This window comes from Campylobacter concisus, assembly GCF_015229955.1.
GTDB classification, from domain to species: Bacteria; Campylobacterota; Campylobacteria; order Campylobacterales; family Campylobacteraceae; genus Campylobacter_A; species Campylobacter_A concisus_AT.
Genome location: NZ_JAAKYZ010000001.1, coordinates 230,685 through 288,355 on the forward strand (window position 1 = coordinate 230,685; position 57,671 = coordinate 288,355).

The following is a 57,671-nucleotide window of genomic DNA, read 5'->3' on the forward strand; positions in this document are numbered from 1 at the left end:
TTTATAAAAGCGTATAACGATAAATTTAGCTCTAATATAAAAGAGGGCGAATTTGGCCTTTTGGAGCCAAAATTTACCTATGAACTTATACTAAAAAATCACTCAAATTTACTAAAAAATGCAAAAGCTTACGTCACTCTTGAGCCTTGCTTACATCATGGTAAAACGCCACCTTGTGCAATTTTGCTAAAAGAGCTTGGTTTTAGAGAGGTGATAATAGGCAGTCACGATGAAAATAAAATAGCAAGTGGTGGTGGAAATTTACTTCAAAGTACTGGGCTGAAAGTTAAATTTGGTGTTTTAAAAGAGCGTTGCGATAAGCTACTTGAGCCATTTTTGGCCTATCAAAATGGTGGATTTAGCTTTTTAAAAATCGCTCTTAGTAAAAACGGCGTGGCAAGTGGCGGCATCATCACAAATGAGCTTAGCCGCACGCACGTCCATAAACTAAGAAGCGTCATAGATACGCTAATAATTGGCGGCAACACAGTGCGAATAGACCGACCAAAGCTTGATAGTAGGCTAGTAAGTGGCGGCAAAAATCCAGATGTCATAATCTACTCAAGAAGTGATGAATTTGATAAGACAATACCACTTTTTAATGTGCCAGGGCGCAAAGTTAGTATTCAAAAAGAGCTTAGTTTAAAAGGACTTAGTATGTTTGAAGGTGCTGGTGAGTTTTTAAAACTTGCAAAAGATGGCAAGCTAGCAAACGTAAAATGGCTACTTATCTATCAAAGCTCAAATTTTAAGGATGGTAAAAGCTTGAGCCTTGATCTAAATTTAAAACCACTATTTAGTGGGAATTTTGGAAACGATAGCTACACTTGGTATGAAATTTTGGATTAAATATCTAGGCCAAAATAGTGCTTAACTAAAAAGCCAATGCCAAATGAAATGATCGCAACACCAAAAGTTATTACACACATTTCAATTACTCTTGGTAAAAATTTAAGCTCTTTTGCCACGCTTATGTAAAAGTTGTAAGTGATAATGGCAACAAAGGCAAAGAAAAACATCGACAAGACAGCGTAAAGACTGCTTGAAAAAATAAAAAATGGAAGTATCAAAAACGTCGTTGTTATGATGTACGAACCACCTGTGTAGAGCGAATAGGTAAGCGGTTTGATCTCGTCGCTTGGATTTTCTTTTGACTCAAGATAGGCCGACCCTGCCATAGAAAGAGCAGCTGCAATGCCCATGATAAGGCCTGTCGCACCAACTGATTTTGTATTTGAAAAAGCAAGTGCGATACCACTTAGTGTGCCAGTTAGCTCAACTAATGCGTCATTCATACCAAGAACAATGCCACCAGCATTGACTAGTTTCGTATCTTTTAACATAGAGATTAAATTGTTTTCATGATTTACTTCTTCTTCATAAATATCTCTAGCTTCAGGATACTCATCAACAATACCAAGATAAAATTGCTCTGCGTCTTCTTCGCGTGACTCCATAAATTTTAAAGTAAAAGATGTACCAAAAATTTTAACGAGTATCGTATAGAAGATAACTTTGAATAAATTTGCAGTTCTACTCTCACCTGTTATCTTTTGGCAAAAAGCATAGTGTCGTTTTTCTTCAGTGATTAATTTACGAAGTATTTTTTTATTTTCTTCATTTTTTTCACTAACTTCGAGTAACGTATAGATGGCGGTATCATCTGCTTCATTTTGTAGCTGTTTTAAAGCACGCTTTTTATCTAGCATAAATTCCCCTTTTTAAATTTTGTAAGATTTTGGATTTTGAAGTGTAAGATTAGATGGTGCGATCAGCGAGATTCGAACTCGCACACCTAGCGGCACTACCCCCTCAAGATAGCGTGTCTACCAATTCCACCATGATCGCAAAAAGAGTAAAAGCCCCAAAAAGGGGCTAAATTTAAGCTTTACGCTTAGCCAAGCATTGGGTTTGCGTAAAGAACGATAAGCGTAATAACAAGTGCGTAGATAACTTGTGCTTCGATCATTGCAAGAGCGATAAACATTGTAGTCATAAGTTTGCTACCAACACCTGGGTTTCTAGCTGTTCCGCTAATTGTTGCAGCAGCTGTATTGCCCATACCAATAGCGCCACCAAGAGCTGCAAGACCAAGGCCAATACCACCAGCGATAACTGAATATGATCTAATCATCTCGCCGTCAGCGCCAAATGCGAATGCAGCAAGACCAAGAATTAAAAACACGATCTTTTTCATCGTTGCTCCTTTAAAATTTTAAAGCTCTTTCGGATCTGTCCCCTACTTAAACTTTATGAGCCGTAATATTACAAAAACAAAACTTTGTTTCAAATAAAAACACTAAAAATTTAAATTGCCCATAAAAAATTCTTGGCTTAGAAAAATAAAAGTTTTTTTATGTTATCTTTAAAAAAATTAATTTATTCTTAATCTCAGGTAATCAATGATAAATGAAAAATTTTCAAAAATAGGCTTTGTTCTTGCTATGGCGGGATCGGCTGTTGGACTTGGTAATGCATGGAAATTTCCAACAATGGTAGGAAACAACGGCGGTTCAGCATTTATAATTTTATATTTACTCCTTACATTTGCTATCGCATTTGTGGCGTTTTTAGCAGAGCTTAGTATCGGCAAGCTTGGCGAAAGCGACGTAGTAAGCTCCATTTATAAACTTGCTCCAAAACATAAAACAATATGGTCCCTTTCAGGCTTTTTTATGATAGGAGCGATACTTATTGCTTCATTTTATATGGTAGTTATTGGCTGGATTTTAAAGTATATCTATCTTAGTTTTTCGCCGCTTTTATCTGACACAAAAGAGGCTGCAACGCAGTTTAATACACTTTTGGCAAATGATCTAACCAGTGCTGTGCTTTGCTTTAGTCTAGTCTTTTTAATGGTATTTTTTGCTGTTTCAAAAGGTGTGAAAAGTGGCATTGAAAAGCTAAATATCTGGATGATGCCGAGTCTTTTTATACTGCTTGTTTGTATACTTTTTTATGCAATTAGTATGGGTGATGGCTTTGTTAAGGCGGCTAAATTTTTATTTGTACCAAATTTTAGCGCGATCACGCCAGATGTTATTTTACAAGCTCTTGGACTCGCGTTCTTCTCGCTATCTATGGGCGTTGGTGTAATACCGACATACGCTGCAAATTTACCAGAGCAGACAAATCTTATAAAATCAACGCTTTCTATCATCTTTATAAACATATTAATAGGCATTATGATGGGACTTGTGGTCTTTACGTTTATATTTGCTTATGGAGCTGATAGCACGGCAAGTGGCCCGGGGCTTATTTTTATCTCACTTGTTACACTTTTTGCAAAGCTTGGGATAGTTGGCAATGTCATGGCCATCGCATTTTTTGTTTCACTTTTATTTGCTGGTGTTACAAGTGCTGTTTCGATGATTGAACCATTTGCTTATTATTTGGTTAGAAAATTTGAAATTTCACGCAAAATGGCTCTTGTTTATATTGGAATTTTTGTCTATATTTTAGGCCTTTTTTGTATTTTTTCATATTATGCGCAGACGGCTAATATCTTTAGTATTTTTGGTAAGCCAGTCTTTGATGCACTTGATTTTCTTACTTCAAATATAATGATGCCAATAGGTGCCATAATTTTTAGTTTTTTTGTTGGCTATAAACTTAAAAAAGAGAGCCTATATCTACTCTTTGGTGAATTTATGGGAAAAGTATTTTTTGAAATTTGGTACTTCACTCTAAGATACATCGTTCCAGTTGCAATTTGTGCCATCATGATCTATCAAATAGCAGGTAAATGATGGATAGATTTAGTAAAGTTGGTTTTGTTCTATCTATCATTGGAGCAGCTATTGGCCTTGGTAATGCGTGGAAATTTCCATATATGGTCGGTAGTAATGGTGGTTCAGCGTTTATACTTATATATCTATTTTTTGCTTTTGTCGTTGGGCTTAGCATATTTTTTGCCGAGATGGCGATGGGTAAAATTTCTCGTCTTGATACGGTTGGAGCGTTTAAAAGTCTAGCTACAAAGGGAGCAAATTCTTGGAAATTTGCCGGTATTGTGATGGTGACAGGGATATTCATTGCATCTTTTTACACGCTTATTATCGGTTGGGTTTTAAAATACGCTATCTTAAGTCTTGGTGAGCTTCCAAAAAATATGGCAAGCTCAGAAGCGCTTTTTGTAAATTTTACTTCAAAGGGCATAGAGGAGCAAATTTTGTATTTTAGTATCGCCTTTTTTGCCTACTTTTTTATACTTACAAAAGGTATAAAAAGCGGAATAGAGCGTATAAATGTATATCTTATTCCGGCACTTTTTATTTTGCTTTTGCTTATGCTTGGCTACTCTTTTGGCATGAATGGATTTGATGAGGCGGCTAAATTTTTACTTGTGCCAGACTTTTCAAAGATAGATCAAGGCGCTATCTTAAATGCTCTTGGATTAGCTTTTTTTACGATGTGTATTGGCATTGGCTGCATTTTAACCTACTCATCAAGCCTAGGCAATGATACAAATTTATTTACTTCATCACTTTATGTAGTCTTTGCAAATATAATTATTAGCGTAATTATAGGACTTATAGTTTTTACATTCACCTATGAATTTGGCTCAGAGCCATCAAAGGGTGCAGGGTTAGCATTTATCTCGCTTCCAACGCTTTTTGCAAAGCTTGGTTTGCTTGGAAATTTCTTGGCTTTTGCATTTTTTACATCTTTATTTTTTGCTGGTATAACATCGGTTATTTCGCTAGTCGAGCCATTTATATTTTTTTTAAATAAAAGCTTGGGACTTAGTAGAAATAGATCAATTATCATTGTCGGTGCCGTAGTTTATGTTTTAGGGATTTTATGTGCGTTAAGCGGCATTGGCGATTTTAAGGAGTCACTTACATTTTTTGGTAAGAGCTTTTTTGATCTGCTTGATTATCTTAGCTCAAACATTATGCTACCACTTGGTGGCATTATATTTGCCATTTTTGTTGGGTACTTTATGAAATTTGAGCTTTTAAAAGAGCTATTCTTGCCTTATATGGGTGAGATTGTTTTTAAAATTTGGTATTTTTTAATAAGGTTTGTAGCACCAGTTCTAGTTTTTGTGGTGCTAGTAAGGGAGATTGCATAATGGCAAAAGAACAGTTTTCTAAAATAGGTTATGTTTTAGCAGTTGCAGGGTCAGCTGTTGGACTTGGCAATGCGTGGAAATTTCCATATATGGTCGGTGAAAATGGTGGATCAGCATTTGTTATTTTATATCTTTTGATAACGTTTTTAGTTGGCATACCTATCTTTATGGCAGAGCTAAGTATTGGCAAACTTAGTGAGAGCGATAGTGTAAATGCCTTTAGAAAGTTAGCGAATAAAAATAAAAATTTATGGCAGCTGGTTGGAATTTTAGCTATGGTAACCGCAGCTATAATCTCATCTTATTATATTGTAATCATCGGCTGGGTCTTTAAGTATTTCACGCTATCTTTTACCGGTCTTCCAAACGATATAGAAAGCTCAAAAGTAATATTTAATGAGCTTCTTATGCATGGTCTTGGTGAGCAGACGCTTTATTTTGTCATAGCATTTGTAGCTTGCTTTTTTATCCTTTCAAAAGGAGTGAAAAGTGGCATTGAAAAGCTAAATGTTTGGATGATGCCAAGCCTATTTATCATGGTTTTAATCATGCTTATCTTTTCTATGACGATGAATGGCTTTACAAAATCTGCAGAGTTTTTACTTGTTCCTGACTTTAGTAAAATTTCATTTAACTCGCTCTTGCTTGCTCTTGGGCTTGCTTTTTGGACACTATCTCTTGGTATGGCAGCGATCATTACATATTCAGCTAGCCTAAGCGACGATACAAATTTAGCCACTTCTACGCTAAGTATCGTCTTTATAAATATCGTCTTAGCCATTATGATGGGTCTTGTTATCTTTACATTTATATTTGAATTTGGCGCAGAGCCGTCTCAAGGACCAGGACTTGTCTTTATCTCGCTTCCAACGCTCTTTGCTAAGCTTGGTGTGATAGGTCAAATTTTAGCTGTGGCATTTTTTGCTGCACTTATCTTTGCTGGTATTACTTCAGCTATCTCTATCGTAGAGCCGTTTGTATTTTTCTTGATCAGAGAGTATGGCATTAGCAGGATAAAAGCTCTTAGCATAGTTGGAGCTGGTGTTTTTGTATTGGGATTTTTATGTCTTTTATCAAATATAGAAAATGTTGGCGACAAATTTATGCTCTTTGGTAAAAATTTCTTTGATTTTCTTGATTTTACCGCTTCAAATGTTCTGCTTCCAATTAGTGGTATTGGTGGAGCGATATTTGTTGGATATTTTATGAAAAGAGAAGCACTTTATGTGTTATTTAGCCCATATATGAGCGACTTTGTATTTAGTGCATGGTATTTTTTATTAAGATATGTGGCGCCAGTTTGCGTATTTATCATCATGATAAATAAATTGTTTTTTTAAGGGTTGGTTATGCAAAAAGTTGAGAAATTTTTTGATAAGGTTGGCGATATAGTCGGCTATATTTGCATGTTTATTATGGCTTTGATGATAATGGACGTCTTTTTTAACGTTGTGGCAAGATATTTTTTCTCTTATGGAAACGTTGCATTTCAGGAGCTTGAGTGGCATTTTTTTGCTGTAATATTTTTGCTTGGCATGAGCTATGCATTAAAAGAAGATGCACATGTTAGAGTTGATATCTTTTATGCTAAATTTTCACCAAAAAATAAAGCTCTTGTAAATATGATAGGAACTGTTATTTTTGTAATTCCATTTGCACTTTTAGTTTCAAATTTATCGTTTGAATTTGTGAGTGATGCTTATACTTCAGCTGAAGCTAGTGCGGATCCAGGCGGTCTTACTCACAGATGGATCATAAAAGCACTTATTCCTTTTTCTTTTTATCTACTTGTATTTTTTGCGATCGGCTTTTTTATAAGAAATTTTAATCTTTACAAAAAAGCTAAAAAGGGGGAATAATGGCTGGTTTGATAATGTTTATAGCTGCGCTTTTGATGCTAGGCATTGGCTTTCCGGTAGCCTTTACCTTTGGTGCGGTTTCGATGATATTTGGCATGATTGGTAGTATTGTTGAGAGCATTGGAGACGGAGATGGGCTACTTGGAAGTATCGAAGTTTTCAAAGATATGTTTAACTTCATGCCTTATAGAATTTTCTCTATCATGGAGAGTAGAATTTTTATAGCAGTTCCACTCTTTGTCTTTATGGGTGTCGTACTTCAAAAGTCAAAGCTAGCTGAGAGACTGCTTGAGAGTATGGGTATGCTTTTTGGAGAAATTCGCGGAGGTATTGCTATTAGCACTATCTTGGTTGGAGCACTTCTTGCAGCTTCAACTGGTGTTGTTGGTGCAAGTGTCGTTGCAATGGGTGTTATAAGCTTGCCTGTTATGTTAAAGTATAAATACGACCAAGCGCTAGGTTGTGGCACTATATGTGCCGCTGGTACGCTTGGACAGATCATTCCACCTTCTATCGTGCTGATTATCTTGGGTGATATATTTTCAGTGCCAGTTGGTGAGCTTTTTCATCAAGCCATCATCCCAGGACTCACACTAGTTGCCGTTTATATTATTTATATTTTGATTGTTGCTTATTTGAAACCAGATACCGCACCGGTAGTAAAAGATGAGAGCGGTGTTAGTAAATTTAAGCAGATTATGAGAGCACTAATCGCTATCTTTCCACCGCTTTTACTTGTTATTTGTGTATTGGGCTCTATATTTGCAGGTATCGCTACACCAACTGAAAGTTCAGCTTTTGGCTGCGTTGGAGCCATTATTTTAGCTATTTTTTATAGGACATTTTCATTTTCTATGATAAAAGAGGCATTGGCAGAAAGCGTAAAAACTACAGCACTTGTCTTTGCCATACTTGTTGGTGCGACAGCCTTTTCTATGGTATTTAGTTATACTGGTGGAGATGAGATTGTTGAAAAATTTATGACAAATTTACCAGGCGAGAAGTGGGGCTTTATTATTTTTAGTATGGTTGTCATCTTTGTGCTTGGCTTTTTTATCGACTTTGTTGAAATTTCATACATTGTGCTTCCTATCTTGGTGCCAATAGCTGCAAAGCTTGGTATAAATCCAATTTATCTAGCAATCTTAGTTGCGATGAATTTGCAAACTTCATTCCTAACGCCGCCATTTGGTTTTAGCTTATTTTTCCTAAGATCAGTCGCACCATCTGAGATAAAAACGACTGCTATTTATAAAGGTGTTGTGCCTTATATTTTTATTCAGCTTGCTGTACTTGTATTTTTCTGCGTCTTTCTAATGGAATTAAAGCCAATGCTTGATGCGAGCCACGGCGGATTATTAAACTTCTTGCTCTCACTCTTTAAATGATATAAAAGTTTTTGGTTGTAAAATACCAAAAAACAAGCAAAATGGCTAATTTGAGTTTCTAACCAATTTAGCCATTTTCTATGAACTCTTTAAATAAATTTATAAAATTAATGAGGTGGGTGATGGCGAAGAAATTTATCGATGTTATGGATACGACCTTTAGAGATGGCTTTCAGTCAGTTTATGGCGCTAGAGTGCTTATGAATGATTTTTTGCCTGCGCTTGAAGCGGCTAAAGAGGCTGGCATAGAGCATTTTGAATTTGGTGGCGGAGCGAGATTTCAAAGCCTTTATTTTTACCTAAATGAAGATGCTTTTGCGATGATGGATAAATTTAGAAGCATCGTAGGACCAAAAGCAAATCTTCAAACCCTAAGCAGGGGCGTAAATACCGTAACACTTGATACTGGTAGTCGTGAGCTAATCGACCTTCACGCAAAGCTTTTCAAAAAACACGGAACCACTACTATTAGAAATTTTGACGCACTAAATGATGTTGAAAATTTAAAATATTCAGGCGAGAGAATCGCTCATCATGGGCTAAAACACGAAGTTGTTGTTACTATGATGGATCTGCCTAGTGGCTGTGTGGGAGCACATGATGTTAAATTTTATGAGAAAATTTTAAGAGAAATTTTAGATGCAAATATCCCTTATCACAGCGTTTGCTTTAAAGATGCAAGCGGCACAAGTAGCCCACAAAAGGTCTATGAAACCATAAAAATGGCTAGAAAGCTGCTGCCAGAAAAAACTCACATCAGACTCCACACTCATGAAACTGCAGGCGTAAGTGTGGCCTGCTATCTTGCAGCGCTTGAAGCCGGCGTTGATGGCATAGATCTAGCCGCAAGCCCAGTAAGTGGCGGTACAAGTCAGCCAGATATCTTAACTATGCTTCACGCAGTAAAAGGCAAAAACTACGATCTTGGCGGACTTGACGTGGAGAAAATTTTAAAATATGAAAGCGTTTTGAATGATTGCTTAAAAGAGTATTTCTTGCCACCTGAGGCCGTACAAGTAAGCCCACTCATACCATTTTCACCGATGCCTGGTGGCGCGCTTACAGCAAATACCCAGATGATGAGAGATAATAATATCTTAGATAAATTTCCAGAGGTTATCCTTGCGATGCGTGAAGTGGTGCAAAAGGGTGGATACGGTACTTCAGTGACCCCTGTTAGCCAGTTTTATTTCCAACAAGCATTTAATAATGTGATGTTTGGCAAGTGGAAAAAGATCGCCGAGGGATACGGCAAAATGGTGCTTGGCTACTTTGGCAAGACCCCAGTTACGCCTGATAAAGAGATCATTAAGCTTGCAAGCGAGCAGCTAGGCTTAAAACCAACTACAAAACACGCAGTTGATATAGCTGATAAAGATGAGAGTAAGTCGCTTGCTCATGTAAAAGAAATTCTAAAGCAAAACAATATAAAAACTACCGAAGAAAATATATTTATAGCAGCTGCTTGTAAAGAAAAGGGTATCGCATTCTTAAAAGGCGAAGCCAAAGTAAATGTAAGAAAGATCGATCCAAACGCTAAGGCAAATGAATGCAGACAAACTCAAAGTGGCAGATATAGTGTCGTTGTAAATGGTAGCCGCTACAATGTCGAAGTAAGCGAAGGCTTTAACGATAGCATCCAAGTAAAATCAATCACCGAAGTTGAAGGCAAGAGCGTGAAAAATGCCAAAAGTGCAGTAGCAGGCGCAACAGAAAATGACATCGTTGCAAGCTTACCAGGCGCTGTGCATAAAATTTTAGTAAGTGCAGGAGACCATGTCAAAAAGGGGCAAGCTGTAGTCGTGCTTGAAGCAATGAAGATGGAGATAGATGTCAAAGCCCCAAAAGATGGTGTGATAGGCTCTATTGAGGTTAGCAAAGGTCAAAGCGTCGCGAACAATCAAGTGGTAGCTAAATTTAAATAAATTTGCCACTTTTAAAAAGATAGTGTTAAGCGAAATTTGATTAACATTTTGATGACTTTTAGGTCAGAATTTATAAAAAAACGAAAATTTTAAAAGGAAATAATATGATAAATAAACTAGACGAACTAGGTCTAAAAGAGATCAAAAAGATAAATCACAATCTAAGCTATGATGAGCTTTTTGAGCTTGAAAAGGCAAACAACGAGGGTAGGGTTTCAAGTAACGGCACATTTATGGTTGATACGGGAATTTTTACTGGAAGAAGCCCAAAAGATAAGTATTTCGTCAAGCAAGATCCAAGTCAAAAATACATCGCTTGGGGTAAGATAAATCAGCCTATCACAAAAGAGCTTTTTGATAAGCTTCTTAAAAAAGCAAAAGAGCAGCTAAGCGGCAAGGAAATTTTCATCCAAGACGCATTTTGTGGAGCTAGTAAAAAGAGCCAAAAATCAGTTCGCTTTGTCACTGAAGTAGCGTGGCAAGCGCACTTTGTAAAAAATATGTTTATCCGTCCAAGCGAGGAAGAGCTAGCTAAATTTGAGCCTGATTTTGTAGTATATAACGCTTGTAAGACAAAAAATGAGGACTACAAGGCTGATGGACTACATTCAGAGGTCTTTGTTATCTTTAACGTAGAAGAAAATGTTGCAGTGATCGGCGGCACATGGTACGGTGGTGAGATGAAAAAGGGTATTTTTTCTATGATGAACTATTGGCTGCCACTTGAAGGAAAGCTAAGCATGCACTGCTCTGCAAACGTAGGTGAGAAGGGCGATACAGCGCTATTTTTTGGCCTATCTGGTACTGGTAAAACTACACTTTCAACTGATCCAAAGCGCAAGCTAATAGGTGATGACGAGCACGGCTGGGACGATGATGGGGTATTTAACTTTGAGGGTGGCTGCTATGCAAAATGTATAAACCTTGATCCAAGCAGCGAGCCAGAAATTTACGCAGCGATCAGGCGTGATGCGCTACTTGAAAATGTCGTGGCTGATGAAAAGGGTGTGGTTGATTACAAAGATGGCTCAAAGACTGAAAACACACGCGTGAGCTATCCAATCTATCACATCGACAACTACGAGCCAAGCTCAAGTGCTGGCCATCCAAAAAATATCATCTTTTTAAGTGCTGATGCTTTTGGCGTGCTTCCTCCAGTTGCAAAGCTGACAAAAGAGCAGGCGATGTATTATTTCCTAAGTGGCTATACTGCAAAAGTTGCTGGCACAGAGCGCGGTATTACTGAGCCAGTCGCTACTTTTAGCGCTTGCTTTGGCGAGCCATTTATGCCACTTCACCCAACTGTCTATGCAAAACTACTAGGCGAGAAGATCGATAAGCATGGCGTTAATGTCTATCTTGTAAATACAGGCTGGAGTGGCGGTGCTTACGGTGTTGGCAAGCGTATGAGCATAAAAGCAACTCGTGCTTGCATAAATGCGATCCTTGATGGCAGCATCACAAAATGCGAATTTGAAAATTTTGATAAATTTAACTTTGCTATCCCAAAAGAGCTTGATGGCGTCGATACAAAACTGCTAAATCCTATAAACACATGGACGCATCCGGCTGAGTATAACGCTTCACGTGATAAGCTTGCTAAAATGTTTGTTGAAAATTTCAAGCGTTATGAAGATGTAAAAGAGGGCGTGGAGTACGCTAAAGCTGGCCCAACAGCTTAAATTTATAGCCTTGCAAAGCTTCTTGCAAGGCTGTTCCTAATATCTTACAAGAATTTTTAGTTGATATTTTTTATATGACTAAATTTAAAGTATTTCTCTTCTAAATTATAAGCTCAAGTTATTACATTTGTAAATTTATTCTAGTAAGTAACAAAATATTAGATACAAATATATAAGTTACTAATAAAATTTTCCTATTACACTTAGCTCCTAGTTTTTCTTTTTGTGCTTGAACCAGTTATCAAATATTGTTTATTATGTTGTTTTCTAAAAATTTTTATAGGTTTGAGAAGGAGATAGATTGTATAAATTTAGAATAAAAAGAAAAATAAGGGCAGAGTTGCCCTTATAGTTATAAGTGTATATTATGAGTGAAAGTGAAATTCCTCTGGATGATCTAGTGCGTATCTAAATTTCTCCATATCGACCTTTTTATCCCAGATAGAAACTATCATGCAGCCAACGGCATTGCCACAAAGGTTGCCAACAGCACGCATCTCTGACATAAATTTATCAACGCCAAGTAGTACGGCTACGGTGACGACTGGTATGCCAGTGCTTGGAAGTGCGCTTAGTGTTCCAGCAAGGACGACAAAGCCAGATCCTGTAACGCCAACAGCGCCTTTGCTTGTGATCATTAGTACGATTAGTATACTTATTAGATGCTCAAAGCTTAATGGGATGTTGAAAGCTTGAGCTAGGAAGATAACACTTAGACTTAGATAGATGTTGGTGCAGTCGAGGTTAAATGAGTAGCCAGTTGGAATGATAAGACCAACAGCACCTCTATTTATACCAGCTGATTCTAGCTTTTGCATAAGCGGCGCAAGAGCTGTTTCGCTTGAGCTTGTTGCAAAGACTACCAATACCTCTTTTGAAATAAAACGCATAAATTTAAAGACATTGATTTTTGCAAAATAGCAGATAACACCAAGCACGACAAATATGAAAAAGCAGCTTGCAAGTGCCATAACAACCAAAAGCTCCATCATGCCAAGAAGTGTTCCGATACCAAATTTGCCGATTAGATAAGCCATAGCTGAAAATGCAGCCACTGGGCTAAAGAGCATAAGCCAGCTAAGAAGTTTTAAGACATAGTGCTGAATAAATTCAAGTGGCTTTAGGCAAGCTTGTTTTTTATCATGAGCTAGCAGTGAAAGTACGATGGCAACGATAATAGCCATGAAAAGTACTTGAAGTGTGTTTGATTTTATAAATGGATCAAGTATATGCACGTATGGGAAAATGCCATCTACTGGCACAGCACCTCTTAAAAGATGAAGCGTGTGTGCTACAAATCCGCTATTTGCGTCCATATTTGCAGCCTGAGATGTAAATTTAGCTACACTTGAAGCATCAAGCTGAGTGTAGTCAAGATTCATGCCATGTCCTGGACGAAGTGTCTCACCAAAGATGATACCAACAGCAAGCGCAAGTGTGCTAACTATCTCAAAATAGATAAATGCCTTTAATCCAATAGACCCAAGATCTTTTAGGCTCTCAAGTCCAACGATGCCTGAAACGATCGTTAAAAAGATAATAGGGCCGATTAAAATTTTAAGTGCTTTTATAAAATAATCAATGCCTGGCTTACTTGCTATACCAAGCTCAGGCGCGACCATGCCAACGACAACACCACCAACAATACCGATCACAACCCAAAAGGCAAGATTGGTAAATAATCTTACAGCAAGATTTCCTTGCTTTTTAGCATTATTCATAAATTTTCCCCTTTATAGGCTTTCTCTGATCTTAGCAGAGATGATCTTATCGCCTTGTCTTATAGCGTCAAGCACCTTTAGGCTCTCTTCATCAACGCATTTTCCAAAGACTGTATGCACGCCGTCAAGATGAGGTTGTTTGCTATGACAGATGAAAAACTGTGATCCGCCAGTATCACGCCCCGCGTGAGCCATGCTTAGGCTACCGCGCTCGTGTTTTACCTTTTGTTTATCGCATTCGCATTTTATTCTCCAGCCAGGACCGCCTGTGCCTGTACCATTTGGGCAGCCGCCTTGGATGACAAAATTTGGTATAACTCTGTGAAAATTTAGACCATTATAAAAGCCTGTTTTTATCAAATGGACAAAATTTGCAACAGCTTGTGGAGCTTCTTCGGCAAAAAGTTCAAGTCTGATCTCGCCTTTGTCTGTCTCTAAAACTGTAAATTTATCTTTTTTAAGCTCATCTAAATTTATATCATAAACTTTTAATTCATCAAAACGCATGTATTTCCTTTTTATTCGATATTTGTATAAACTGCTTGAACGTCATCATCGTCTTCTAGCTTATCAAGAAGTCTCTCAACCTCAAGCATTTGCTCTTCGCTTAGATTCACAGTTTGATTTGGTAAGTATTGAAGTGAAGCTTTTTTAACTACTAAATTTAGCTTTTCGATACCTTCATGAAGTGTACCAAAATTTGCATAATCACCGTATACAAATAGCGTCTCATCGTCAGCCTCGATATCGCTTAGACCATAATCTATCAGCTCAAGCTCAATCTCTTCGATATCTGCGCCTGGCTTTTCAAGCTCAAAAACGCTCTTTCTTGTAAACATAAAGCTAAGGCTGCCACTTGGCAAAATTTCTCCGCCGTTTTTGCTAAATATCGCTTTAACATTGGCAACCGTTCTTGTTGGATTGTCGGTCGCACACTCGACAATGATCTGCACGCCGTGAGCTGCTTTGCCGTCATAAAAAATAGTCTTGATATCGGCGCTATCTTTGCCATTTGCTCTTTTTATAGCTGCATCGATGTTATCTTTTGGCATATTTTCAGCTTTTGCTGCTGCGATAGCTGCACGAAGTTTTGGGTTCATATCTGGATCACAACCACCATCTTTTGCAGCTACTGTTATAGCTTTTGCAAGTTTTGGAAATACCTTGCTCATCTTATCCCATCTAGCTTCTTTTGCTGCTCTTCGGTACTCAAATGCTCGTCCCATAAATATCCTTAAATAAATTTTTTACGGATTATAACTAAAAAAATTTTATACTTTTTTAAAATATTTTTAGTTTGCATATTGGGGGTTATTGATTTGTAAATCACAAATTGATATTTGGTAAAAATTTAAGCTAGAGTTTTATAATGACGCACATGATACAAAATGCTCAAAAACAAGATGCAAAAAGCTGCATAAAGCTACTAAATCTAGCAATGGAGGATATCGCCTACAAGCTAAGTGGCTACGATGATCCTATTAAAAGTGATGAAATTTTAGAAATTTTTTTCAAAAGTGAGACAAATAGACTTAGCTATAAAAATGTCTTTGTTTATAAATATAACGAGGAAATTATCGCTGCTATGTGTGTTTACTTTGGTGGAGACGCGGAGCAGCTTGATAGAGAAATTTCACAACATTTAAAGGCTCTTGGTAAAGACGCTCAAGTAGAAAAAGAGTGTTTTGACGATGAGTTTTATATAGATAGTATCGCTGTTGATGAAAATTTTAGAGGCCAAGGGCTTGCAAAAGAGCTCATAAGGCATTCATTTGTCAAGGCAAAAGAGCTAGGGCATAAAAAGGTTTCATTAATAGTAGATACAAACAAGCCAAAAGTTCGTAAATTTTACGAGAGTTTGGGTTTTAAATTTAATGTCAAGAAAATTGTAAATTTACACGAATACGACCATATGATAAAGGAGATAATATGAAAACATTTGAAGCAAACAATATCCACTGCCAAAATTGTGCGAACACTATAAAAAACGCACTTGAAGATGACTTTGGCAAGATAGAAGTTGATCTTAGCAAAGAGCCAAGACAAGTTAGTCTTGATATAAAAGATAGCGATGTTGAGAAATTTAAATCTGAAATGGCTGATTTGGGATTTGACGTGATAAAAGAGCTCTGATATGTCTTTAAAAGTCAAACTAAATATAGCGGGAATGAGCTGCGTAAACTGCTCAAATGCTATCGAAAAGGTTTCAAAAAAGATAGATGGAGTACTTGAAGCAAATGTAAATTTTGCAAACGCAAGCGGCGAGTTTATCCTAAAAGACGCTAGTGTGCGTGAAATTTTAGAGCAAAAGATAAAGAAGCTTGGCTACTTTGTGGCAACTGATATTGATGAGTTTGAAGTAAAAAGAAAAGCTCACATTAGAAATATTAGAAATAAATTTCTATTTGCATTTATCGCAAGTATCATAATAATGGCACTTGAGATGTTCGCACCTCACAGCATGCTAGTAAATTTAGCTATGCTAGCTTTGGCATTTTTAGTTCTTATTTTTAGCGGCAAAGGCTTTTTTACTCATGCCTACGAAGCGGTAAAAAATAGAAATTACGATATGAATGTGCTTGTCGCTCTTGGAAGCGGTAGTGCGTTTTTATACTCGCTTTTTGTAGTACTTTTTGAAAAATTTTTACCAAATGATCTAAAAAATATCTATGTTTCAGGCGTAGCGATGATAATAGCTTTTGTGCTTCTTGGCAAGTATCTTGAAGAGCGTTCGAAGGCAAAAGCAGGGGATTATCTAAAGAGACTACTTAAAATTTCTCCAAAAACTGCATTTTTACTTATGCCAGATGGAAGAAGCAAAGAAGTACCAGTAAATGAGCTAAAAATAGGAGATATCGTCGTTGTAAAGAATGGCTACAATGTTCCATGTGACGGTGTGATAGTCCAAGGCGGAGCTGAAATCGATGCTTCGATGCTAACAGGCGAGAGCCTGCCAGTTTATAAAGAGGTGGGCGATAATGTATTTGCAGGTACATTAAATACAAATGGCTACATAAGCGTCAAGATGACAAAAAGCTCGTTCGAAAGCTTGTTGTCTCAAATTTTAAGCTTACTAAATGACGCTAGTACGAAAAAAATGCCAATAGGCAGGCTTGCTGATAAGATAGCAAATATCTTTGTGCCAAGCGTGGTAGCGATATCGGTGCTTACGTTTTTGGCTTGGATCGTTTTTAGTGGAAATTTTGCTTATGCGATCTCTTGTGCGATCTGCGTTCTCATCATCTCATGCCCATGCGCTCTTGGACTTGCTACGCCAATAGCAATAGTAAGCTCGCTTGCACGTGGTGCAAAAGCTGGAATTTTAGTAAAAAATCCAGAAGTTTTAGAGCTAATAAAAGATGCTAAATTTGTAGCATTTGACAAAACTGGCACACTTAGTAAAGGGCAAATCAGCGTCAAAAGCTCAAATTTAAGTGAGCAAGATTTAGCTCTTATCGCTTCTGCTGAAAATTTAAGTGAGCATCTCATCTCAAAAGCTATCGTTAGATATGCAAAGCAAAAATGTATAGATTTACAAAAGCTAAATGGAAAATTTCAAAATGTTGTCGGGCAAGGCATCTTCTATGAAGATGAGAATAATCAGATAATAATCGGAAACGAAAAGCTGCTTTTGGCAAATGAAGTTAGTTTAAATTTAGATGAAAGTAAAGCTATAAAAGAGGCTACAAATGATGGAAGTGGCGTAATACTTTGTGCTATAAATAAAAAATTTGTTGGTTTTTTAACGCTTAGTGATGAGCTAAAAGACGAGGCGGACGATGTTATAAATGAGCTTACACATCTAAATTTACAAAGCGTGATCCTTTCAGGCGATGATGAGAAGGTGGTTGCAAGTATCGCCAAGAAGCTAAATGTAAGCAAATATCACGCAAATATGTTGCCTGAAGATAAATTTAATGAGATAAAAGAGCTTGCAAATCACGGTGGCGTTATCTTTGTTGGAGATGGCGTAAATGATTCACCATCGCTTAAAGAAGCAAGTGTTGGCATCGCTATGAACTCAGGCTCAGATATAGCAAAAGGTGCTGGAGATATCGTGCTTGTTAAAAATGATTTGCGTGGCGTGACCGGACTAGTTAGACTAGCAAATGCTACTATGGTAAACATAAAAGAAAATTTATTTTGGGCGTTTATGTATAACGCGATTTGTATCCCAGTGGCTGCAGGCGTGCTCTACCCTGTCTTTGGGCTACTTTTAAGCCCAGTTTATGGCTCAATGGCGATGTGTCTTAGTTCTGTTACTGTCGTTTTAAACGCACTTAGACTTAGATATCTACGACTTAAGGATTAAAATTTGAAACTTGGAGAACTTTATAGCGTTGTAGCGGCTGCGCTTGCTACAAATTTTAGTGGCATTTTAGATGTTTCATCTTTTATGCGTATCAAAAAGACAAATGCGTGGATAACGCAGACAAATAACGAAGCAAATAAAAAAGGCAATGAGCTTTATGCCAAATTTATCAAAGATGAAAGTAGTGCTGCTTTATGTGATGATTTTGTCATTTTAAAGTCAAAATTTGAGGCAAGCTACTATTTTTCGTCTGCAAAAGATGATCTAGCTCAATTTTATAAAGCTATAAATTTTCAGCCAAAAATGGGCGAGGTTGATAGCATCTCAAATCAGCTAATTTTAATAGCAAATATTTTAAAAAGTAAAGCATCTAAGGAGTCTATGAAGCTTCTTACAGCTTTTAGTGTCTCATTTTTCTTGCCTTATACTAAACAGCTCTCAAAAGATATCCAAAAAGACGCAACTAGCAATTTTTATAAATCAATGGGATATTTTTTAGAGGATTTTTGCTTAGTTTTAGAAACTATTATTGGCAAGGCTTAGTTTTAAGCCTGTGCCATTTCTATCATTTGAGTTTTAATGCTTAAAATGTTATTTTGAATGGCTGACTGCTCTAAATTTAAGTAATGAAGCATTTGCATAGAATTACGATCTTTTAGGCTTTGGATGCTTGAAATTTTATGTGAAATATCTAGCTTTTGATCTTGTAATTTTTCTAAGTCTTTTTGTAACTGTATGGCACTTGCTTTATTAATAATTATAGGAGAAATTTTAGCATCTTCTCTTTGTTCTACATGTACTTCATTGCTTCTAACAATATCTTTTTTGTCATAGCCAGAAGATACTAACATGCTTGTTTTTGAGCTATTTGAAGAGATAGATGTATAGCCATCATGATAGAAAATATTTGAGTTCATATTTGCATCTATTTGCATATCATCCTTCCTCTTATAGATTATTTTTATTTTAAACTATCTCAATAGAAAATTAAAATAGTTTTTAAAAAGTTATATTTTGAATTATATTTCCATATCCTTAAAGATAAATTATATTTATAACTTTTTTTGCAACTTTATAGTTAAAATACCCAGTTAAGTGCTATTTTGTTAAAATCACGCAAAACTAATCAAAGGTAAAGCTATGAAAAAAGATGAAAACGCACATAAAAAGATGTGGGAGGGTAGATTTAGCGAGGCTAGCTCGAAGCTACTTGAGGAATTTAATGCCTCTATAAATTTTGATAAAAATCTTTTTGAAGAAGATATCGCCGGGAGTAAGGCTCACGCAAAGATGCTTGGAATTTGTGGAATTTTGAAAAAAGATGAGTCAGAGGCGATCATAAAGGGGCTTGATGAGGTTTTATCTGAGATAAGAGCAGGTAAATTTGAGTTTAAGCTGGAAGATGAAGATATACACATGGCGGTTGAGAAGCGCCTTAGCCAGATCATCGGAGCTGAGCTTGGTGGTAGATTGCACACAGCTAGAAGCAGAAACGACCAAGTTGCGCTTGATTTTAAATTTTACATATTGAAGAAAAATTTAGAAATTTCATCTCTCATCAAAGAGCTCATCGCTACGCTTACAAATTTGGCAAAAAACCACAAAGATACGTTAATGCCAGGCTACACACATCTTCAGCACGCTCAGCCAGTAAGCCTTAGCTATCACTTGCTAGCATATGCATTTATGTTTAAAAGAGATTTCGAGCGTTTTGTTAGCTCATATGAGCGAAACAACCTAAGTCCGCTTGGTTCAGCAGCCCTTGCAGGCACTCCTCATAAGATAGATAGAACTATCGTTGCAAGTGAGCTTGGCTTTGCAGGTTGCACGCAAAATGCGATGGATAGCGTGAGCGACCGTGATTTTGCGCTGGAAATTTTATTTAACATTAGCGTTTTTATGACGCACGCTTCTAGGCTTTGCGAGGAGCTCATACTTTGGAGCTCACAAGAATTTGGCTTTGTAAGCATCAGTGACGCTTATAGTACAGGAAGCTCTATCATGCCACAGAAGAAAAATCCAGACGTTGCCGAGCTCATCCGTGGCAAAACTGGGCGTGTAAATGGAAATTTAGTAGCGCTACTAACTACGATGAAGGGCCTGCCACTTGCTTATAATAAAGATATGCAAGAAGATAAAGAGGGTGTGTTTGACAGCGTCTCAACCATTTTAAGCTCGGCTACCATCCTAAATGAGATGATAAAAACGGCTAAATTTAATGAAAAAAACATGTTAAAAGCGACAAAAACTGGGCATCTAAGTGCGACTGATTTGGCTGATTATCTAGTGCGTGAGAAAAATATCCCATTTAGGACAGCTCACTTTATAGTTGGTAAAGCTGTTGCAAAGGCCGAAAGCTTTGGGCTTGATTTGAGTGAATTAAACGAAGAGCAGCTAAAAAGTGTGGATGAAAATTTAGATGCAAATGCTATTAAATTTTTAGATCTTCACGCTTCAAAAGAGGCTCGCACTTCAAAAGGCGGCACGGCAAATAAAAGCGTTGATGAGCAGATAGAAATTTTAGATTACTGGCTCTAAGAAAAAAGAGTTATAATTACGCAAAATCTACAAATTTTAAAGGATGAAAAATGTTTTTTGATGGCAAGAATAAAGAACTTTCTAGTAAAAATGAAGCTTTAGAGAGAGAAAATGAAGCTTTAAAGGCTGAAATTTTAGCACTTAAAGAGGAGCTAAAAAATGTTAAAACTTGCGAGCCAAAAGAGCAAGCTAAGGATAAGCAAGAGGCTGTAAATTTATTGCTTTCAAGTTATCAAGATGGTATAAATTTCTTGCAATTAACAATGGAAGAAAATCTAAAAATGCTTGAAAGTATAAATGGACTAAATGAAAAGACTTTCAAAGAGACAGGCGAACTCAAGTCGCAAACGGCTGAAATTTTAAACTCGATCGAGCAAGTAAGCCAGATGAGTGGCGATCTCTCAAACGACGCCTCTTCGCTTGATGGAAGCGTAAATTCTATCGTTGAGATCATAAATCTCATAAAAGATATCTCAGATCAGACAAATTTACTAGCTCTAAATGCTGCTATTGAGGCGGCCCGTGCTGGTGAGCATGGACGAGGTTTTGCTGTCGTTGCAGATGAGGTTAGAAAGCTAGCTGAACGCACTCAAAAAGCAACCCTTGAAGTAGAAGTAAATATAAATGGACTTAAGCAAAGTGCGAATACGATGATCGAAATGAGTGAGAATTTCTCAAAAATTTCTGTAAATGCTATGAAAATTTTAGGTGGATTTGAAGGAAATATCTCAAGTGTAAATGCAAATACGCAAAATATCCTAAATCAAGCCCTAAACTTAACAAACGAGGTCAATGTAAGTAACGGCAAGATAGATCACATCAACATGAAGCTAAATGGATATAGAGGCGTGCTTTTAAATGAGTTTAATAAGATTCAAGATGTTCACGAGTGTAGATTTAGCAAATGGTATGAAAAAGATGTGAAAAATACTCTTGTAAAAGATGCCAAAATTCTCTCAAGTATCGCAGCTCATCATGAAAATGTTCATTATGGACTAGAAAAAGCGATGGTTATTTTTGCTGATAAAGATAAAGGAAATCTACCTGGCGTTGAAATATTAAAAGATGTTGAAAACTCAAGTAAAGTAGGTTTTGAAGAGTTGCTTGAAGCTATAAAGGCTGCCAGAAAATAGAATAAAATTTTAGACTCAGGCTTTGAGTCTAAAATTTATAAGTTATTAAAATGTGCTTTGTGGATCAGCTACGCCTTCGCTCCAGCCAAGCTTCGCTCCGCCAAGCAGGTGAAAATGTAGATGCATAACTTCTTGACCGCCGTTTTCACCGCAGTTTGTTATGAGGCGGTATCCGCTCTTATCAACGCCCATTAAGGTCGCTACTTCTTGGATAAATTTTGTCATCTCTCCCATTAAAACCGGATCCATCTCTTGGAAATTTTTATAGTGTTTTTTTGGGATGATTAGGATGTGGATCGGTGCTTTTGGGTTTATGTCGTTAAAAGCTAGAAATTTCTCGCTTTCAAGTACTTTGTTGCAAGGGATTTCACCAGCTACGATCTTTTCAAATATGGTCATTTTAGCTCCTTTGAAATTTTGCAAAATTATATCAAAGTGTGCTTAAATTTCGTGCTCTTTATCTTGATTTTAACTCTTTTTCTATAAAATCGACTCAAAAATTTATAAAGGCAAAAAATTGCAAGATTTCGTTAATAAAATCAAAAATGAAATTTCAACGCTTGACGATCTTGAGAAGGTCAGGGTAGAAATTTTTGGCAAAAAGGGCATCTTGGCTCAAGGCTTTGCAAAGCTAAAAGAGCTTGGCGAAGATGAGAAAAAGGAATTTGCAGCAAATTTAAATAAGCAAAGAGATGAGCTTGGCGCGCTAATAGAAGCTAAAAAGGCTGAGCTTAGCGAGCAAGAGATAGATAACAAGATGAAAAAAGAAGCCGCTGATATCACGCTCTTTAACGAGCCTGTTGCTAGCGGGGCGCTGCACCCTGTGATGGCTACGATGGATAAGATAATTGAATATTTTTTAGCGCTAAATTTCTCACTCGAGACTGGACCACTGATAGAAGATGATTTTCACAACTTTGAAGCGCTAAATTTACCAAAATACCACCCAGCAAGGGATATGCAAGATACATTTTACCTAGATGATTTTAGACTTTTAAGGACGCATACGAGCCCAGTTCAGGTGCGAACTATGTTAAATCAAAAGCCACCTATTCGCATGATCGCGCCAGGCACCGTCTTTAGACGTGATATGGATTTAACGCATACACCGATGTTTCATCAGGTAGAGGGTCTTGTGGTGGAGGATGCTGAGAAAGTTAGCTTTGCAAATTTAAAATCAATGCTAGAAGGCTTTTTAAAGCACATGTTTGGCGATGTTGAAGTGCGCTTTCGCCCTAGCTTTTTCCCATTTACGGAGCCTAGCGCAGAGGTTGATATTAGTTGTATATTCTGCCACGGCAAGGGCTGCAGAGTGTGCAAGCAGACTACTTGGCTTGAGGTACTTGGATGCGGTGTCGTTGATCCAAATGTATTTAAGGCAGTAGGCTATAAAAATGTAAGTGGATACGCCTTTGGTCTTGGCGTTGAGAGATTTGCGATGTTGCTTCATAGAGTGCCTGATCTAAGGTCGCTTTTTGAGGGAGATTTAAGATTGTTGGAGCAGTTTAAATGATAATTTCAAAGCATTGGTTAAACGAGTGGATCGACCTTAGCGAGGTTAGCGGCGAGACACTTTCAAAGACGTTAAATTCTATCGGACTAGAGGTTGATAGTTATAAAGAGATAAATTTACCAAAGAGTATTGTGGTTGGCTACATAAAAAGTAGAGAGAAGCACCCAGATGCCGATAAGCTAAGCGTTTGTCAGGTAGATGTTGGTGGAGAGACGCTTCAGATCGTGTGTGGGGCTAAAAATGTTGAAGCTGGCCAGTTTGTGCCAGTTGCACTTATTGGCACGACTATGCCAAATGGTCTTGAGATAAAAAAAGCAAAGCTAAGAGGTATCGAGTCAAGTGGCATGATCTGCTCTTCAAGCGAGCTGGGACTTCCAAAGGTAAATGATGGAATTTTGCCACTTGATGAGAGCATCGGCAAGCTAAAACTTGGTACAAGCCTTAGCGAATTTGAGATATTTAAAGATACGATAATCGAAGTTGATGTCACAGCAAACAGAGGCGATTGCCAAAATTTACATGGCATCGCAAGAGAAATTTGTGCAGCGCTTGATCTAAATATGAAAGATAGCCACGAAGACGATGAGAGCGAAAATTTACTAGGTATTGGCAGGATAGCTTCTGTGCGAGCAGAGGATAAAGTAAATGGGTCATTTTTGTATAAGGCTTTTGAGCTAAAAGAGGGACTATATGAAAATCTAATAACTCGCATGCGTCTAGCATTAATAGAGTGCCAAAAGACAAATTTAGTTGAGAGATTGCTTGAATACGCGACATTTTGCACGGGTGTTTTATTTAGGGCTTATGATCACGCTAAATTAGTAAGTGAAGGCGAAAAAGCTGTTTTTGATATAAAAAATGGCGAAAATGGCGAATGTGTCGTTTATTGCGGGGATAAAAATTTAGGCATTGCTGGAATTTACCAAAGTGACGTAGCAAGGGTAGATGAGAAGTCAAAAGTGATCCTAGTAGAAGCTAGCTACGTAAAGCCAGATGTTGTTTCAAAAGCTATTTTTGAAAATAAAAATTTACCAAAGGGTGATCAAATTTATCGCTCAAGTCGTGGTAGCGAGCCAAATTTAGCTTATGGTGCGGATTATTTATTTAAAAGACTTGCTAATTTTAAAGATACACTAAATCTCTTTGCTGGCTCACAGCAGTCGCTTTTAAACACCGAGCCTATAACACTAAGCATATCTCTTTTTGAGCTTAAAAATATGATCGGTCAAGATATTGTTAGAAATGATGTCGTTAAAATTTTAAAGAAACTTGGCTTTGAGATCGCAGTAAATGTTGAGCAAGAGAGCTTTAACGTAAAAGTGCCGTTATTTCGCCATGATATAGTAAATTCTCACGATGTTTGTGAGGAGATCGTAAGGATAGTAGGCATAGACAATATCGCCTCAAAACCACTAAATTTCTCTGAGAAAAATAGGCTAAATAAAACATATTTTGACTATAAAAACGCCCTAAATTTAAGGCGTAGAGCAGCAGATAATGGCTTTTTTGAAAGCGTGCACTATGTCTTTGATAGTGAGGACGAGCTTAACGAGCTAAATTTTAAACCATGCAAAGTCAAGATACTAAATCCTATAAACAACGAGTTAAATACACTTAGACCGACACTTGTTAATCACCTTCTAAGCTCAAGCGAGAAAAATATCAAAAACTCGAAACGCTCAGTTAGGCTATTTGAGCTTGGAGAAATTTTTGATGAAAATGCAAACCAGGGCTTAAATCTAGGCTTTGTTGTGTCTGGACTTTTAAAAGAGCCAACACTGATAAACGGTGCAAAAGGCGAGGAGGCAAATTTCTACGCATTTGCAGCGATGGTGCAAAATGTCATAGGTAAATTTGAACTAAAACCTTGCCAGGGCATCTCATATCTTAGCCCATACGAGCAAGCACACATCTATCAAAATGGCGAAAATATCGGCTATATCGGTAGAGTTGACGCAAGAGTTGAGGCAAAGAGAGATCTGCCAAGAACATATGTTTGCGAGATTGATTTTGCTAAGCTTAAATTTGAGCCAATTTTGGCAGTGCCTTACTCTAAATTTCAAAGCACAACAAGGGATCTTAGCCTTATTGTGCCTGAAAATTTCGAGGCTGGACAAATTTATGAGTGCATAAGAGGGCTAAATCTAAAAGAGCTAAAGGAATTTTTACCAGTTGATATCTACAAAGATGCAAAGCTAAATGGCTCGATCAGTCTTAGCCTTAAATTTACATTCCAAGATATGGAAAAAACACTCGAGGATGACGATATAAACGCACTTATGGATAAAATTTTAAGCGAGCTAAAAGAGAAACTAAATATCGGAATAAGATGAGAATTTATCCATTAGAAAAAAGTCTAAATTTAACTATTGACGATATCGCATCGGATAAATCAATATCGCATAGATGTGCGATTTTTTCGCTTTTAAGCGATAAGCCATCTCGCGTTAGAAACTATCTAAGAGCAGGCGATACGCTAAATACCTTAAAAATAGTCGAGCTTTTAGGCGCAAAAGTTGAGGACAATGGTTTCGAAATAACGATCACGCCGCCACAAAAGATAAAAGAGCCAAGTGAAATTTTAGAGTGTGGTAACTCTGGTACGGCGATGAGGCTTTTTATGGGACTATTAGCCGCGCAGGAGGGCTTTTTCGTGCTAAGTGGTGATAGATATTTAAACTCACGTCCAATGGCTAGAATAGCAAAACCTCTAAACGATATGGGTGCAAAGATAGATGGCGCAAACAACGCAAACAACGCTCCTCTTTGCATAAGAGGGACGAAATTTGAAAGATTTAGTTTTGAAAGCAAGATCGCCTCAGCCCAGGTAAAAAGTGCGCTTTTATTGGCGGCTCTTTACTCAAATGGCTGCAAATTTAGTGAGCCAGAGCTAAGCAGAGATCATACTGAGCGTATGCTTGCTGGCATGGGAGCTGATATAAGGCGTGACGACCTAGAGATCACGCTAGAGCCGATGAAAGCCCCACTTGCGCCACTTGATATAGACGTGCCAAATGATCCAAGCTCAGCATTTTTCTTTGCGGTCGCAGCTTTAATCATCCCAAATTCGCATATCATTTTAAAAAGTATCTTGCTAAATAAAACTCGCATCGAAGCTTACAGGATTTTAGAAAAAATGGGTGCTGAGATAAAATTTCACAAAACCTCAAGCAAATACGAAGATATCGGTGATATCGAGGTCAAGTACTCACCAAATTTAAAAGGTGTAGAGGTTAGTGAAAATATCTCGTGGCTCATCGACGAAGCTCCAGCTTTAGCCATCGCATTTGCCTGCGCTAAAGGCCAAAGCAAGCTCATTAATGCCAAAGAGCTTCGCGTAAAAGAGAGTGATAGGATAGCTGTCACGATAAATGCATTAAAAGCATGCGGTATCGAGGCAAGCGAGCTTGAAGATGGTTTTGTTATAAATGGATCTGAGGCTAAATTTGCCACGATAGATAGCCACGGAGATCATAGGATCGCGATGAGCTTTGCCATACTTGGACTAAAATGTGGCATGCAGATAGAAAAGAGCGAATTTATTGCCACATCGTTTCCAAATTTTGCTGAAATTCTAAAGAAAATGGGAGCTAGAGTTGAAGATTGAGCTTGCTAGTAGTTATGGATTTTGCTTTGGTGTAAAAAGGGCGATAAAGATTGCTGAAAATGCAGGAGATGCTGCGACCATTGGGCCACTCATACATAATAACGAAGAGATAAACAGGCTTGAGAAAAACTACAATGTAAAAACACTTGAGGGTATAGACGAGCTAAAGGATGAGAAAAAGGCGATCATCCGTACTCATGGCATCACTAAAAATGACCTTGCAGAGCTAAAAAAGACAGATATAAAAGTAATCGACGCAACTTGTCCGTTTGTGACAAAGCCACAGCAAATTTGTGAAAAAATGAGCGAAGAGGGTTATGATGTGGTGATCTATGGTGACGTACACCACCCTGAGGTAAAGGGCGTGAAGTCATACGCCAAGGGTAACGTCTATGTCGTGCTTGATGAGAGCGAGTTAGAGGGCATTAAATTTAAACAAAAGGTCGCACTTGTTAGCCAAACGACTAGAAAAGTCGAGAAATTTATGCAAATCGCAAGCTACCTTATGCTTCACGTAAAAGAGGTACGTGTTTTTAACACTATCTGCAATGCAACATTTGAAAACCAAGAGGCTGCTAAAAATTTGGCAAAAAGGGCTGACGTGATGATAATAATCGGGGGAAAAAACAGCTCAAATACAAAACAACTCTATCTAATATCTAAAAATTTCTGCGAAGATAGTTACCTGATAGAAAGCGAAGAAGAGCTTGAAAGGTCATGGTTTGATGGCAAAAATTTGTGTGGCATAAGTGCGGGTGCAAGTACGCCTGACTGGATCATACAAAAAGTCGTTGACAGAATCAAAAAAGTATAAAATTTATCCTAGCTAAAGCCACAATTAACTATAATAAGCCAATTTGCCTCTACTGGCATAATAAAATTTAAAGGATCAAGATGGCTGTGAACAAAAGTGTTCAATTAGGAAAAGCAAAAGACGAAGATATTGAAGATATCGATTTTGCTGCGATGTTAGAGGAGTCTTTTAAAAAGACTGAAGAAGATAGTGACGCAAAGATCGTCAGTATCAATGGCGATGAAGTTTTAATTGATGTTGGCAAGAAGTCAGAAGGCATTTTAAATGTTTCTGAAATCACTGACGCAAACGGAAACCTGACGCATAAAGTTGGCGATACGATCAAAGTTGTTATAACTGGATCAAGAAATGGAAGACCTATAGTATCGCATAAAAAAGCGCTTAGAAAAGAGAAAGTTAAAGCTTTCATCGAAGCTTACGATCCTGAAAGTTCTGATGAAATCGAAGTAAAAGTAGTCGGAAAAAATAAAGGTGGTTTTATCGCTCAAGACGCAAATGGCGTAGAATTTTTCTTGCCAAGAACGCACAGCGGATTTAAAAATGCTGAGGGCGTAGTTGGAAAATCATACAAAGTAAGAGTTATAAAAGTAGATAAAGAAGAGAATAGCATCGTTGTTTCAAGAAAGAAAATTTTAGATGACGACCGTAAAAAACGCAAAGAAGCCCTATCAAGCATAGTAGAAAACGATAATGTTATAGAGGGTACAGTTAAGAAAATCACAACTTATGGTATGTTTGTTGATGTTGGCGGAGTAGATGGACTTGTGCATTACAGCGAGATAAGCTATAAGGGCCCAGTAAATCCTAGCTCACTATATAAAGAAGGCGATAAAGTTTTGGTTAAAGTTATCAGCTATGACAACGAAAAACGCCACTTGTCTTTATCTATCAAGGCAGCTACTCCAGATCCTTGGGAAGAGATCATAAATGATGGACTAGAGGTTGGTGACACTATCAAAGTTACAGTTAGTAATATCGAGCCTTATGGCGCATTTGTTGATCTTGGAAATGATATTGAAGGATTTTTACATATATCTGAAATTTCATGGGACAAAAATATCAAAAATCCAAAAGATCACATCAATGAAGGCCAAGAGATTGATGTTGAGGTTATTGAGATAGATGCTAAAGGACACCGCCTAAGAGTAAGCCTTAAAAATTTACTTCCAAAGCCATTTGATGAGTTTAAGGCAAAACACAAAGAGAGTGACGTAGTAAAAGGTGTTGTGACAACTATCACAAATTTTGGTGCATTTGTTAGAGTGGGTTGCGTTGAGGGCTTGTTGCATAACGAAGACGCATCTTGGGATAGAAACGATAAATGCAAAGACATGTTTAAAGCTGGTGACGAGCTTGAAGTAAAAATCATCAAAATCGATAGCGCTGAACAAAAAGTTTCACTCAGCCTAAAAGATCTAAAACAAAGTCCAGTTCAAGCATTTGCTGATAAATTTAATGTGGGCGATATCGTAAAAGGAACAATTCGCGATATTAAAGACTTTGGCGTGTTTGTAGAGCTTGGTGATAACGTTGATGCGCTGATCCGTAAAGAAGATCTAGGTAGTGTAGACGTTAGTATACTTAAGATCGGTGATGAGATCGAAGCAGCTATCGCATTTATCGATGAGAAGAAAAATAGAATTCGCCTTAGCATACGCCGTTTAGCAAAACAAAAAGAGCGTGAAGTGTTAAATGAGATCAATGATAACGATGATAAAGTAACACTTGGCGATATTATAAAAGAACAATTACTTTAGTTTAAATGGGCAGACGCGTACTTTTATTAGTAGTTGTCCTGCTATTTGTAATATTGGGTTTGGTTGGAATTTCTCTTGTTAAATTTGCAAGTGTAAATTTCAGCCAAATATCTGAAGAAAATATCACAAATGAGCAAAATTTAACCAAAAGCACGACCAGCAATATTAACTGGATGAGTGAGCTAGCAACTATTAGAAAAAGAGATTATGTGCTGCCTGTAAATGAAATTTTTATAGAATACAACCGACCCAAAATAGAAAAACCAAAGATTACTGCATATGAGCTTTTGATAGATAAAAATGATATCTATTCAATGTTTTGTTTGATGCAGACTTTAAGAAAAAGTGAGGTCGATTTTACTGTTGTAAAAGATGGTGCAAAAAGCCAGATATTTTTAAATACTCAAGACTCTAAACTTCTACAAAATATCATTTTAGAACTAAGAGTTTATGATATCCACTCAAGTGTGAGAGAGGTAAAATTATGAAAACTATCATTGTTTGCGATGCAATACATCCAGTAGGTTTTGAACTTTTAAAAAAAGAGCAAGATATAAACGTAATAGACGCAGTTAATACTCCCAAAGATGAACTTTTAAAAATTTTAGGCGAGGCGGATGTTGCTATAACAAGAAGCTCAACTGAAGTAAACGAGGCCTTTTTAAACGCTGGTAAAAAACTAAAAGCTATCGTTAGAGCTGGTGTTGGTGTAGATAATGTCGATATAGAAGGATGCTCAAGGCGTGGCATAATAGCTATGAACGTTCCAACTGCAAACACTATTGCCGCGGTCGAGCTGACAATGGCGCATATGCTAGCTTCAGCTAGATCTCTTGAATACGCTCATAATGATCTAAAGCTAGATAGAATCTGGAAGCGTGAGAAGTGGTATGGGGTTGAGCTTTTTAAGAAAAAGCTTGGTGTGATCGGCTTTGGAAATATTGGCTCGAGAGTAGCTGTTCGTGCAAAAGCTTTTGGTATGGAGATCATCGCTTATGATCCATATATTGACCCATCTAAAGTTATCGATATGGGCGGTACTTATACTAAAAATTTTGATGATATTTTAGCATGTGATTTTATCACGATACATACGCCAAAAACTAAAGAGACGACCAATATGATAGGCGCTAAAGAGATCGCAAAAATGAAAGATGGCGTAAGACTTATAAACTGCGCTAGAGGCGGTCTTTATAACGAAGAAGCACTTTATGAAGGACTAAAAAGTGGCAAGATAGCATTTGCTGGTATTGATGTTTTTACAAGAGAGCCAGCAACTGATCATCCACTTCTTGATCTAAACAATGTAAGCGTCACCCCACACCTTGGAGCAAATACGCTTGAATCGCAGCGAAATATCGCAGTTGAGGCAGTCGAGCAAGCTATTTTAGCGGCTCGTGGCATAAGCTATCCAAATGCGTTAAATTTACCTATAAAAACAGAAGATCTACCACCATTTGTTGAGCCTTATATCGATCTTACAAGCAAGATGGCATTTCTTGCTGCACAGATAAATAAAAGCGTTATCAAGGCCATTCGTATCGAGACTCACGGCCAGATTAGCGAATATGCAAATTCAATGCTAACTTTTGCAATCGTGGGAGCTTTAAAAGAGAGTCTTGGTGATGCGATAAATTACGTGAATGCTAAATTTTTATGCGATGAAAAAGGTATAGTGACCGAAACTAGTCTTGGCGGAGATAGTATTTTTAAAAATAAAATCACCGTTCGCTTAACTACTGAAAATGGCATTGTAACCGTAGGTGGAACGGTGTTTGGTGAAAATCAGCAACGTATTGTAACGATAAATGGTTTTAAGACCGACTTTAAGCCAAAAGGTAAGATGATCATCTTTAAAAACCATGACGTGCCAGGCGTTATTGCTCAAATCAGTAAAATTTTAGCTGACGAGAAGATAAACATTGCAGACTTCCGCCTTGGTAGAGATGATCACAATATGGCACTTGCTGTCATTTTGGTTGATGAACATATAAAAGCAGAAACGTTAGAGAGACTAAACGCACTTGAAGCTTGTGTTTGGGCTCAATACGCAGTTATATAAAATTTTGAAAGGATAAAAAATGGCTTCATATTCAATGGGCGATCTAAAAAAAGGGCTAAAGATCGAGATCGATGGTGTTCCTTATAAAATCGTAGAATATCAACACGTTAAACCGGGCAAAGGTGCAGCTTTTGTTCGTGCAAAAATCAAATCTTTTATCGATGGAAAAGTGCTTGAAAAGACTTTTCATGCAGGTGATAAATGCGAGCAACCACATCTTGAAGAAAAAGAGATGCAGTATCTTTATGATGATGGTGAGTATTGTCAGTTTATGGATACGGTTACTTATGAGCAAGTTGCTATTAGCGATGAGGATGTGGGTGATGTTAAAAAATGGATGATCGATGGCATGATGGTTGAAATTTTATTTCACAATGGCAATGCAATCGGCGTTGAAGTACCACAAGTAGTTGAGCTAAAGATAGTTGAGACTCCACCAAATTTCAAGGGCGATACGCAAGGCGGTAAAAAGCCAGCTACTCTTGAGAGTGGTGCGGTAGTTCAGATACCATTTCACGTACTAGAAGGCGAGGTTATCCGTGTGGATACTGTTCGCGGCGAGTATATCGAGCGTGCAAATAAATAAAGCAGCTTAATCTTTCTTACTAAATTTACGTTTAGTAAGCCTAATGCTTAGCTAAAGTCACTATTTAAAAAGTATTGGCTTTAGCAAAAACTTCATTTCTACATTGTAAAATTTCAAACAGTGTTAGCTTAGAATACACAAAATTTTATATTTTATAAAAATCCAAATATAGCCAAATATCGGCTCATAAAATATTTAAAAATTAAAAAATATATAAAAAAATGAAAATTCTTAGCGAGATAGGCTAACGCTTTAACTATAAAATTTTTACATTAAGGTAGTAGAGCAGTAAAGTCAAAATTAGGTAAAAAACGAGACGGTTTCCCGTCTCGGTAGCTAGCATTAAGCCGACTTTTCTTTGAGATATTTGTTTATAAGAGTTGTGATCTCTTCACCGTGAGGAAATCTCGCTTCATCATTTCCGATGCGATCTTTCTTAGAAAATATAACATCTCCATCAACCTCGACGATGAAATTTCCACCATCACCTATAACCTTTTCGACTCTTGCATCACTAAAGTTCGCTTTTATTTCATCTTCTACACGAGAAGCTACCGGACGATAGTTTCAAGAGTTGCAGTAAATAATTTTTACTTGCATGCTCTGTCCTTTCTTGTGAAATAAGCCAACATTATATAGAATTTTACTTAACAAATAAAACATATTACTTGAAAGGATAATTTTATGAAAAAAGTTGCTGTGATTTTAGCTGATGGATTTGAGGAGATAGAAGCACTAACTTCTGTTGATGTTTTACGTAGAGCTGGAGTGATAGCTTCTATTGTTGGGCTAAATGACGTAAATATCAAAGGGTGTCACAATATATGCGTAAAAGCCGACGTAACACTTCGCGAGATGAAAGAGCTAGACTATGATGCGATCGTCCTTCCTGGTGGACTTCCAGGAGCTAGCAATCTAGCAAGCGATACAAGGCTCAAAGCAATTTTGCAAAATTTTGATAAAAGCAATAAGCTTATTTGTGCCATTTGTGCTGCTCCTATGGTGCTTGAGAGTGCTAGTGTGCTAAAAGATCATTTTGTTTGTTATCCAGGATTTGAAGAAAATGTAAGAAGTGATAAAAGGGGCTACGTGAGCGATAAAAACGTGCTAAAAGATCAAAACATCATCACAGGAAAGGGTCCTGCATTTTCAATGGAATTTGCACTTTTTATAGTTAAAAATTTACTTGGCGATGAAGCGTATCTTAAAGTAAAGAATGATTTACTTTATAAATAGCTTATAAAGATAAAATAGTTTTTTATTTAATTATTCTTTTTAAACTTAAGATTAGATTTTGTTTAGTGATAGTTGTAAAAACTCTATATATACGACTTTGTAGCTTTTAAGAATATTTTTCAGAAAAGTGTAATAAATTTTTTGATTTTTTACATCTTTTTGACGAAAATTAGCTATTATCACATTAACCGAATAAATCGGTAATTTTTTTAAGGAACACTCCTGTGAATATTTATGTAGGAAATTTGTCGTATAGAACGACAGAGGCAGAATTAAAGGAAGCCTTTGCGCAATTTGGTGAAGTAAGGCGAGCAAAAATAGTAAAAGATAGAGAAACTGATCGCTCAAAAGGCTTTGGCTTTGTTGAAATGGACGATGCAAATGAGGGACAAAAGGCTATAGACGCGCTAAATGAAAAAGAACTAGGCGGACGTACTTTAAGGGTAAATGAGGCTAGACCAAGGGATTAATGACTATTTGCCACCAAACGGTGGCATAGCATCCCGCATAGCTCCTACACCTAGTGGATTTTTGCATGCTGGCAATGCTTACAACTTCATCCTAACTTATCTTTTGACACGTTCGGTAAGTGGCGTTTTGCACTTACGTATTGATGATTATGATCTTAGCAGGTATCGGCAAGAATTTGTTCAAAATATCTTTAATGTTTTAGATTTTTTGGAAATTGATTACGATAAAGGTCCAATTAGCGTAAGTGACTTTGAGTGTAATTTTAGCTTTAAAGTAAGAGCTAAAAGATACAAAGATGTACTTGAAAAACTAGATGAAATTTATATCTGCGAATGTTCTAGAACTACAAAGAATGCCTATGAAAATGGAATTTACACTAAAATTTGTAAAAATAAAAATCTAAAATTTATAAAAGACAAGACTGCCATTAGACTAAGCGTGGATGAGGGCGATCCTCTTGGTAAGCTTGTGGCAGAGCAAATGGGCGATTTTGTGATTTATAAAAAAGATTTTACGCCAGCTTACAACCTAGCAAGCGTGATAGATGACGAGGATATGGGTATAAATTTGGTTGTTAGAGGTGAGGATTTAAAGGCTTGCACGCTAGCTCAAAGATACCTTGCAAAAAGGCTAAATTTTAACTTTTATGATGCTAATTTTATTCATCATAAGCTACTTTTAAAAGATGGCAAAAAGCTCTCAAAAAGCTCAAAATCACCGCCAATTAATCTAAAAGATAGCCCGCAAATTTATTACAAAATTTTAGCAAATGATCTTGGGCTGGACATCAAATCAACAGATAAAATTTCAAATCTACTTTACGAGTTTAAGCTAAAAAATATTGCAAAATTTTGGCATTTGACTTGACTAAAAGAATTTATTTAAACTCTTTTAGTCTATTGTTTGATGCTTAAATTTATAAATTTTTGAAAAATTATCTAAGCTTTGTCTCAAAAAATGCACTAAAAAGCGATTTTATACCTTGCTTTGTAAATTTCTCCATTATCTTTTCGAGCTGCGGTTTTTCTTGCCAGATGGGCTCATCTACGAGGCTCATTTTTGCTAGCTCATTTTGAGCATCTATGTAGCTACCAAGGCTATCAATTAGCCCCATTTTTAGGGCATTATGAGCTAAAAAGACCCTTGCATTTGCCCATTCATCTTTTTTCTTGATATCTAAATTTCTAGCCTCTGCCACGTCGCTTACAAATAGCATGTAAGCATCATTTACGAGCCCTTGCAAGCTCTCACGCTCTTGCTTGCTCCAGCTCCTCATAAAGGTGCCAGCCTCTTTAAACTCGCCAGCCTTCACCACCTGCTCGCTCACGCCTAAATTTTTGGCTAAATTTTCGATGTTTGCCCCTTGCATGATGACGCCGATCGAGCCTATGAAAGCACCTGGGTTTGCAATGATAGTACCAGCATTTACGCCAGCGTAGTAGCTGCCACTCGCCATGTTTCCAGCTGCGTATGCGAGCACTTTTTTACTCTCTTTTAGTCGCTTGACCGCCATGGCTAGCTCCACGCTTGGACTTAGCGCACCGCCTGGGCTATCGATATAGAGCAGCACGCCTTTGATGTTGCTATCCAGCCTTGCTTTTTCGAGTGCATCTAAAATTTCACTAGTATCTACTATGGTGCCGGTGATGTCTATGCAGACTAAATTTGGCTCTTTCATCTTGCTATCTGGCGCAAATACGAAAAATAAGATGAGTAGAAATATGAGTGCCTTAAAGTAGTTATTGATAAATTTAAAAATTCCCAAAATTCCTCTAAAAATAAGCCTTAAAATTTGCAAATTTTGCCTCCGATATATAGTTTTTTAGCTTCATTTGTATGAAGTATGAGCTGAAGTATTAGCTCGCTATCATCGCACTCTAGGTCGCTATAGACGGCAAGATCAGCCGCGCGTCCTGCCTTTATCTCACCGTTATTTGTCCTAAGTGCCTTTGCGCCCCCATGCGTTGCAGCGACAAAAAGCCTAGTGGCAAGCTCGTTTAGATCAAGGCTAGCGTGGGTAAATAAAGCAGCTCTTAGCTCATGCCAAAAATTTAGGCTGATATTTGAGCTAAGGCCGTCTGTGCCGATATTTAAGCTGATATCATTTTTAAAAATTTCTTTTAAATTTAGCGCCTTTTTGCCAAGTAGTCTGTTTGAAACGGCGCAGTGTGTTACGCTGTGATGAGGCCTAAATTTAGCAAAATCGCTCACATAAACGCAGTGCGTAAAGAGTGTATTTATCTCACGAAACATCGCAAAATAGCCCTCTTTATCATACATAGGCTTTGGATTTGGGTTAAATCTTAAAAGATGTTTTTTAAAGCCGCCAGTACCACGCTCTAGCCACTGCTTTTCGGCATTGCTCTCTAAAAAGTGCGTGCTAACTAGCAAGCTATCTTTTTTGGCTATCTCAAGGGCAGCTTTGGCGAGCTTTGGATGCACAGAATAGGGCGAGTGCAGTGAGATGGCTGGGGTAAAATTTTTACTTTTATATCCTTTTACTTTCTCAAATTTAGCTAAGAAATTTTGCAAATTTTGCTGAACCATTTGCTCGCTTGAGCCTAAAATTTCACTAAAAAGTACGACTTTTAGAGGGCTAGCGGCTAAAATTTCAAGCTCCGAGCCAAAACTAGAAATCTCACCAACGGTGCAAACTCCGCTTTTTAGCAGCGAATTTATGGCTTCATTCATCGCCTTTTTGGCGTCCATTTTGACTAGTTCGTTTCCTTTATCGACGATAGAGCCAAGCCATTTTATGAAGTCGCCGTACTTTAGGGTGCTGACGTTTGAGCTAAACTCTAAATGAACATGTGTATTTACAAAGGCTGGGGCGATCACACTATCACCAAAGTCACAAATTTTCGCCTCTTTAAATTTCTCAACCGCTGCTTTTTCGCTTAAAATTTCTAAAATTTTATCATTTTCAATGACAAGACAAGAATTTCTTAAAATTTTTGGATTTTCTCCGCCAGTGATTATTTTTTTTGCTTTTAAAATTTCCACATTTGAGCCTTAAATTTTTGTTATTGTAGCGAAAATTTAGGAACAAAAATGTATAATTTGGGCTATTTAATCAAAAAGGAGTGACATGGATAAGAAGCTAAAAATAATGGTTATCCAAGGCCCAAATATCAACATGCTTGGCGCTAGAGAGCCAGGAATTTACGGCGTTATGAAGATGGAGGATATCCACTCTCAAATGAAGATCGTTGCTGATCAAAATGACGTTGAGATCGAGTTTTTTCAAAGCAACCTTGAGGGCGAGCTAGTCGATAAGATCCAAGAGTGCTTGGGCGATGCTGATGGCATTATCATAAACCCAGCCGCTTACACTCACACTTCTATTGCTATCCGTGACGCGCTAAGTGCGGTTGCGCTGCCAGTTATCGAGGTGCATATCAGCAACGTTTATAGAAGAGAAGAGTTCCGCCACAAAAGCCTCATCGCACCAGTTGCAGCAGGCCAGATCGTGGGCTTTGGACCAGTTGGCTATCATTTGGCAATGATAGGTATGCTTCAAATTTTTGAGCAAATTAAAGCAGTAAGAGCAAATCAAAAAGCACAATGAATTTCATCTTAAAGGACGAAAACGCCGTATTTTACGAGTGCGGTTATAGCTGCGATAATGAGTTTTTGCTATGCCTTGATGGCGTAAAATACTTTTTCACGGATGCGAGGTATTATTTCGAGGCAAAAAGCTGCGTAAATGCTGGCGTAGTCGTTCTTTTAGCACAGAGAAATTTAATAAGCGAGGTTAGGGCGTTTTTAAGAAAGATGAAGCCAAGCAGCCTTGTTTTTAACCCTGATGAGCTAAGTCTAAGCGAATTTAACGCACTTAGCAAGGGATTTAAGATAAATTTCAAGCCAAAGGCAAATTTCTCCAGGTTAAAGAGAATTTGCAAAAGTGAAGATGAGATAAAAATTTTAAAAAAGGCTAGTGAATTTGGAGCTAAATGCTTTGATGAATTTGCTAAATTTGTGCGTGAAAATGGCGAAGGGATGAGCGAAAAAGAGCTTCATTTTAACGCCTCGCTCATCTTTAGGCAAAAAAATGAACTAGGTCTTAGCTTTGATCCGATCGTAGCGATAAATGAAAATGCCGCAAAGGCACATGCGCTACCTGGGGATAAAATTTTAAAAAAGGGCGATTTGCTGCTACTTGACGCTGGGGTTAAATTTAAGCGTTACTGCTCTGATCGCACTAGAACTGCTTGCTTTGATGAAAATTTTAACTTCTCAAAGGAGCAAAAATTTAAAAACGCCAAGATGCAAGAAATTTATGAGATCGTAAAAGAGGCTCAGGCTGCTGCGATAAAGGTCGCTAGAGCTGGTGTTAGGGCGTGCGAGATAGACCTTGCAGCAAGAAACGTGATAGCAAAAGCTGGATATGAAAAGGCCTTTTTTCACTCGACAGGACACGGCGTGGGTGTCGATATACACGAGCTTCCTGTCATCTCAGCAAGGAGCGAAACGCTCATAAAAGAGGGTATGGTCTTTAGCGTGGAGCCTGGAATTTATCTAGAAAATGAATTTGGTGTGCGCATCGAGGACGTGGTGGTCGCAAGAGAAGGTGGGTGCGAAATTTTATGAGGCTAGCTGGAGCAAGAAAGATTGTAAAAAGCCGTTTTTGCCCTAGTTTTTTTCAAAAAAGAGATGAGTTTAAGTATGAGGCGCTAGTTGGCATGGGTGGCAACATCGGTGATAGCGCAAAGAGGTTTGATAAATTTATAAGAGCAGTTAGTGAAGATAGGCGTTTTCACGTAGTTGAAGTCTCGCCGATCCTTATAAATGCGGCGTTTGGTTATGAAGCGCAGGATGATTTTAGTAACGCTGTTATAAATTTACAAACCTCTATGAGCCCTAGAAATTTACTAAAAATTTTAGGGCATTATGAGAGTAAATTTAAGCGCGTGAGGACATTTAAAAATGCGCCACGCACGCTTGATTTGGACATTTTGTATTTTAGTAAAAAAGTCTATAAGACGCCGCGCCTTATCGTCCCGCACCCAGGAGCTGATAAGAGGTTTAGCGTGATCGTGCCACTAGGGCTTATGAGAGGTTAAAAGGATATAAATGGCTACAAAATTTCATACTTTTACGGGCGAGAGCACCATTGAGGCCTTGAAAAAGGCTCAAGAAACGTGCGGTGAAAAAGCCATACTTGTTACAACAAAGCAAATTCAAGCCAAAACGATAAATAAAAAGCCGCTTTATGAAATTTTAGTAAGCGTCGAAGAAGACGACGTGAAGCAACCCCCAAAACCAAATACAAAAGCCATAAATTATGAAAATGCCTACTCTAAATTTAATAAAAACTATGAGCCTACTAAGCCAAAATTTGAGATAAAAGAAGAGCCGGCTAAATTTGAGGCAAAGACAGCATCACCCGAGCCTTACGATCCAAACGAGAGCGTGCTTTTAAATATCTCAGCTGCTGCAAAAGAGATAAGCACGATCGCAAATGTAAATATCGATGACGTCAAAGATAAAGAGTCAAGCATACCAAACGGTATGAATAAAAAAATAGACGATGTGGCAAAGCAAGTAAGCGTGCTAAGCGAGAAAATAGGGCTCATAACTGACATGATCTGGGACGAGAAAGCCCCAAATCGCAATAATCTTGCGATCCCGCCAGAGTTTGCTAGCATCTACAAGCTCGCAAAACAAAGCGGCATGAAAGAGGAGCATTTAGAGGCTATCATGCAAACGACGCTTGAAAATTTACCAGTTTCGATGAAGAGCAATCCAACTGCTGTAAAGAGATATTTCTACTCACTTTTACGCAATATGCTACCTTGCAGAAAAGAGCCAAGCGATAAAAAACAACGTATCATGATGCTAGTTGGTCCAACTGGAGTTGGTAAGACGACGACTCTTGCAAAGCTAGCTGCTCGTTTTGCTTACGGCAATGAAAAGCGCTATAAAACAGGTATCATCACGCTTGATACATATCGTATTGGAGCGGTTGAGCAGCTATTTCAATACGCTAAAATGATGAAGCTACCTATTCTAGATGTTATCGAGATAGATGACTTTCAAAATGCTATCAAACAGCTTAATTATTGTGATGTGATACTTATTGATACGACTGGAAATTCGCAGTATGACAAAGAAAAGCTTGAAAGGCTTGATAAATTTTTAAAGCATAGCGGTGCAAAGATCGATGTAAATTTAGTCCTCTCAGCTGGCTCAAAGGTTGAAGATCTAATAGAAATTTATAATGGGTTTTCATTTTTGGACATCGACACACTTATAATAACCAAATTCGATGAGACAAAAATTTTTGGCAATGTCTTTTCGCTGATATATGAAACAAATACGCCAGTTAGCTACTTTAGCGTGGGCCAAGAGGTGCCTGATGATCTTGTGGAGGCAAAGAGCGAATTTTTAGTAGAGTGCGTGTTTGACGGCTTTACAAAGCAAAAGGCTAGCGATGAATAATCAAGCGCAAAAATTACAAAATTTAGTCCAGTCTCAAACTAAGAGTAAAAATACGCATTTTATTGCGATTACTAGCGGTAAAGGCGGCGTTGGCAAGAGTACGATAAGTGCAAATTTAGCAAATGTTTTATCAAAAAATGGTTACAAAGTAGGGCTTTTTGATGCTGATATCGGCCTTGCAAACCTTGATGTCATCTTAAATGTAAAAATGGATAAAAATTTACTTCATGTGCTAAAAGGCGAGTGCAGCCTAAAAGACATCTTGATACCTATAAATAAAAATTTGATCCTCATCCCTGGCGAAAGCGGTGATGAAATTTTAAAATTTAACAATCAATTTTTATTTGAGAGGTTTTTGGATGAGGCGAGCGAGCTTGATGAGCTTGATTTTTTGATTATTGACACCGGAGCTGGCATAGGTGGTAGCACGCAGCTGTTTTTAGAAGCGGCTGATGAGGTTGTAGTGGTGACCGTGCCTGATCCTGCGGCGATAACTGATGCATACGCTGTCATAAAGATCGTCTCAAGGTTTAAAAATAGCGAGCTTTTGCTTTTAAATATGGTAAAAAATGAGGCAGAGGCAACTAGAATTTATGAAAATATCAAACGCGTTGCTAATGCAAATATCGGGCCTAGCTTAAATTTAGAGCTTATAGGATTTGTAGCTTCTGATAAGAATGTTTCAAGAAGTATAAAGCAACGAACGCTTTTTACAGACGATGCTGCTTATGCTGAGCCTAGTGCTCAGATAAAACAAATAGCTTCGAATTTGCTTTATAGGTTGGAACGAAAAGTGCTTGACGATGAGCAAAGCAGGAGCTTTGGGGGCTTCTTTAAGCGTTTGATAGAACAATTTTGATGGAGATTGAGCTTTGCGTGCAGAAAATTTTATAGCATTTTTTACGGTTTGTGGTTTTTTTGTAGGTATAGTTTTTACCTTGCTAAAGGTGAGTGAGCCTATCGAAATGCTTGTTTATACACTAGTTATTACTTTGTTTTTTTATCTTATAATTCACATTGTTATAATGAACTACATCGATGTGAAAAGGGCTTTAACTAAAATTTTTGACAAACAAAAACACGAAGAGATCGCAGACTATCTCATCTCTGAGCTAAATACTAGAGAAAAGCGTATGGAAAATATAATGGTAAAAATGACTGCTGAAAATTTTGATTCTGGTAAACGAAATGCACGAGTTAAAGCAAAAGCAGCTTAACGCTTATAAAAACACGATAAAAAAGGAACAAGACGAAATCGTCTTAAAATATATGCCAGCACTGCGTGCAATGGCGTTTAGGCTTAAAGAGAGGTTGCCATCAAGCATAGATACAAACGACCTAATAAGCATTGGTGTTGAAGAGATGATAAAGCTTAGCAGGAAGTATGACAAGGAGCAAAATGACTCTTTTTGGGGTTATGGCAAAAAGAGAATTTATGGCTCTATGCTTGATTATCTAAGGACGCTTGATGTTGTCAGTAGAAGCGATAGAAAACTCGTAAAGAGCATAAATAGTGAGATAGATAACTATTTTAATGAATTTGAAGAAGAGCCAAGTGATGAGTATTTGGCCGAAAAGCTTAATGAAGATATTGAGAAGATAAGAGAGGCAAGAGGCGTTAGCGGTATCATTACTATTTTGCCAATAGACGAGCAAATGGAGCTAATTGGTCAAAATGATGTCGAGAAAAGCATTGAGAGAGAGGATCTCATTTTAAAAATAGAAGAAGCTTTAAAAGATTTTGACGAAAGAGATCAGATGTTGGTTCAGCTTTATTATTATGAAGAGCTAAATTTAAAAGAGATAAGCCAGATCATGAATATCAGCGAGAGTAGAATTTCACAAATTCATAAACGTTTGCTTGATCGTATTAGGCGTAGCTTGGGGGTTTAATGGCTGATATTTTAAGTCAAGAAGAGATAGACGCGCTACTTGAAGTTGTCGATGAAGACGGCGATACGAGTAATATCGAGGTCGAAGAGAGATCGCAAGGCGAACAAAAACAGATTATTATTTATGATTTTAAGCGTCCAAACCGCGTTAGTAAAGAGCAACTCCGTGCGATAAAAGGCATTCATGATAAGCTTGCTAGAAATTTAGCTAGTCAAATTTCTAGTGTTATGAGAAGTATCGTCGAGATCAGACTTCACAGTGTTGATCAAATGACTTATGGCGAATTTTTGATGAGTTTGCCAAGCCCAACTAGTTTCAATGTATTTTCTATAAAGCCGCTTGATGGAAACTGTGTTTTGGAGATAAATCCAAGCATTGCTTTTCCGATGATAGATCGTTTGCTTGGCGGAACTGGTGAAAATTTTGAAGCAAATAGAGAGCTAACCGACATCGAAGTAAATTTGCTTGATGCGGTGCTTAGAATGATCATGCAGCGTCTAAAAGAGAGCTGGTCGATGATAACTGATATGTATCCAAATGTGGAAGCTAAAGAGAGCAGTCCAAATGTCGTACAGATCGTCTCTCAAAACGAGATCGTCATCATGGTCGTTATGGAGATCATAGTTGGTGGCTCAAGCGGTATGATAAATTTATGCTATCCAGTCATCTACCTTGAACCGATACTCTCACGCCTTGCAAACAGGGACATTATGCTTGGCGAAACAAGTGCAAAAAAAAGTAGAAACAAAGAGCTAAAAACACTTATCGGACGAGCAGAAATTTTATATGAAGCCATACTTGGCAAATCGATCATCAGCGTAAATGAGTTTTTAAATTTAAAAGAAGGCGATATTTTAAGGCTTGATAGAGGAGCTGATGATAAGGCGATCGTTTGTATCGATAAAAAAGAAGTTTTCTTAGCTGAAGTTGGGCTTCATAGATTTAGAAAATCTATAAGGATTGAGCAATTAATACGCTCTGATAAAGACGAGATCAAAAATATCTTAGAAAAATACGAAGAAGAGCGAAAAGCAAAGCTGATGGCGTATGAAGCTAATGAGCGCAAAATGGAAGAAGAAGAGGACGACGAAGATGATGAATGATTTTTTTAATATATTTTCTAATGAATTAAAAGCTACTATCGAAGGACTTACGGGCAGAGCTCCTGAGGTTGGTGAAAGAAATGAATTTGACGCACCAACACAAAATGGCATAAAGCCGCCGGTAGTGATGGCCAATATCTCTTTAAGTGGTGATATCAATGCTAAAACAGAGATAGTATGCACTCCAGTTTTAATAAGTGCCATTAGCGAATGGATGATGGGCGAAGAGGAAATTTCAAAGAATGAAAATTTAGGCAGTGATGAGCTTGACGCCGCAAAAGAGATATTTTCAAATCTTTTTAGTGCTTTTAGTACATCTTTGGGTGCTCAAAAGGGCATGCCAAAGATAAATTTTGAAGTAATAAATGTAAATTTTTTAGATGAAAATTCTTCGCTTGATTTTAGTGTTTATGAAAAGCTATTTTTATTTAATGTCAAAATCGAAGATCTAAGTGAGCATATCGGTTTTGCTTGCGATCATTCGCTGATGAAATTTTTTGAGCCAACAAAGACCGAAGCACCAGCTGCACCAGCGAGCACTCCTCACGTAGCTAAGGGCGATTTTAGCGCTGAAGAGATGAGAAATATCGGGCTTATAATGGATGTTAGGCTACCTATTCGTGTTCGTATCGGCTCAAAAAGAATGCTTTTAAAAGATGTGCTTACCATGGATATTGGCTCAGTTATCGAGTTAAATCAATTAGCAAACGATCCGCTTGAAATTTTGATCGGTGATAAGGTTATAGCACTTGGCGAAGTGGTAATAATAGACGGAAACTTTGGCATCCAGATCACTCAGATAGGCTCAAAACGCGAGAGGCTTCAACAGTTAAAATAATGAATAATGAATTAGTTAGTGATCTTTTAAATTTTCCAAACGTCTTAAAATATAAAAATAAAAATGTTACCTTCTTTGGCTCGGCTAGATTTGATGAAGAAAATTTCTACTGCAAAAAGGCTTATGAACTAGCTTATAAGCTAAACGAGCTAGGATATGCCATCTTAACTGGTGGCGGGGATGGTATAATGAGAGCCGCAAACAAGGGCGCGTTTGACAGTGCAAAGTCGCCAAGTATAGCCTTAAATGTGAGGCTTCCATTTGAACAAAATACAAATCCTTACGTCACAGCAAAATATCTCTTTTCAAATTTAAGCCCAAGAAAATTTGCACTTACCGATCGTTCAGTCGCATTTGTCGTCTTTCCGGGCGGCTTTGGCACTCTTGATGAACTTTTTGAAATTTTAGTACTTGCTCAAGTTGGTAGCAAAAAAGTAAAAATTTTTCTTTTTGGGAGCGAGTTTTGGCAAGGGCTTGATGAGTTTATAAAAAATACACTAGTTAGCCAAAAAACAATAAAAAAAGAAGATATAAATTTATACAAAATCACCGATGATTTAGAGCTTATTGTAGATGAAATTTTGACTATTTAAAAATAAGATATAAAATATCCGCTTTTAAATTTCAAAGAGGTAAAAAATATGAAAATAATGGTCGCAATGAGCGGTGGTGTAGATAGCACTATGACGGCTAAATTTCTGCAAGAAGCCGGTCATGAAGTGCAAGGTTGCTATATGATGCTACATCAAAAGCCAGGATATCACGAAGAAAATATCAGGAAAGTAAAAAAAGTAGGCGAGTATCTTGGCATAAAGGTGCATATTTTGGATCTGCAGGATAAATTTAACGAGTTTGTCTATGATCCTTTTGTGAAGCTCTATAAAGAGGGCAAGACGCCAAATCCTTGTGCTTTGTGCAATAAATTTATAAAACTGGGTGCGTTGCTTGATTTTGCAAAGGCAAATGGCTGTGAGAAGCTTGCTACTGGGCATTATGTGCAAGTTATTGATGGATTTATCACATGTGCAAAAGATCCTAGCAAGGATCAAAGCTACTTTTTAGCCCAAGTGCCAAAAGAGATATTAAAAGATGTTATTTTCCCGCTTGGGGATAAATTTAAAAAAGATATAAAAGAGCTTGCAAGAAGTGTAAAAGTGCTTGAAGAATTTGCTACGCAGGCAGAAAGTAGTGAAATTTGCTTTGTGGAAGATACTTATATCGAAGTTTTAAATAAGCATTACAATACAAATTTACCAGGAAACGTAGTTGATAAAGACGGTAAAATAATCGGCCGTCACCAAGGCTATATGCACTATACTATCGGTAAGCGCCGTGGTTTTGAGGTTTTTGGTGCTCATGAGCCACATTTTGTTATAAAGATAAATGCCGATAAAAACGAGATCGTTGTAGGAACAAAAGATGACTTAGCTCAAAAGGTAGTCGAGCTTGAAAACGTAAATTTATTTATAGATAAAGATAAATTTGAGTGCGAAACTAAGATAAGATATAGAAGCCCTAAACTTGATGCTTTTGTTGAGGTTGATAAAGAGAATAAAACAGCGAAACTAACGCTAAATCAAAATGCACTTGGTGTGGCACAAGGTCAGCTTTGTGTTATGTATGATGGCGATAAGGTTATTGCAAGTGGATTTATAAAAGGCTAGTTTTAGCCTTTTATAAAAATTTATTGGACTCTGCGTAATTTTTTATAAATTAAGCTAAAATTTATTGACAAAACATATCTTTTCGTCTATAATACGAGCTCTTTTGAAGTGTTCCGGATTAGCTCAGCGGTAGAGTAGGTGACTGTTAATCACTTGGTCGCTGGTTCGAACCCAGCATCCGGAGCCATTTATATTCAAAAATCCTTTTAAAACCCCGATTTTTACAATGTTTCAAGAGCTTTAAGTTTTCTTAGTTTTATAAAATTTGTTTCCTATTTGTTCCCGAAATTTTTTAATATTCCAATTTCTCGCCATGTTTTCTAAGTCAATCTAAGATGCTTTATTTTTGTTTTTAAAAACAAGAAAACATTTTTTATCCTAAATTACTCTAAAATACCCTAAGGAATCATAGGGTATTAAAAATTTTTCAAAAACTATCCAAAAACTACTCAAAATAGCAAGAGTAAATGAAAAGTACATATAATTAGTTATATAAGAATAAGCATAAGGAGAAAATGGGATGCTTAACGAACTATATAACGATGTAGAGTACAAAACGCTTCTTGAGCACATATCTAGCCAATATAAAGGAAAGGTAGTTCTAGACAGAAAGCAAACCGCAGGGGTTCTTGGCATCGGCGTATCTACTCTTGATCTTCGTATATCGCAGGGCAGAGATATTCCGCGTTATATAAAGATGGGAGATGCAAAGAATTCTCGCATAGCGTTTGCGATAACGGACATTGCGACTTATATTTTTTAAAAAAGGGTTAAAACATGCTCTTAATTTCTATAGTAGATAATAAAGAAAAGGACTAAAAATGAGTGATGCTCTTCAAATAGGCGGACACAGCCTAGTTCTTTGTGTAAGAAGCGAATTCTTGACGCTCAAAAAGGCTATTATAAGGTATGAGCACAATGTTAGAGAGGTTAAGCACGCCTCTAAGATCGGATATCTTAGAGGCAACAGCCGTAATAATAGATACATAGTGCTTAGCGAATATAACGATAACGGCAATATGCGAGAGATGCCTAATAGCGATAGGGAATTTAGCGATAGAAAGTATATAAAAGCACTCTTGAAAAAATACCACGAAAAAATGAAGGCCGACTACGAAGCCCAAACTAAAATCTATAAAAACGGCAAGGTGGTAAAGAATCGTTGGCGAGAAAATATGGTCGGGTTTTCCGAAATAGTCATAAGTTTCGGCACCGATCGGAATAAAGAATCCAAAGAAGGGCTAAATAAAACCGAAGTAAATTTTATCAACGCTCAGGTCTCGCTCGACAGAGTTAGAAGATTTGCAAACGATTATTGCGCTAAATACGGCGTTAAATGCCTGCTAATCGCTGAGCACAACGATGAGAAAACTAAGCATTATTAGCTTATTTTTACGAATTACCAATTTGAAAACCATAAAAATCTTAGGTTTAACGGCAAGGGCGAAACGCTAAAATTTGGCAGAAGTATGCAAGAAATGGGAGAGGCGGCGTTTAAGGGCATAGCATTGCGCGGCGAGCTAGGCTCTAAGATGAGGCATAAAAATATAAAACAAATGCACAAAACCAAAAAAGAATATAGTAATGAGCAAAAGTTTAAAAATAAAATTAGACAATCCATAGTCGATGAAGCAAGAAAGTATATAAAAAAGAAAGAGTCTATGTTCGGCAAAGACTATTTGAGATTGGAAATCGAGGACGATAAGACTTTTATAACGAGTCTTACGAATTTAGTATTAGATCAAATGCAAAATAATATAAGTATAGTTACCGACGTAGAACTAAAACAAAGGGTTTACGAGCTAACGAATCAACTAATAAACAAGGGTGAGATAATTGCAAAAAATAACGAGCTGGATCAATCCAATGAAAATCTAATCCAAGAAAATAAAAATCTAAAAGAGATTAACGCGAACCTAAACAATCAAGACAATATTATAAAAGATAGGAATTTGCAAATAAGCAACCTCTCGGCCGAGCTAATCCAAAAAGAAGATGAAAACAATAAATTAAAAAGCCGATTAGAAAATATTGAAGCTGATATAGAGCAAATAGATAAACTAAAACAAAAAGCCGACCAAAGCGATGCCCTACAAAGCAAGCTCGAAGAAGCTAATACAGATCTAGAAAGCAAAGAAAAAACAAATCAGTCTTTGAAACAAAGAAACGAAGAGCTGGAGGCGTCGTTAAGTAACGAGAATGCCTTAAAGGAAGACAATGAAAGCAAGCTACTACAAATCGTTAAACTACAAACTTCTATAAATGGCAAAGTTCAAAGAATATCTGAGCTAGAAGAAGAAGTAAAAGTTAAAGACGAAAGGATAGAAAATTTACAGGATAAGTTAACTATATTAGAAAGCTTTAAAACGAAGGTTATTAATTTTATCTCAAAAATAAGCAATTTAATACCGAATTTTAGTAAGCTACTGGATGATGAGCCTACAGAGATAAAAAATGAGATAAAAGGCAAAGTATACAGTAGGGATGGGATAGAGATATAAGCAAGTTATCGGTAGCGAGAAATCTTTAATAGATTATTATAGAGTAGTACCGGTAGGACAAATTTTATCAAAATGACCAATATGTGATTTTGCTTTCAAAATACGATTTTAAAGACAAATTTAGCCAAAAGAGTAATATGCTAAATTTGCATATTACTTAAATAATTCTTAAAAAAATATACTAATTTTAAAACTAAATTTACATTTGCAGTTGTATAATAATCTCATAATTTTCAGTAATACCAGAAAGGATCAAAAATGGAAGAGATCGTAAAGACCACCTGTCCATATTGCGGTACGGGCTGCGGCATCGATCTTATCGTGCGAAACGGTAGAATCGTAGACGCCAAACCTAGCAAAGACCACCACGTAAACGACGGCGAGCTTTGCTTAAAAGGAATGTTCGGATGGGAGTTTGTAAACTCTCCTAAACGCTTAAGCCGACCGATGATGAGAAAGCTAAACGGCGTCTATGACAAGCGCGGCGAGCTTGAAGAAGTGAGTTTTGAGGAGGTCTATGATTTCCTCGCGGATAAATTTAAATCCACCGTTGCAAAATACGGCCCAAGCTCGATCATGGGCTTTAGCTCCGCGCGCTCAAATAACGAAGACAACTATGTTTTCCAGAAATTTTTCCGCGCCCAGGGCAGCAACAACGTCGATCACTGCGCCCGTCTTTGACACGCTCCTACAGTGGCAGGTCTTGCCAGCACGCTAGGAAACGGAACGATGACTAATGATTTGGTCGAATTTGCGACCGATACGGACGTATTTTTACTCATCGGTACCAACACGAGCGAGTGCCACCCGATCATCGCTATGCAGATGCAGCGCGGCCTTCAGCGAGGTGCCAAGATGATCGTCGTAGATCCAAAGCGCACCGATATGGCCAAAAAAGCCGATATTTTCTTGCAAATTCCGATCGGAGCGAATATCAAAACGCTAAATACGATGATGCACGTCATAATCGCCGAAAATTTGCAAGATAGCGAATTTATCGAGAAGTACTCCGAGGGATTTGAATATCTAAAAGAAGCGGTTAGGGACTTTACGCCTGAGCGTTTCGAGCACGAAACCGGTATAAAAAAAGAGCTCATCATAGAGGCAGCTAGGATGTATGCTAAAGCAGGCGCGGCGGCGATTTGCTACACGATGGGTATCACGCAGTTTAGCGACGGCACGTCAAACGTCTTTTCGCTATCAAATTTAGCCGTTTTAACGGGAAATTTAGGCAAAAAGGGCGCGGGCGTAAATCCTCTGCGCGGTCAAAACAACGTCCAAGGCGCATGCGACATGGGCGCGCTGCCTAACGTCATCCCGGCAGGCGCGGTAAACAGCCCTTACGCGCAGGAGCAAGCGCGCAAAGTATGGCACTTTGAGCTAAATCCTGTTCCGGGCTTTAAGCTAACGCAAGCACCCGATAAAATGGATAGCGGTGAGTTAAAAGTACTCTACGTCTACGGCGAAAACCCCGTAATGAGCGACCCTTGGACCGAGCACTTCGTCCACGCCGTGCACCATCTAGACTGCTTTATCGTGCAGGATCTTTTCTTTACCGAGAGCGCGCACAAGGCCGATGTGGTGCTACCTGCCGCGGGCTGGGGCGAGAAGGACGGAACCTTTATCAACACCTCTCGCCGCGTCCAACGCACTCGCAAAGCTAGCGAGCCCGTTAACGGCGTGGAGCCTGATTGGAAGGTCGTTTGCAACATCGCAAACCGCATGGGACTAGAGGGATTTGACTTTGCGAGCCCTGAGCAAATTTGGAACGAGCTAAGGGAGCTTATGCCTAAATTTTTCGGCGGTATCAGCTACTATAGACTAGGCAAACTAGGCGGTATCAGCTGGCCGTGCCCAGACGAGGAGCATCCGGGTACGCCGGTGCTTTACGCAGATCACAAGTCCATGCTGCCTGGCGGTAAATTCCGCTTCGCGCCGGTACTTTACGTAGACGATAAAGGGGAGCGCGCTAAAGCCGAGGCCGAATTTAGAGCCAAGATGAATATCCCGGACGGCTACCCCGTCGGTAGCGGCGCGCTTAGCGAAGTGCCCGACGAGGTATATCCGTGCCTATTTACGACCGGACGCAAGGTCTATCACTACCACACGGGTACTATGACTAGAGAGTGTCCGGCTCTTGAATACGGTGCTGGCATCGAGGGCGCGCTCATAGAGGTGAGTCCCGATATCGCTCGCGAGAGGGAGCTAGAGGAGGGCTGCTACGCGCTCGTACAAAACAAACGCGGCCAGATCGCGGCCAAACTACGCGTAAATCCGGATCTAAAAGAAGGCACGATATTTACGACCTTCCACTATAGCGAGGCCGACGGTAACGAGCTAGCAAACGCCAGCGATCCCGATCCGCTCTCAGGCATCACGCCGCTAAAGATGACGATAGCAAACATCAGGCGTCTAAGCGAAGAGGAATTTATCAAATTTAGAGAGCAAAACGAGATGTCGATGCACTCGGCAAATCCGTATTTATCGCCTGTTAGAGCGTAAATTTAGGGCGGGAGACCGCCCTTTTTCTACTTAAATTTATCCACTTTTATTTTAAATTTACCAGCATTTAAATTTGACGAACTATCCATAGAAGCATGAGTTAAATTCGACGCAGCCAAACCGCGTAAAATTTGATGAGATTACTCGCCCCCGCAATCTCGGCAAGAGCGAGCTAAATTTTAAGATTTTATTTTAAGCCTATCGCCAGCATAGTAGGCGAGCTTCCAAGTCAGAGTTTGCTTTAGGTCTTTAAAGCCGTAGCCGCGTGCCTTGACCCTATCGCCGTAGATCTTCTCTATCATTGCAGATTCGCCTACTAGCAGCGCCTTTGTCGAGCACATTGCGGCACAAACCGGCACTTTGCCTTCGGAAATTCTATCCTGGCCGTACTCTTCGCGCTCGGCTTCGCTATTTGTCGGTAGCGGACCGCCTGCACACATCGTGCACTTATCCATCGAGCCTTTGGCGCCGAACACTCCATCGCGCGGGAACTGAGGCGCGCCGAACGGACACGCGTATAGGCAGTATCCGCAGCCGATGCAGATATCTTTGTCGTGTAGCACTACGCCGTCGGCTCTGATATAAAAACAATCAACCGGGCAAACCAGCGAGCACGGAGCGTCCTCGCAGTGCATGCAGGCTATCGAGGTTGATATTTCCTTACCGGGTATGCCTTCGTTTAGCGTGATGACGCGGCGGCGGCGGATACCTAGAGGCAGCTCGTGAGCCTCGTCGCAAGCCACCGCACAGCCGTTACAGTCGATACATCTATCGTCGTCGCAGTAAAATTTAAGTCTATTGTTATCGTTAAATTCGCTCATTTTACGCCTTTTCTATGCGGCATAGACCGCTTTTGGTTTCAGGAATCTGAGTGTTTATATCATATCCATAGTTAGTGACGGTATTTGCGCTCTCGCCTACCGCATAAGGCTTGGTGCCTTCCGGGAAATTACCCGTCATATCAACGCCTTGCATATAACCCGCATAATGAAACGGCATAAAGATGGTGTCGGGTTTAACGGACGGTACTACTCTGGCGCGCACCTTAACCTTGGTACCTTCAGGCGAATGAACCCAGATGAAATCCCAGTTTTTAATGCCGTGTTTAGCCGCAAGTTCAGGGTGGATATCCGCAAACATCTCAGGCGTCAAGCGGCTTAGATACATACTAGCTCTCGTCTCCATGCCCGCGCCGCTAAAATTTACGAGGCGAGCCGTCGTGAGGATAATAGGAAATTCTTTTGAGTAGTCCTTTGCTAGCTGGACGGATTTAAATTTTGTATCGACGCGGTTTTGAAGTTTCTTATCCTCAAAGCTCGGATACTTCTCCGCTAGATCAAATCTAGGCGTATGCAGCGGCTCTCTGTGAAGAGGAATTTGATCCGCAAAAGTCCAAACGATCGTCCTAGCTCGCGCGTTACCGTACGGAGCGATGTTTTTCTCCATGCATTTTTTAGCGATGATATTACTATCGTCATGTATCCAGCTGCCGCCTATTTTAGCCTTTTCATCCTCGGTTAGCGTGATGCCTAGCACCTTTTCGATGTTATCTTTTTTGATCTCCGGATATCCGCCTTTGACAAACGAATCTACGGGCGCGCTACCGTCTGCGGCTAATTGGCTAACTCCGTTATGCTCTAAGCCGAAGCGGTTTCTAAAACCCATACCGCCTTGCCTAACGGACTTGTTTATATCGTAAAGTATCGGGCTGCCCGGATGATCCTCCGTCCAGCACGGCCACGGCAAGCCGTAGTATTCGCCTTCGACTACGGTGCCCGGTTTTCCTAGACTTGTTTTTTCGTCAAATTTATCCCAGTTTTCTTGGTGCTTTTTGAGCCTTTCCGGAGTCCAGCCCGTCATGCCGATAGTTTTTATTATATTTGCGATCTCGCGCGTAGCGACCTCAGGCCACTCGATCTTACCTTCGGCGTCTCTGATCGTGCGCGTTAGCTCGTCATAGTAGCCTAGCCTTTTGGCAAGCTCAAATAAAATTTCGTGATCGGGCATACTCTCAAAGAGAGGCTCTACGACCTGGCTTCTCCACTGGCCGCTGCGGTTTGTCGCTACGACCGTACCGCTGGTTTCAAACTGCGTCGCCGCAGGCAGTATGTAGACGTCGTCTTTTTTGTCAGTTATCACGCCGGCATCGTTTACGAAAGGATCTACCAGCACTAAAAGCTCAAGCGCATCTAGGCCTTCTTTTACTTTTACTTGTTGCGCGGTTGATGTGATACCGTTGCCGATTACCACTAAGGCTTTTATACTGTCGCCGGCATTATCTACGGCTTCGTTGCCGTTTTTACCGTCAAGCACGCCCGCCCACCATTTTGATAGCGTAAATCCGGGCTTAAACATCATTTCAGGCTTAACGAAATTCTTTTGGAGCCATTCAAAATCGACCTTCCACATCTTAGCGAAGTATTTCCAGTTGGCCTCGTTTTTTGGATAGTATCCGGGTAACTCGGTCGGCAAATTCGCCATATCCGTCGCACCCTGAACGTTGTCGTGACCGCGCAGGATATTACAGCCTCCGCCCGATACGCCCATATTTCCCAGTACTAGTTGCAAGATCGGAGCTATACGAGTGTTTGAGCTGCCTATGGTGTGCTGAGTTAGACCCATCGCCCAAACGACCGATCCCGGGCGGTTTTTAGCGTAAACTTCGGTTATTTCAAGAAGCGTCTCTTTTTTTATCCCGCAAACATCGGCTACGACTTCGGGCGTCCATTTGGCAGCCTCTTGGCGGATCAGATCCATACCGTAGACGCGGTCGTTTATAAATTCCTTATCTTCCCAGCCGTTTTGAAAGATGATATTCATCATGCCGTACATAAAAGGTATATCCGTGCCGGTGCGAATTTGAGCGAAATAATCAGCCTTAGCAGCAGTTCTCGTATATCTTGGATCGACCACGATCAGCTTCGCGCCGTTATTTTCCTTCGCTTTTAAAAAATGCCTAAAGCCAACCGGGTGATTTACCGCCGGATTTGCGCCCACTATAAAGATAGACTTCGCGTTTTGGATATCTCCAAGATGATTTGTCATAGCTCCGTAACCCCAAGTATTCGCCACACCGGCGACTGTAGAGCTGTGTCAAAGACGGGCTTGGTGATCTAGGTTATTAGTCCCGAACATCGCTACGAATTTGCTTATATAATAGCTTTGTTCGTTGCAATCTTTTGCAGAGCCTAGAAACATCACTTGTTCAGGGTTTTTCTCGCGATACGCTTTTAATTTGGCGCCGATCTCGTCAAGCGCGTCTTTGTAGCTGATGCGTTTCCATTTGCCGCCTACTTTTTTCATCGGGTATTTCACGCGGCAGTGAGAGCGCACCATATCGATGACGTCGCTGCCCTTACAGCAGTGGCCGCCCGCGCTTACCGGGTGATCTTGGGCTACTTCTTGGCGTACCCAAACGCCGTTTTCTACCTCGGCGCGCACTCCGCATCCAACGGAGCAAACCGTACAAACGGTTTTTACGATTTTAGAGTTTGGAAACGGATTTGCCATCTCTTCTTTTGTGGCGCTTCTAGTTACGCCGCTAGCAGCCAGCTCGCTCATGCCGCCCGCTACGCCTGCTAGCGCGGCCATTTTTAAAAACGATCTTCGCCCGACTGCGTTTGAGTGGGGCATAAGACGTAAATTTGCCTCAGACATATTCATCCTTTCTTAAATTTTATTTATTTCGCTTGTTCGTAGTATAGATCCCAGTTTTTGCTTCTTTTATAAAGCACTTCGGTCTTTTTGCTTTTACCGTATTTTAGGTTTGACGCCGCTGCCGTCGCTACTCCGGCCGTAGCCGCTGCCGCGCCGACTAGCCCCGCCTTTTTTAAAAATTCTCGCCTATTTTTTTGCATTTTCTTCCTCCATAGCTTTTATCTTTCTCACTCGGTTTTTTTGTCTTCTTATGGCCTCAGATCTTGAAACTCCGTCCAAAGTTTTTTTGTTTTCGCCTTGATTTATAGGGCGGGGCGCGCTTAAAACTACGCGCTCAAACTCTATAAATCTTTGCAAAAGCACTGCGACGTCTTTATAAATTTCGCTGCTTTCGTGGTTAAAAAGATCATTTATAAACTCGTCGATGTTTGGGTTTATGATCTCTTTAAAAAGCTGCTCCTCAAGCTCGCCGTATAGCTCCAGCTCGCTCTCTCGCGCGATAAATTCGCTCATTAGCGCAAACACGAAACCCACGTTGTCTTCGTTTTCTTTAAATTTAGCCTCGTCGCGCCTAATGTCTGTGCGGGCTAAAATTTTACGCACTTTTGCGCAGGCGTGTCCGACCTCGTAGCCCTCGTCGTAGTAGGACAGCGAGTTTCTAAGCGGACTTGGCAGAGCGTGGAAAATTTCATCGAATTCATCCGCTAAATTTTGCGAATTTTTCTCGTCGAATTTTGCCTGTATGCGCATTATCGCGGCGGCCGATTCCTCGTTTAGAGCGTGCGCCGAGGCAAGGCCTAGCATCGCGTTTACGCCGCTAAATCTATCGGCTTCTTGGCTAAAAACGAAAAAACGCGAAAATAGCGAGTAGTAAAGCCCACGTCCCGCCGCAAATTCGCCCTTGCTAGTCATCGCCTTCCTTTATCATTTTGTCTATTTTTTGAGATTTTTCTCGATTGTGAAACTATACTACTTTTTGGCTTATTTCTTATACTTAAAAAAAAATAAATCAAAAAAATTAATATATGCTTAAATATGCCTTAGTTGCATATTGCTTACGGCGAATTTTAGGAGATAAAATAAATATGAAATTTCCGCATATATCTTGCATTTACGCTTCATTTTGATATTTACTTTTAACTAGGCTCTTTTAACGGGCGTTAAACGAGTCTAAATTTAAAATTTGAAGCGAAATTTGCAAAATTTCAGGGCTCACTCAAGCCCCAAAAACGCTTCCTCGTCAAATTTAAAATAAATATTTTCGCCGACTCTAAAATTTTGCGAATTCGCCGCCAGCGTTTTAATCAAAAAGTCGCCGACTTTGATTTTCACCAAAAGCTCTTTGCCAAGATAGAGCGAAACCGAGTGCAAGATGCCGCCCAAATACCCATCTATCGGCGTTTTGCTTAGCGTTATTTTGCTTGGATTTACGGCGATCTTTACGGCGTTACGTAAATTTTGCGGCAAATTTACGCTCGCATTTTCGTCAAATTTTAAAACCCCGTCCCGCGAGTCAAATACATTTTTGTATTCAAATTCGCACACGCGGCCCTTGTGCAAAAAGACGTTTTCTTCGGCGACCGCGCTTAGCCATTTGTCGTCGTGGCTAGCGATCACAAAGCCGCAGCCGTATCTTTGCCGCATGTAAAGCACCGCCTTGCCAAAAAGCTTTGAAGTACCCACGTCCACGCTATTTGTCGGCTCGTCGAGTAAATATAGACGCGATCTAAGCGCCAAATTTAACGCAAAGCTAATGCGCTGCGTCTGTCCCGAGCTAAGCTCAAAGTGGCGCTTGCTTAAAAAGCGCTCGTCAAGCCCGACCAAATTTAACGCCTCGCTCGCCCTTTGTTCAAATTCAGCTAGCACTCCGCGGCTTTTTAAAACGGCTCTAAAATTTTCCCTCACGGAGCGTTTTAAAAGCGCGGGTTCGGGCAACAAAACGCTAACTTCGCGCAGTAAATTTAGACTCGGCGCGCTACTCCCCCACAGCCGCACTTCGCCGCTAGTGGGCTTTTGCAAAAACGACATCACTCGCATCAGCGTGCTTTTGCCGCTGCCGTTGCCGCCAGTTAGCGCGGTGATTTTGCTAACGTCGATATCAAGGCGCGGGATGTTTAAAATCTCGCTCGTACCGTAGTTTAGGCGTAAATTTCTAACGTTTATCACTGCGCGCCTTTCTCGTTAAATTTACAAAAAAGCTCAAATTTGACGCGCCTAGCCCGCTTTTTTCGAGCGTAAATTTTCTAAATTTATCAAATTTCATTTATCCAGCCTTTTTAGCGCGTGTATCGTCAAATTTACGGCAAATGCGATAAAGATAAGTACCAACGCAAGCGCGATACCCATCGCAAACTCGCCCTTGTTCGTCTCCAGCGACACTGCAGTAGTAATCGTGCGAGTGAAGTATTTGATATTTCCGCCGATCATCATCGCCACGCCGACCTCGGCCACGATACGCCCGTACGCCGTCGCTACGACCACCATCAGAGCATACCTCAGCTCGTACAGCACGCAGCCAACGAGCCTAGATGCGCTCAGACGTAAATTTAGGATGGTTAGATAGTGCTTTTTGTCCATATTTTCCACGACGCTAGCGCTTAGCGAGACGATGATAGGCAGAGCCAGCACGAACTGGCCGAGCATCACGGCCTTTAGCGTAAAAAGCAGTCCAAACTCGCCAAACGGGCCGTTTCGCGTGATAAACGCGTATAAAATAAGCCCGATCGCAACTGTCGGCATCGCAAGCGCCGTATCGCTAAGCAATCGTAATACTCGCCGTCCGCGAAAATCGTAAAATCCCAGCGTAAATCCAAGCGGAAAGCCGACTAAAATCGCAAAAAATATCGAGACGCTCGAAGTGTAAAGCGTCGCCCTGATCGCCGAATACGTCTCCTCGTCGCCGCTAAAAAGCAGCCTAAAGGCCTCCAAAAATCCGTTTAATAAAAAATCCAAATATTCTTTCTCCGCATATTTCTAAGGTTAATTTAATGTGCTATAATAGCATACTTTTAAAAAAGGAGAAAAATGAAAAAAGTAATATTAGGCTCGCTAATCGCGAGCGTTTTGGCGTTTGCGGGCGATAGCGAACTCATCATGGCTACCACCACCAGCACCGATAACACGGGGCTACTAGACGCGATCTACCCTGCGTATAAGGCAAAAACCGGCGTCGATATCAAATGGACGGCGGTAGGCACCGGAGCAGCCTTGAAACTCGGCGAAAACTGCGATGCGGACATACTTTTCGTGCATTCGCCAAAAGTTGAGAAAGAATTCGTAGAAAAAGGCTTTGGCGTCGAGAGAAAAGCCGTAATGTACAATGATTTCGTCGTTATCGCCGATAAATCTATCGCCGATAAATTTAAAGGCAAAGACATAAAAGAGAGCTTTG

At 39.0% G+C, this 57,671-nt stretch carries 57 protein-coding genes, 2 tRNA genes and 1 pseudogene (2 of these 60 cut by a window edge); 43 read left to right on the plus strand and 17 right to left on the minus strand.

Annotated elements, in window-relative coordinates; genetic code table 11:
* Positions 1-849 carry the 3' portion of a bifunctional diaminohydroxyphosphoribosylaminopyrimidine deaminase/5-amino-6-(5-phosphoribosylamino)uracil reductase RibD gene (gene ribD, locus G6W45_RS01190; protein WP_194167250.1) on the plus strand. The gene continues 213 nt to the left of window position 1, outside the view, so 849 of the gene's 1,062 nt are visible here — the last part of the coding sequence; its start codon lies off the left edge, out of view; its stop codon occupies positions 847-849.
* Here the strand turns inward: ribD and G6W45_RS01195 are convergent.
* From G6W45_RS01195 to G6W45_RS01205, 3 genes are all read right to left on the minus strand, one after another.
* Positions 846-1,709 (minus strand): VIT1/CCC1 transporter family protein, encoded by an 864-nt coding sequence (locus tag G6W45_RS01195; protein ID WP_194167251.1) that lies wholly within the window; start codon positions 1,707-1,709, stop codon positions 846-848. The two genes, ribD and G6W45_RS01195, sit on opposite strands and share 4 nt — an antisense overlap.
* A gap of 54 nt (positions 1,710-1,763) precedes the next feature.
* A tRNA-Leu gene (locus tag G6W45_RS01200) sits at positions 1,764-1,848 on the minus strand.
* 46 nt (positions 1,849-1,894) lie between these two features.
* Positions 1,895-2,197, minus strand: coding sequence for a F0F1 ATP synthase subunit C (locus G6W45_RS01205; protein WP_004317263.1), 303 nt, complete (start codon positions 2,195-2,197; stop codon positions 1,895-1,897).
* Between the two features lie 205 nt (positions 2,198-2,402).
* Here G6W45_RS01205 and G6W45_RS01210 point away from each other — a divergent pair, with 205 nt between their 5' ends.
* The 7 genes from G6W45_RS01210 (at position 2,403) to pckA (ending at position 11,931) form a co-directional block, all read left to right on the plus strand.
* Complete coding sequence (locus tag G6W45_RS01210) at positions 2,403-3,749, plus strand: sodium-dependent transporter (protein ID WP_194167252.1); 1,347 nt, start codon at positions 2,403-2,405, stop codon at positions 3,747-3,749.
* Positions 3,746-5,077 (plus strand): sodium-dependent transporter, encoded by a 1,332-nt coding sequence (locus G6W45_RS01215; protein ID WP_194167253.1) that lies wholly within the window; start codon positions 3,746-3,748, stop codon positions 5,075-5,077. Before G6W45_RS01210 ends, G6W45_RS01215 begins: the two co-directional genes overlap by 4 nt.
* Entirely contained in the window at positions 5,077-6,417 is a 1,341-nt protein-coding gene (locus G6W45_RS01220; protein ID WP_194167254.1) for a sodium-dependent transporter, read from the plus strand. The genes G6W45_RS01215 and G6W45_RS01220 overlap by 1 nt, the downstream gene beginning before the upstream one ends.
* A 9-nt stretch (positions 6,418-6,426) precedes the next feature.
* Entirely contained in the window at positions 6,427-6,936 is a 510-nt protein-coding gene (locus G6W45_RS01225; protein WP_194167255.1) for a TRAP transporter small permease subunit, read from the plus strand.
* A complete protein-coding gene (locus G6W45_RS01230) occupies positions 6,936-8,324 on the plus strand; it encodes a TRAP transporter large permease (protein WP_107775911.1) in 1,389 nt (462 codons plus the stop codon). The genes G6W45_RS01225 and G6W45_RS01230 overlap by 1 nt, the downstream gene beginning before the upstream one ends.
* A 122-nt stretch (positions 8,325-8,446) precedes the next feature.
* Entirely contained in the window at positions 8,447-10,249 is a 1,803-nt protein-coding gene (locus G6W45_RS01235) for a biotin/lipoyl-containing protein (protein ID WP_194167256.1), read from the plus strand.
* Positions 10,250-10,356: 107 nt separating this feature from the next.
* The gene (gene pckA / locus G6W45_RS01240) at positions 10,357-11,931 is read left to right on the plus strand and encodes a phosphoenolpyruvate carboxykinase (ATP) (RefSeq protein WP_194167638.1); all 1,575 of its coding nucleotides are present in this window, start codon (positions 10,357-10,359) and stop codon (positions 11,929-11,931) included.
* Between the two features lie 365 nt (positions 11,932-12,296).
* Here the strand turns inward: pckA and G6W45_RS01245 are convergent, their stop codons facing one another.
* From G6W45_RS01245 to G6W45_RS01255, 3 genes are read right to left on the minus strand one after another with little or no spacing between them, the layout of a single operon-like run.
* The gene (locus G6W45_RS01245) at positions 12,297-13,652 is read right to left on the minus strand and encodes a cation:dicarboxylate symporter family transporter (RefSeq protein ID WP_194167257.1); all 1,356 of its coding nucleotides are present in this window, start codon (positions 13,650-13,652) and stop codon (positions 12,297-12,299) included.
* Positions 13,653-13,664: 12 nt separating this feature from the next.
* Positions 13,665-14,159, minus strand: coding sequence for a peptidylprolyl isomerase (locus G6W45_RS01250; RefSeq protein ID WP_194167258.1), 495 nt, complete (start codon positions 14,157-14,159; stop codon positions 13,665-13,667).
* Between the two features lie 11 nt (positions 14,160-14,170).
* Complete coding sequence (locus G6W45_RS01255) at positions 14,171-14,878, minus strand: YebC/PmpR family DNA-binding transcriptional regulator (RefSeq protein WP_194167259.1); 708 nt, start codon at positions 14,876-14,878, stop codon at positions 14,171-14,173.
* A 152-nt stretch (positions 14,879-15,030) separates the two neighbouring features.
* Between G6W45_RS01255 and G6W45_RS01260 the strand changes: the two genes are divergently transcribed.
* From G6W45_RS01260 to G6W45_RS01275, 4 genes are read left to right on the plus strand one after another with little or no spacing between them, the layout of a single operon-like run.
* On the plus strand, positions 15,031-15,585 hold the full coding sequence (locus tag G6W45_RS01260) for a GNAT family N-acetyltransferase (RefSeq protein ID WP_194167260.1): 555 nt from the start codon (positions 15,031-15,033) through the stop codon (positions 15,583-15,585).
* Complete coding sequence (locus tag G6W45_RS01265; RefSeq protein WP_103649088.1) at positions 15,582-15,785, plus strand: heavy-metal-associated domain-containing protein; 204 nt, start codon at positions 15,582-15,584, stop codon at positions 15,783-15,785. Before G6W45_RS01260 ends, G6W45_RS01265 begins: the two co-directional genes overlap by 4 nt.
* 1 nt (position 15,786) lies before the next feature.
* Complete coding sequence (locus G6W45_RS01270) at positions 15,787-17,964, plus strand: heavy metal translocating P-type ATPase (protein ID WP_194167261.1); 2,178 nt, start codon at positions 15,787-15,789, stop codon at positions 17,962-17,964.
* Between the two features lie 3 nt (positions 17,965-17,967).
* Positions 17,968-18,507: a hypothetical protein gene (locus G6W45_RS01275; RefSeq protein ID WP_194167262.1), complete on the plus strand. Its 540-nt coding sequence runs from the start codon at positions 17,968-17,970 to the stop codon at positions 18,505-18,507.
* A gap of 2 nt (positions 18,508-18,509) precedes the next feature.
* Here G6W45_RS01275 and G6W45_RS01280 read toward each other — a convergent pair whose 3' ends face one another.
* Positions 18,510-18,899 carry a hypothetical protein gene (locus G6W45_RS01280; protein WP_084108707.1) on the minus strand — a complete coding sequence of 130 codons (390 nt, stop codon included), beginning with the start codon at positions 18,897-18,899 and terminating at the stop codon, positions 18,510-18,512.
* Between the two features lie 205 nt (positions 18,900-19,104).
* Between G6W45_RS01280 and argH the strand changes: the two genes are divergently transcribed.
* The 3 genes and pseudogenes from argH (at position 19,105) to G6W45_RS10035 (ending at position 21,635) form a co-directional block, all read left to right on the plus strand.
* On the plus strand, positions 19,105-20,502 hold the full coding sequence (gene argH, locus G6W45_RS01285; protein ID WP_194167263.1) for an argininosuccinate lyase: 1,398 nt from the start codon (positions 19,105-19,107) through the stop codon (positions 20,500-20,502).
* A 461-nt stretch (positions 20,503-20,963) separates the two neighbouring features.
* Positions 20,964-21,269 (plus strand): annotated as a pseudogene (locus tag G6W45_RS10030) (methyl-accepting chemotaxis protein); the annotation flags it as partial.
* Between the two features lie 57 nt (positions 21,270-21,326).
* Positions 21,327-21,635 carry a CZB domain-containing protein gene (locus tag G6W45_RS10035; RefSeq protein WP_430746632.1) on the plus strand — a complete coding sequence of 103 codons (309 nt, stop codon included), beginning with the start codon at positions 21,327-21,329 and terminating at the stop codon, positions 21,633-21,635.
* 45 nt (positions 21,636-21,680) lie between these two features.
* Here the strand turns inward: G6W45_RS10035 and G6W45_RS01295 are convergent, their stop codons facing one another.
* Positions 21,681-22,034: a histidine triad nucleotide-binding protein gene (locus G6W45_RS01295; protein WP_021091047.1), complete on the minus strand. Its 354-nt coding sequence runs from the start codon at positions 22,032-22,034 to the stop codon at positions 21,681-21,683.
* Between the two features lie 118 nt (positions 22,035-22,152).
* On the opposite strand from G6W45_RS01295, the gene pheS reads away from it, so the two are divergent.
* The 8 genes from pheS to efp all read left to right on the plus strand — a co-directional run bounded on the left by pheS (position 22,153) and on the right by efp (position 31,974).
* Positions 22,153-23,148 carry a phenylalanine--tRNA ligase subunit alpha gene (gene pheS, locus G6W45_RS01300; protein WP_085657680.1) on the plus strand — a complete coding sequence of 332 codons (996 nt, stop codon included), beginning with the start codon at positions 22,153-22,155 and terminating at the stop codon, positions 23,146-23,148.
* Positions 23,145-25,481 (plus strand): phenylalanine--tRNA ligase subunit beta, encoded by a 2,337-nt coding sequence (pheT, locus tag G6W45_RS01305; protein WP_194167265.1) that lies wholly within the window; start codon positions 23,145-23,147, stop codon positions 25,479-25,481. The genes pheS and pheT overlap by 4 nt, the downstream gene beginning before the upstream one ends.
* Positions 25,478-26,755 (plus strand): 3-phosphoshikimate 1-carboxyvinyltransferase, encoded by a 1,278-nt coding sequence (gene aroA, locus G6W45_RS01310; protein WP_194167266.1) that lies wholly within the window; start codon positions 25,478-25,480, stop codon positions 26,753-26,755. The genes pheT and aroA overlap by 4 nt, the downstream gene beginning before the upstream one ends.
* The gene (locus tag G6W45_RS01315) at positions 26,745-27,569 is read left to right on the plus strand and encodes a 4-hydroxy-3-methylbut-2-enyl diphosphate reductase (RefSeq protein WP_194167267.1); all 825 of its coding nucleotides are present in this window, start codon (positions 26,745-26,747) and stop codon (positions 27,567-27,569) included. The genes aroA and G6W45_RS01315 overlap by 11 nt, the downstream gene beginning before the upstream one ends.
* An 80-nt stretch (positions 27,570-27,649) precedes the next feature.
* On the plus strand, positions 27,650-29,326 hold the full coding sequence (locus tag G6W45_RS01320) for a 30S ribosomal protein S1 (RefSeq protein ID WP_194167268.1): 1,677 nt from the start codon (positions 27,650-27,652) through the stop codon (positions 29,324-29,326).
* A gap of 59 nt (positions 29,327-29,385) precedes the next feature.
* Positions 29,386-29,814 (plus strand): hypothetical protein, encoded by a 429-nt coding sequence (locus G6W45_RS01325; protein WP_242039019.1) that lies wholly within the window; start codon positions 29,386-29,388, stop codon positions 29,812-29,814.
* Positions 29,808-31,388 (plus strand): phosphoglycerate dehydrogenase, encoded by a 1,581-nt coding sequence (serA, locus tag G6W45_RS01330; protein WP_223154202.1) that lies wholly within the window; start codon positions 29,808-29,810, stop codon positions 31,386-31,388. The genes G6W45_RS01325 and serA overlap by 7 nt, the downstream gene beginning before the upstream one ends.
* A 19-nt stretch (positions 31,389-31,407) precedes the next feature.
* A complete protein-coding gene (gene efp, locus G6W45_RS01335; RefSeq protein ID WP_021090997.1) occupies positions 31,408-31,974 on the plus strand; it encodes an elongation factor P in 567 nt (188 codons plus the stop codon).
* 342 nt (positions 31,975-32,316) lie between these two features.
* Here efp and G6W45_RS09900 read toward each other — a convergent pair whose 3' ends face one another.
* Complete coding sequence (locus G6W45_RS09900) at positions 32,317-32,574, minus strand: SelT/SelW/SelH family (seleno)protein (RefSeq protein WP_255349566.1); 258 nt, start codon at positions 32,572-32,574, stop codon at positions 32,317-32,319.
* Between the two features lie 84 nt (positions 32,575-32,658).
* On the opposite strand from G6W45_RS09900, the gene G6W45_RS01345 reads away from it, so the two are divergent.
* From G6W45_RS01345 to G6W45_RS01355, 3 genes are all read left to right on the plus strand, one after another.
* Positions 32,659-33,210: a DJ-1 family glyoxalase III gene (locus G6W45_RS01345; RefSeq protein ID WP_194167270.1), complete on the plus strand. Its 552-nt coding sequence runs from the start codon at positions 32,659-32,661 to the stop codon at positions 33,208-33,210.
* 224 nt (positions 33,211-33,434) lie between these two features.
* Entirely contained in the window at positions 33,435-33,680 is a 246-nt protein-coding gene (gene rbp, locus G6W45_RS01350; RefSeq protein ID WP_009294719.1) for an RNA-binding regulator, read from the plus strand.
* Entirely contained in the window at positions 33,658-34,548 is an 891-nt protein-coding gene (locus tag G6W45_RS01355; protein ID WP_194167271.1) for a glutamate--tRNA ligase family protein, read from the plus strand. The genes rbp and G6W45_RS01355 overlap by 23 nt, the downstream gene beginning before the upstream one ends.
* 67 nt (positions 34,549-34,615) lie before the next feature.
* Here G6W45_RS01355 and sppA read toward each other — a convergent pair whose 3' ends face one another.
* On the minus strand, positions 34,616-35,479 hold the full coding sequence (gene sppA, locus G6W45_RS01360; RefSeq protein WP_194167272.1) for a signal peptide peptidase SppA: 864 nt from the start codon (positions 35,477-35,479) through the stop codon (positions 34,616-34,618).
* Positions 35,467-36,684, minus strand: a complete 1,218-nt coding sequence (gene mqnF, locus G6W45_RS01365) for an aminofutalosine deaminase family hydrolase (protein ID WP_194167273.1) — start codon at positions 36,682-36,684, stop codon at positions 35,467-35,469. The genes sppA and mqnF overlap by 13 nt, the downstream gene beginning before the upstream one ends.
* 85 nt (positions 36,685-36,769) lie before the next feature.
* Here mqnF and aroQ point away from each other — a divergent pair, with 85 nt between their 5' ends.
* The 16 genes from aroQ (at position 36,770) to G6W45_RS09975 (ending at position 50,623) form a co-directional block, all read left to right on the plus strand.
* Positions 36,770-37,249 (plus strand): type II 3-dehydroquinate dehydratase, encoded by a 480-nt coding sequence (aroQ, locus tag G6W45_RS01370; RefSeq protein WP_004317604.1) that lies wholly within the window; start codon positions 36,770-36,772, stop codon positions 37,247-37,249.
* A complete protein-coding gene (locus G6W45_RS01375) occupies positions 37,246-38,271 on the plus strand; it encodes a M24 family metallopeptidase (protein WP_194167274.1) in 1,026 nt (341 codons plus the stop codon). The genes aroQ and G6W45_RS01375 overlap by 4 nt, the downstream gene beginning before the upstream one ends.
* The gene (gene folK / locus G6W45_RS01380; RefSeq protein ID WP_194167275.1) at positions 38,268-38,744 is read left to right on the plus strand and encodes a 2-amino-4-hydroxy-6-hydroxymethyldihydropteridine diphosphokinase; all 477 of its coding nucleotides are present in this window, start codon (positions 38,268-38,270) and stop codon (positions 38,742-38,744) included. Before G6W45_RS01375 ends, folK begins: the two co-directional genes overlap by 4 nt.
* Positions 38,745-38,754: 10 nt before the next feature.
* On the plus strand, positions 38,755-40,122 hold the full coding sequence (gene flhF / locus G6W45_RS01385; protein ID WP_194167276.1) for a flagellar biosynthesis GTPase FlhF: 1,368 nt from the start codon (positions 38,755-38,757) through the stop codon (positions 40,120-40,122).
* Entirely contained in the window at positions 40,115-40,981 is an 867-nt protein-coding gene (locus tag G6W45_RS01390) for a P-loop NTPase (RefSeq protein WP_194167277.1), read from the plus strand. The genes flhF and G6W45_RS01390 overlap by 8 nt, the downstream gene beginning before the upstream one ends.
* Before the next feature lie 13 nt (positions 40,982-40,994).
* Positions 40,995-41,339: a hypothetical protein gene (locus G6W45_RS01395; RefSeq protein WP_021090750.1), complete on the plus strand. Its 345-nt coding sequence runs from the start codon at positions 40,995-40,997 to the stop codon at positions 41,337-41,339.
* Entirely contained in the window at positions 41,311-42,015 is a 705-nt protein-coding gene (fliA, locus tag G6W45_RS01400) for an RNA polymerase sigma factor FliA (RefSeq protein WP_021090868.1), read from the plus strand. Before G6W45_RS01395 ends, fliA begins: the two co-directional genes overlap by 29 nt.
* Complete coding sequence (gene fliM, locus G6W45_RS01405) at positions 42,015-43,118, plus strand: flagellar motor switch protein FliM (RefSeq protein ID WP_054196277.1); 1,104 nt, start codon at positions 42,015-42,017, stop codon at positions 43,116-43,118. The genes fliA and fliM overlap by 1 nt, the downstream gene beginning before the upstream one ends.
* The gene (fliY, locus tag G6W45_RS01410) at positions 43,108-43,956 is read left to right on the plus strand and encodes a flagellar motor switch protein FliY (RefSeq protein WP_072594737.1); all 849 of its coding nucleotides are present in this window, start codon (positions 43,108-43,110) and stop codon (positions 43,954-43,956) included. Before fliM ends, fliY begins: the two co-directional genes overlap by 11 nt.
* Positions 43,956-44,549 carry an LOG family protein gene (locus G6W45_RS01415; RefSeq protein ID WP_194167278.1) on the plus strand — a complete coding sequence of 198 codons (594 nt, stop codon included), beginning with the start codon at positions 43,956-43,958 and terminating at the stop codon, positions 44,547-44,549. Before fliY ends, G6W45_RS01415 begins: the two co-directional genes overlap by 1 nt.
* A 48-nt stretch (positions 44,550-44,597) precedes the next feature.
* Entirely contained in the window at positions 44,598-45,620 is a 1,023-nt protein-coding gene (gene mnmA, locus G6W45_RS01420) for a tRNA 2-thiouridine(34) synthase MnmA (RefSeq protein WP_087576724.1), read from the plus strand.
* 112 nt (positions 45,621-45,732) lie between these two features.
* Positions 45,733-45,807 (plus strand) — tRNA-Asn (locus G6W45_RS01425).
* Between the two features lie 333 nt (positions 45,808-46,140).
* Complete coding sequence (locus G6W45_RS01430; protein ID WP_194167279.1) at positions 46,141-46,383, plus strand: helix-turn-helix transcriptional regulator; 243 nt, start codon at positions 46,141-46,143, stop codon at positions 46,381-46,383.
* Between the two features lie 58 nt (positions 46,384-46,441).
* Positions 46,442-47,005, plus strand: a complete 564-nt coding sequence (locus G6W45_RS09715; protein WP_242039020.1) for a hypothetical protein — start codon at positions 46,442-46,444, stop codon at positions 47,003-47,005.
* An 84-nt stretch (positions 47,006-47,089) separates the two neighbouring features.
* Positions 47,090-48,121: a hypothetical protein gene (locus G6W45_RS09720; protein WP_242039021.1), complete on the plus strand. Its 1,032-nt coding sequence runs from the start codon at positions 47,090-47,092 to the stop codon at positions 48,119-48,121.
* 258 nt (positions 48,122-48,379) lie between these two features.
* A complete protein-coding gene (locus G6W45_RS09975; protein ID WP_346265354.1) occupies positions 48,380-50,623 on the plus strand; it encodes a molybdopterin oxidoreductase family protein in 2,244 nt (747 codons plus the stop codon).
* A 179-nt stretch (positions 50,624-50,802) separates the two neighbouring features.
* On the opposite strand, the gene fdh3B is transcribed toward G6W45_RS09975, so the two are convergent.
* The 6 genes from fdh3B to tupB all read right to left on the minus strand — a co-directional run bounded on the left by fdh3B (position 50,803) and on the right by tupB (position 57,232).
* Positions 50,803-51,444 carry a formate dehydrogenase FDH3 subunit beta gene (fdh3B, locus tag G6W45_RS01450; RefSeq protein ID WP_194167281.1) on the minus strand — a complete coding sequence of 214 codons (642 nt, stop codon included), beginning with the start codon at positions 51,442-51,444 and terminating at the stop codon, positions 50,803-50,805.
* Position 51,445: 1 nt separating this feature from the next.
* Positions 51,446-54,256, minus strand: a complete 2,811-nt coding sequence (locus G6W45_RS01455; protein ID WP_194167639.1) for a formate dehydrogenase subunit alpha — start codon at positions 54,254-54,256, stop codon at positions 51,446-51,448.
* Positions 54,257-54,303: 47 nt separating this feature from the next.
* Positions 54,304-54,480 carry a twin-arginine translocation signal domain-containing protein gene (locus G6W45_RS01460; protein ID WP_084040950.1) on the minus strand — a complete coding sequence of 59 codons (177 nt, stop codon included), beginning with the start codon at positions 54,478-54,480 and terminating at the stop codon, positions 54,304-54,306.
* Entirely contained in the window at positions 54,467-55,192 is a 726-nt protein-coding gene (locus G6W45_RS01465) for a TorD/DmsD family molecular chaperone (protein ID WP_194167282.1), read from the minus strand. The genes G6W45_RS01460 and G6W45_RS01465 overlap by 14 nt, the downstream gene beginning before the upstream one ends.
* A gap of 300 nt (positions 55,193-55,492) precedes the next feature.
* The gene (gene tupC, locus G6W45_RS01470; RefSeq protein ID WP_194167283.1) at positions 55,493-56,446 is read right to left on the minus strand and encodes a tungstate ABC transporter ATP-binding protein TupC; all 954 of its coding nucleotides are present in this window, start codon (positions 56,444-56,446) and stop codon (positions 55,493-55,495) included.
* Between the two features lie 93 nt (positions 56,447-56,539).
* A complete protein-coding gene (gene tupB / locus G6W45_RS01475; protein WP_194167284.1) occupies positions 56,540-57,232 on the minus strand; it encodes a tungstate ABC transporter permease TupB in 693 nt (230 codons plus the stop codon).
* 72 nt (positions 57,233-57,304) lie between these two features.
* On the opposite strand from tupB, the gene tupA reads away from it, so the two are divergent.
* A protein-coding gene (tupA, locus tag G6W45_RS01480) for a tungstate ABC transporter substrate-binding protein TupA (RefSeq protein WP_194167285.1) crosses the window boundary here: on the plus strand, positions 57,305-57,671 show its beginning. 452 nt of this gene lie beyond the right edge of the window; the window shows 367 of its 819 coding nt (coding positions 1-367); the start codon lies at positions 57,305-57,307; the stop codon falls past the right edge of the window.

Excerpts from the sequence above, each read along its gene's own strand:
- G6W45_RS01195 (WP_194167251.1), bottom strand. The coding sequence starts at position 1,709 with ATGCTAGATAAAAAGCGTGCTTTAAAACAGCTACAAAATGAAGCAGAT.
- G6W45_RS01205 (WP_004317263.1), bottom strand. The coding sequence starts at position 2,197 with ATGAAAAAGATCGTGTTTTTAATTCTTGGTCTTGCTGCATTCGCATTT.
- G6W45_RS01210 (WP_194167252.1), top strand. The coding sequence starts at position 2,403 with ATGATAAATGAAAAATTTTCAAAAATAGGCTTTGTTCTTGCTATGGCG.
- G6W45_RS01215 (WP_194167253.1), top strand. The coding sequence starts at position 3,746 with ATGATGGATAGATTTAGTAAAGTTGGTTTTGTTCTATCTATCATTGGA.
- G6W45_RS01220 (WP_194167254.1), top strand. The coding sequence starts at position 5,077 with ATGGCAAAAGAACAGTTTTCTAAAATAGGTTATGTTTTAGCAGTTGCA.
- G6W45_RS01225 (WP_194167255.1), top strand. The coding sequence starts at position 6,427 with ATGCAAAAAGTTGAGAAATTTTTTGATAAGGTTGGCGATATAGTCGGC.
- G6W45_RS01230 (WP_107775911.1), top strand. The coding sequence starts at position 6,936 with ATGGCTGGTTTGATAATGTTTATAGCTGCGCTTTTGATGCTAGGCATT.
- G6W45_RS01235 (WP_194167256.1), top strand. The coding sequence starts at position 8,447 with ATGGCGAAGAAATTTATCGATGTTATGGATACGACCTTTAGAGATGGC.
- G6W45_RS01245 (WP_194167257.1), bottom strand. The coding sequence starts at position 13,652 with ATGAATAATGCTAAAAAGCAAGGAAATCTTGCTGTAAGATTATTTACC.
- G6W45_RS01250 (WP_194167258.1), bottom strand. The coding sequence starts at position 14,159 with ATGCGTTTTGATGAATTAAAAGTTTATGATATAAATTTAGATGAGCTT.
- G6W45_RS01255 (WP_194167259.1), bottom strand. The coding sequence starts at position 14,878 with ATGGGACGAGCATTTGAGTACCGAAGAGCAGCAAAAGAAGCTAGATGG.
- G6W45_RS01260 (WP_194167260.1), top strand. The coding sequence starts at position 15,031 with ATGATACAAAATGCTCAAAAACAAGATGCAAAAAGCTGCATAAAGCTA.
- G6W45_RS01265 (WP_103649088.1), top strand. The coding sequence starts at position 15,582 with ATGAAAACATTTGAAGCAAACAATATCCACTGCCAAAATTGTGCGAAC.
- G6W45_RS01270 (WP_194167261.1), top strand. The coding sequence starts at position 15,787 with ATGTCTTTAAAAGTCAAACTAAATATAGCGGGAATGAGCTGCGTAAAC.
- G6W45_RS01280 (WP_084108707.1), bottom strand. The coding sequence starts at position 18,899 with ATGCAAATAGATGCAAATATGAACTCAAATATTTTCTATCATGATGGC.
- argH (WP_194167263.1), top strand. The coding sequence starts at position 19,105 with ATGAAAAAAGATGAAAACGCACATAAAAAGATGTGGGAGGGTAGATTT.
- G6W45_RS10035 (WP_430746632.1), top strand. The coding sequence starts at position 21,327 with ATGAAGCTAAATGGATATAGAGGCGTGCTTTTAAATGAGTTTAATAAG.
- G6W45_RS01295 (WP_021091047.1), bottom strand. The coding sequence starts at position 22,034 with ATGACCATATTTGAAAAGATCGTAGCTGGTGAAATCCCTTGCAACAAA.
- pheT (WP_194167265.1), top strand. The coding sequence starts at position 23,145 with ATGATAATTTCAAAGCATTGGTTAAACGAGTGGATCGACCTTAGCGAG.
- aroA (WP_194167266.1), top strand. The coding sequence starts at position 25,478 with ATGAGAATTTATCCATTAGAAAAAAGTCTAAATTTAACTATTGACGAT.
- G6W45_RS01320 (WP_194167268.1), top strand. The coding sequence starts at position 27,650 with ATGGCTGTGAACAAAAGTGTTCAATTAGGAAAAGCAAAAGACGAAGAT.
- efp (WP_021090997.1), top strand. The coding sequence starts at position 31,408 with ATGGCTTCATATTCAATGGGCGATCTAAAAAAAGGGCTAAAGATCGAG.
- G6W45_RS01345 (WP_194167270.1), top strand. The coding sequence starts at position 32,659 with ATGAAAAAAGTTGCTGTGATTTTAGCTGATGGATTTGAGGAGATAGAA.
- G6W45_RS01355 (WP_194167271.1), top strand. The coding sequence starts at position 33,658 with ATGAGGCTAGACCAAGGGATTAATGACTATTTGCCACCAAACGGTGGC.
- aroQ (WP_004317604.1), top strand. The coding sequence starts at position 36,770 with ATGGATAAGAAGCTAAAAATAATGGTTATCCAAGGCCCAAATATCAAC.
- G6W45_RS01375 (WP_194167274.1), top strand. The coding sequence starts at position 37,246 with ATGAATTTCATCTTAAAGGACGAAAACGCCGTATTTTACGAGTGCGGT.
- folK (WP_194167275.1), top strand. The coding sequence starts at position 38,268 with ATGAGGCTAGCTGGAGCAAGAAAGATTGTAAAAAGCCGTTTTTGCCCT.
- flhF (WP_194167276.1), top strand. The coding sequence starts at position 38,755 with ATGGCTACAAAATTTCATACTTTTACGGGCGAGAGCACCATTGAGGCC.
- G6W45_RS01390 (WP_194167277.1), top strand. The coding sequence starts at position 40,115 with ATGAATAATCAAGCGCAAAAATTACAAAATTTAGTCCAGTCTCAAACT.
- fliA (WP_021090868.1), top strand. The coding sequence starts at position 41,311 with ATGCACGAGTTAAAGCAAAAGCAGCTTAACGCTTATAAAAACACGATA.
- fliM (WP_054196277.1), top strand. The coding sequence starts at position 42,015 with ATGGCTGATATTTTAAGTCAAGAAGAGATAGACGCGCTACTTGAAGTT.
- fliY (WP_072594737.1), top strand. The coding sequence starts at position 43,108 with ATGATGAATGATTTTTTTAATATATTTTCTAATGAATTAAAAGCTACT.
- G6W45_RS01415 (WP_194167278.1), top strand. The coding sequence starts at position 43,956 with ATGAATAATGAATTAGTTAGTGATCTTTTAAATTTTCCAAACGTCTTA.
- mnmA (WP_087576724.1), top strand. The coding sequence starts at position 44,598 with ATGAAAATAATGGTCGCAATGAGCGGTGGTGTAGATAGCACTATGACG.
- G6W45_RS01430 (WP_194167279.1), top strand. The coding sequence starts at position 46,141 with ATGCTTAACGAACTATATAACGATGTAGAGTACAAAACGCTTCTTGAG.
- G6W45_RS09715 (WP_242039020.1), top strand. The coding sequence starts at position 46,442 with ATGAGTGATGCTCTTCAAATAGGCGGACACAGCCTAGTTCTTTGTGTA.
- G6W45_RS09720 (WP_242039021.1), top strand. The coding sequence starts at position 47,090 with ATGCAAGAAATGGGAGAGGCGGCGTTTAAGGGCATAGCATTGCGCGGC.
- fdh3B (WP_194167281.1), bottom strand. The coding sequence starts at position 51,444 with ATGAGCGAATTTAACGATAACAATAGACTTAAATTTTACTGCGACGAC.
- G6W45_RS01460 (WP_084040950.1), bottom strand. The coding sequence starts at position 54,480 with ATGCAAAAAAATAGGCGAGAATTTTTAAAAAAGGCGGGGCTAGTCGGC.
- G6W45_RS01465 (WP_194167282.1), bottom strand. The coding sequence starts at position 55,192 with ATGACTAGCAAGGGCGAATTTGCGGCGGGACGTGGGCTTTACTACTCG.